Here is a 57671-nt window from a genome sequence, read left to right on the forward strand (position 1 = left end):
AGATGTGTATAAGAGACAGTGGTACGGGCATAAGTTCCGGCAGACGTTCCAGACTCTCTTTGTTTGTAATTAATCTCCGATTTCAGGGCAAGTAGTTGGGCTACTCGATCGCGAATTTCAGTAGTAGGAACGCCAGCGCGCAGGGCAGATTTAAGGTCAATTTGTCCCATTTCGTTGAGTAGACAGGGACGCAACCAGCCATCGGCAGACAGACGCATCCGATTGCAGCGATCGCAAAAACATTCTGACATTTGGCTGATAAATCCCAGCGTCCCTTTTGCCCCAGGAATTTGAAATACGTCAGCAGGTCCATTACCCCGCACTTGCGACTCGACTAAGCCGTAAGCCTCGCAGATGCGCTGGCGTAACTCAGCCGAAGCAACCCAACCGCGATCGCCAAATAGTTGTGAGTTACCGATAGGCATAAATTCAATAAACCGGACGTGCCAGTAACGAGTTAGGGTAAGGGCGGCTAAATCTAAGACTTCGCAATCATTTACCCCAGGAATCACGACGACATTCAATTTCAAGGGGTCGAAACCCACCCGATGCGCGGCGAGAATGCCGTCCCAAACCTGCTGCCAACGGGAACGTCCGCGACTGCCCACAATGCGATCGAACACTTCAGGATCGAGCGAGTCGAGGCTGATATTAATCCGTCTTAACCCGGCATCGTAAAGATTTTGTGCCTTGTTTGACAGCAAAAATGCGTTTGTTGTCATCGCCAGGTCTTGAGTTTGAGGTAGAGTTGCGATCGCCCGGACAATTTCCACAACCTGCGGATGCAGTAACGGTTCGCCACCAGTCAATCGAAATCGCGTAAACCCTACTGGAATGAATACCTCGCGAATTAAAGTTAGCAATTCCTCAGCCGTCAATAGCTGTTGTCGCAAAATATAATCCAGCTCTGCACCTTCGGGCATACAATACTGACACCGAAAATTACAGCGGTCGATTAAGCTAATTCGGAGGTAATCTACTTTATTCATGCTGTTTAGTCATTGGTCATTGGTCATTGGTCATTGGTCATTGGTCATTCGCAAATAACAACTGACAATGAACAAATGACTTGTAACTAATTACTATTGTGCAGAATTAGTCGCGCTTGTTGCAGGCTCCTGTGTTACTAATTGCGGTTTCCGTAAGTAACGCAAAACTTGCGTAAGAGGCTGGCTGCGCGGTTCGCGGACGAAAATTAAGGGAAATAAAGCAAGTAAACGCACAATAGTAGAAATAATAAACACTCCAGGTAGACCACCAATCGCGTCTAAAGTTGTGAGTTGGCTGCCTACAGTTGTCCCCAAAGCGCCAAATACACCAGCAGTGGCAGCAGCGATCGCAAAATAACTGGAAGGATGGGACTTGGGTGCTAATTCCATTTGGATATTGTTACTACACAAGTCAATTGCTGCCCACAGGGAACCTTTAACCAGGTGAATGAGCGGCAACCACAACCACAGCGATAATAAGTTATTTCCCGTTCCCAGCCAAAATAAAGGTAAAACTCCCACTAAAATCCCTACTATCAACAATAAGGGACGATTCCCCAGGCGATCGGCTAGCTTACCCCAAACCAGCAGCATCACCAAGTTCGTGCCTGCATGGAGACTCGTATATAAAGACACCCAATTGAGGTCTAGTTTTAAATTGTCTAGCAAGTAAAGGTTATAAAACGGCACGATTAAGTTAATCGCAAATGCCCACAAACCGAAGTAAAGCAGAAATTTGACAAAATTTAAATCTCGGAACAAGCTAAAAATTGGCGGCGGTTGTATGACTTCTGCTACTGCTAGAGAATTTGATTTTGATGGCGATAACAGCGATGGTGGTGGCAATTGGGGATTGACATCGACCATAAAATTTTGACACGCCAAACTGACGATTCCTGCAATAATTCCCAATCCCAAGACGATCCCGTATCCTTGAATGGTGCTACCAGGCAGAATTGAAATCGCAAATCCGGCTAGTGGTACGGCGATTAAAGTCGTCAAACTTGCCGCACTATTGCGAAAGCCAAAATATCGACCCCGCAAGCGATGGGGGACTAAAGCCGCCATCCAGCTCAACCATGAGGAAGTACCCAAGCCTGCAAGAATGTTGCTAGCAAAAATTGTTACCAAAGTCAAACTGACTAATTGGTGAGAGTTAGTATTAAACCAAACAATCCAACAAATACCTGCGATGGGAATTAACCATAACAGTCGTGCGGGGATAAAAGTCCACCAACAAAAAAAGTGACGGCTGCTACTTCGTTCGGCTAAGTATGCTCCTAATGGTTGTAGTAAACTCGTCAGCATTGGAATCGAAGAGAGCATCCCAACTTCTAGAGGATTTGCCCCCAACTGAAGCAAAAAGTTAGTTAGTAAGACACCACTGGTAACGCTAGAAAAGATGGCAGCAAAAACACCATCGATAGTAGAAGCCTTGAGGCTAGTCCGAAGGACGGGTTTAGAAATTATCGGCGGCTGGTGGGTGGTGGTTAATTCTGTTGCAGCCGCTAGAGGTTGCGTATTGCTGAGAGCTGACAAGGTTTCTACAAGAATTGAGTAAATAGTGAGTTTATGCGATCGCGCTCTGCCAACTTAACATTTTTCAACGCCTATAATTAGCGGTCGAAAAGGCTCGTTTAGCAGCATTTCGAGCAGCATAAGTTAGCTCGAAAGAGGTGAGCAAGTGTCAAGGGGAAGAAAGATTTTGATATGATAGCAATTCTCGATTGCGTGCGTGACGTTTGTAGTAGGGGCGCACAGCTGTGCGCCCCTACAGATCGCTTATTTTACCCACTCGAAAACCGCTATGAATTGGTAATGGGTAGTTGGTAATGGGTAGTTGGTAGTTGGCGATCGATACTACAGTCAAACTATTCTGAAGTTTGAAAAGTGGAGGGAACTTATGTATACGGGTACGGTTTTCAATGCCCCTTGGGATAAGTCACTCATTTTCAGTACTATGCTCTTTAGCTCTATTTTGCTAGGGGTAGCTTTGATTGGCTTATTAGTAGGGGAAGAACGGAACAATTTTTTCTGGCTACTAGCAATGGTTGTACTACCTCTAGCAATTCTTATTGCATCGGCGCTGTTCGGTGTTAGAGGATACAAACTAACAAATGACGCACTTTACATTCAGCGCTTTGGCTGGAATTCTAAGATTCCATTAACGCAGCTAATCAATGCTGAGAGCAATCCGTACGCTATGGACAACTCGCTACGAACGTGGGGAAATGGGGGATTATTTGCGATAACTGGACGGTTTCGCAACGATCGCCTTGGTTCCTATCAAGCTTATGCTACCGATCCCCTGCGATCTGTAATTTTGAGATTTCCGCAGCGCACGATCGTCCTGACTCCAGATAATCCAGAACAGTTTGTCAGAGAAGTGCGATCGCGGCAAATGATGTAGGTAAGTCAAAAGTTAAAAGTCAAAAGTCAAAATCAGCCACTCACTAATTACAAATGACGAATGACAAATGACCAATGACACTTTATCGAACTAACTGAGCCACAGTTGCCAAAAGTTCCTGATGCGATCGCGATTTATTGATATAGCCAGTTGCACCTAATTCCATTGCTGCCGTCCGATTTTCTGCATCAGTATTAGCAGTCAAAACTAAAAAGGGAATTTGGGCAAAACTTGAAGATTGACGACAGTAGTGGAGTAATTCCAAGCCATTCATTTCTGGCATTTCTAAATCGCAGACGATCGCCCCTAAATCAGGATGCGATCGCAATTGTGTCATTGCTTCACGACCGTTATCTGCTTGTACCACTTGATATCCAGCCTGTTGTAGCGTCAGCGCTAGGGTTTGTCGCCAAGTGAGAGAATCATCGACTAACAAGATTTTTGCTCCCACAGCAGATGGTTCTGATTGTAGCTGCGGGATTGAAAGCATAGGCGTAACGCTATTGAGTAAACTGCTATCCTTATCACTCCTCACCTGCCCCATGCCCTGAGTTACTTGTCGCTCTATTACGTACTTTGCTAAAGCAGTACTGTCAATCGCGAGGGTAAGTTTGCCATCAGCCAAAATACTACCACCATAAACATAGCTAGGTGGAACGATCGTCGGGTCTAGCGGTCGAATCACCAATTCTTGTTCGCCGATCGCCTGGTCTATTTCTACTGCTATAAGTTGGTCTTGATAGCGTAGCAATACAATGCGTCCTTGTAGAGCGGTGGAACTATTGGCGGGAGCCGTTAGCGGCGCAAAATAGGGCAAAATTCCTTTCAGGGGTAAAACAGGAATTAACTGTTCTGCATTTGCTTCACCCCATCGCAATACCTTACCTCCCCGCCAAGGGCGCAATTGTTCTGGTTGAGGGAGTAAGATTTGCTCGATCGCGCTCCCGAGTAAAGCATAGGTAGTAGAACCAACCTGACAGAGAAATAATTTCGCAATTGTCAAACTTAAGGGAATTTGGAGGATGAAAGTCGTACCGCGTTGGGGTTGAGAATAAACTGCGATCGCTCCTTGAAGAGAATGTAACTGAGCGCGAACCACGTCTAGTCCCACACCTCGTCCTGAAAGGTTGTTCACCTGAGCCGCAGTCGAAAAGCCTGGTTCAAAAATAAAATCCATTAGCTGAACTTCGCTGAGACTGCTAGCGTCAACTGGTGAAACTAAACCCATTTCGAGCGCTCGTTGGCGAATGCGATCGTAGTTAAGTCCTTGTCCATCATCTTGGATTTCAATTGTCAGGTGGCTGCCTTGATGAAAAGCACGAATGGCAATTCGACCCGTTGACGCTTTCCCCAATTGCGATCGCCTAGACTTAGGCTCAATACCATGATCGAAGGCATTGCGCACCAAATGCAAAAGGGGGTCGTAAAGTTTTTCAGCGACGGCTTTGTCTATTAATACTTCTTTACCGCTGAATTCCAGCGTTACAGACTTATCGTGCAGAGTTTCTAGTTGTCTTAAAATGGGGGGCAGGCGATCGAAAACAACGCTGACGGGAATCACTCTTGCCGTCAAAAAATCATCTCGCACGCTATTTAACAAGCGGCTTTGTTTTTCCAACATCTGGCTAGACTGACGAGTATAGAAGTCAATTTCATCCCCAGTTGCTTGTAGTTGCGCTCCATTTGCTAATAAAGATTGCACCAACATGGCAAGTTTACTAGAACTGTCTTTTTCCTGTAAGTCTAGACGCTGCTTGAGTTCCATCAACATTTGCTGTTGCAGTTGGATTAATTCAAGTAACCCTTGCATCCCGCCTTGTAGTTTTTCATCTTGTAAAGTCTGGCGGTTTTGATTAGTCAGCAATTCGCCAATCGAATAATTCAGCCGCTCTAAATGCCCGACATTAACTCTGACTGTATCCGACATAGCTGCATCTCTTTTCGCTAAAGATGAAGGTGGCGACACCGATCGCTCGGAGTTAGTATTGGTTGCTGTGGTGACTGTCTCTGACGGCTCTGATGGTTCTGCTTCCTCATCCTCTACAGGTTCGGCGATCGTCCAGATTGACTCTAACAAGGAGTTTTCATCTTCGGGAGTCGGGAGTGGGAGAGTGGGAGTCGGGGAGAAGAGAGCTGGGGGAGTTGGGGAAGAAGAGCTTCCTTGTCCCCTTGTCCCCTTGTCTTCCTTGTCTTCCTTGTCTTCCTTGTCCTCTCCTCCCACCAATTCCAACAACTGCGCCGAAGGACTCCCACCTCCACTGCGATCGCCTGCTAGGATGGATGCTTGCCCTTGTTGAAAGTCTGCTAGGGCGACTTGGGCAATGGTTATCGCTTTGTCGGGATCGCCAGCCAAAGCTGCGATCGCCGCACTGGCGATCGCTCCAAATCCCGGTAAATTTAAAGACTCTGCCAAGCCCAAAAAGACTTCGGCTTGAGTTTGCAGCGCGATCGCGATCGTCTCCACTTCCCCACCAGCTAAAGCGCGATCGATCTCTGCCAGGCGTTGAGCTACTCCAACTTCAAAAATAGATTTGGTGACATCAAACCCCAATTCATCTGAGTTAGGAATTTCAACTTCTGACGCGAAATTAACTCCTAGTTTTGCTTGCAATTCGCTAAAAACTGCGGCAGCGCGATCGAAGACTTCGGCATCATGACTGTGGCTGCCAGTAATTTCTGCCATCAAAGGGGTACGCAGGCAGTCATAAGCTTCAAATAGTAAGGCTTCCGTTTCGCGATCGAGCGTGACTTCCGGTCGGCACAGGTGGCGGAAAATATCTTCAAAAGAGTGTGCGATCTGCTTGATACTGTCCAAACCAACACAAGCCGCCGAGCCTTTAAGCGTGTGAGTTACCCGCATGAGAGTATGAACCTTATTCATACTCCACTCGGCTTTCAGATTCAATAATTCCTCTTCCAAAACTTGCAACAATTGCGGTGCTTCTTGGAGAAAGTAAGCATAGCTTTGTTCGTGGAGCGAGTCGTTCATACTAGGGGTGAGGAGTTAGAAGTTAGGGGTTGGGGAGGGACAAGGGAGACAAGGGAGACAATTCAAGTTACAAGTCGCAAGTCGCAATGACTAGCCACCAGCCACTAGTCACTAGCCACTCCTGACTCCCGACTCCTTACTCCCGACTCACAATAAACTTACTAGCACTGGCTTGTAGTTCTTGTGACATGATGAGTAATTCGTGGAAGGCGATAGATAGCAGAGTGGCATCGTCGGAGGTTCTGGTAGCAATATTTGCCACTTCGGATACGGCTTGGGTGACGGACTGGGACTGCTGAGTTTGCGATTGGGTGGCTTGATTAATCCCGGCAACGAGTTGACCGATTTCGGCGGTGGCTTCCACGATCGCAGTGAGGCTAGAGCGGGTATCGCTGACTAAATGACTGCTGGCGATCGCCTGTTGCACGCCTGTTTCCATTGCTTGGCTGACTTGCGCCGTGCCTGCTTGGATCTCTTGCACGAGCTTGCCAATTTCTGTGGTTGCTGTGGCTGACTGACGGGCAAGCGATCGCACTTCATCGGCAACTACAGCAAAGCCTCGACCGTATTCTCCGGCTCTAGTCGCTTCAATCGCAGCGTTAAGGGCGAGGAGTTGGGTTTGAGTCGTAAAATTGCCGATCGCGTCTACGGCTTTAGAAATCTTTTGCGAGGAGGCACTCAAGCGCTGGATTAATTGGCTGGTTTCTGCGACTGTCTCCCGCAAGGCAAGAATTTCCTCCACCGTGCGGTTCATTGCTGCATCCCCCTGCCGTACGGTCTGGTGGGTGCGTTGCGCCGCTTTTTCTACCTGTGCGGCATCGGCAGCTACAACTGTGGTAGCATCAACCATCGCTTGAATTTCGGTCATGGCACGCTGTAACGCTGTCAATTGTTGTTGTGCTTGTATCGTCAGTGCCGACATTGCCGACTCGCTATTTTGGGAAGTTTGGCTAACTTGTGTCGATGCCGTTTGTAATTGCATGACAATTCGCCGCAGGCTTTGCAAGGTATTATTGTAAGCATCCGCGATCGTCCCAACTTCATCATCTGTGATGGGAGCGCGGACTGTCAGATCGCCATTTAGAGCGGGGCGCACGGCAACGAGTAGCTGCATCGCCCTTTGCTGAAGTTGTTCTTTGGCTACTTTTTCCCTTTGGACGAGTTGTTGCAACTGTTCTGTTTGAGTGCGAATTTGTTCTAGATAATTTACTTTTTGTAACGCTGCGCCGACTTGGTTACCTACTTGTGCTAGAGCACTGACTTCTGTTTCTTCCCATTCACGGGGCGCAGAATTCTGATAGGCTGCGAGTAAACCCCAGAGTTCCTGCTGAACGAAGACGGGGACGATCGCGTAGGCTTTGGCTTCCATTTGCTCTAGCAGCTCCACATGACAAGCAGAGTGTCCTGCTGTATAAATATTGTTTACAGCTATAGTTCCTCCTTGGCGATAGCGTCCGCCTTGGGTGTCTTGTAAGTGGCTGTCTTCAATTACGGGTAAGACCTCTAGCAAGCTACTCCACCCAGCAGCCACGGATTCTGCGACAAACTCGCCGCCCCAATCGGGCTTGAATTTATACAAAACTACGCGCTCGGCTGCTAGCATTTGCCGCACTTCTTTCGGAATAATTTTGTAAATTGCCGACTCCGTATCGAGCGATCGCAATAAACGACTGGTAATTCGAGTCACAGCTTGTTCTATAGTTGCCGCACGGCTCAATTTTGCCGATGTTGCTTGGACTTGCTGTAATGCCTCTGCCTGTTGTAGCGCAATCCCCAAAGGGTTACGTACTTGCAGCATAATTTCTATTTCCTCTGCTTGCCAGTGGCGCGCTCCAGAATTTTGATAGGCAGCTAGCAAGCCCCACAACTTATCCCCTTGATAAACTGGTATGGTGATGTAGGCTCTGGCTTGGAATTTATCGAGCAATTCCATATAGCACGCCGAAAAATCAGCCTTGTAAACATCATCGACTTGAAGATATTGCTTGTCTCGCAGCGAACTACCCTTGTTATTTTGTAAGAAAGTATCAACGGTAGTCGATCCTGGCGCAGGTATATCTTTGACGACACAGCCTTCATCGTCCGTAAAGTTATGCTGGAGGCTATCGTCTTGTTTTTGCGCTTCTAGTAGCGATCGCCACCCAGGTGCAACGGATTCCGCCACAAACTCCCCGCCCCAATCGGGGTTGAAGCGATAAATCACAACTCGATCCGCTTTGAGTAATTGGCGTAATTCGTAGGTCGTGGTTCTAAATATATTATTGATATTCAAAGACTGCCGGATCTTATCGATAATCCGAGTCACGGTACGTTCCCGTTCGGCAGCTTGGGCAATTCGATCGGCTTGAGACTGCAATTGCTGACGGACTTCTGCCTGTTGCAAAGCAATTGCCAGGGGATTGCTTAGTTGCAGCATGATATTGACTTCCCCGTCTTGCCAGTGGCGGGGACCAGAATTTTGATAAGCAGCTAGCAGTCCCCATAGTTTCGTATCTTGGAAAATGGGAACGATGACATATGCCCGCGCTTGGTATTTCTCTAAGCTGGCGATATAACAGGGAGAAAATCCCGCCGTGTAGATATCATCCACGCGCTTAAATCTTTCCCCTCTAGCGTAGCCACCACCTTTTGTATCTTGCAAATAGGTATCGGCATCGGCGTTAGGAGTATAGGCTGTTAAGTTTCTTAACGTACAGCGGTCTTGGCTGGCGCGATCGCTTTTTAAAACTTCGTCTCCCTCCTGCGCTTCAATCACCGAAACCCAGCCAGCAGCGACGGACTCCGCAATAAATTCCCCACTCCAATCGGGATTGAAACGATAAATTGCCACTCGATCTGCTTTGAGTAACTGGCGTAATTCTTGGGTAGTCGTGCGGAAGATGCTGCCAATGTCGGGGGAACCTTGAATTTTTTCAATCACCCGCGCTAAGACTTTTTGCTGTTCGCCGAGCGATCGCAACAGAATCTTGTATTCTTCTGGTTGTACGAGCAAGGCTAATTCAGTGGCAACTCGATCCAGCAGACTGATTTCGCTTTCCGTCCAACTACGAGGACTCTGGCATTGCTGCGCCACCAACAGACCCCATCCTCCCTCTGGCAAAGCAATCGGGACGCTTAAGCTAGCACAAACTTGAAACCGTTCTAGCAATTGAATTTGATAGGGACTCAAGGAAGCTTGATAAATATCTGCTAGAGCGATCGCGGGCGAGTGTTGGTATGCTTGTAAACTTTCTGCCCCAAACATCCGCACTGCTAGAGTTTCCCCCAAACTCGGGGTAAAATCTCCCACCATTGCCTCTGCTAAAACAACACCTTTTTCCTCATCCAAAAAACGATAAATTAATACTCGGTCGGCTTGCAGATACTGACACACCAGATGAGCTGTCGTTGGTAACAGTCCGTCTTCTGCTGCCGCTTGTCGCATCACGCTGGCGATCGCGCTCAATCGTTGCCGTTCGCTTTTGAAGCTACTAGCAGTTGCTACATCCTGGTCTTTCATTCCCATTTGAAGCATTTGTGCCAACTGCTCCAGCTGGAGAAACTTAGCTCTAGCTTCCGGTGCAGTCAACAATCCCGCTTGTTCTAATTCCGCTTTCATGGCATTGACTAGTGCGGTAGGTTGAGTTGCATCTGCAACTGCGTCACTAGCAGACTGCTGCGTGCTATCTAAAGGTGGCAGTATTTTTGTGCTACCGCGATATTGTTGTCTCTGCTCTGGTAGTTCCTGTTCTTGCTTAAATAAATTTTTAAATTGCATTAGTTGTTAGTTGTTAGTTGTTAGGAGAGTGAGTAATGAGTATTTATCAGTGTAGAGACGTTACATGTAACGTCTGTACAAAGTTATCAGTTGTCAGTAGAGAGTAGTGTGCGGTGCGTGGTGCATCTTCAATTCCGAATTCCGAATTCCGAATTTTGAATTCTCCCCTATCCCCTATGCAGTTGCCACATCGGACAACGGGCGATCGCCTCGGGGTCGAGGACTATAGCATCGGCTTGAGGCAGGTATCCTTGTAGAAAGGGTAAGGTTTTGGCAGCAAATAAACTTGCTGTTGCTGGTTGAATCTGACTCGGATCGTGCCATTCGATATCCTGTACTTGCGATACCACTAGACCCATTGACTGTCCTTCAATCTGCATGACGATCGCCATCAGCGGGACGCTGGCGATTTCTGAGGCGACAAGGGGCGGATAGTCGAGAAAGAGATTCAGATCGACTAGCCACAGCATTTTTCCCCGCCAGTTGCAAATTCCCAAAATGCATTCAGGCATGGCGGGTACGGGTAATATTTCTGCTAATACAATTTGTATAACTTCGGCAACGTGAATTAAAGCTAGCAAACCGCTATCTTGGGAGCCGAGGCGACAGCGGAGAAACTTTTCCTGGGAGGATGGTGCTACTCCATCCAGTCGCAACGAACTCGTTTTAGCTAGAGAATCAAGTATTTCCATAAGTTCTCTAAAACTATAAAATAAACTGTTGGATGACTTGCAATAATTGTTGTTGGTCTACTGGTTTAGCTATGTAAGCATTTGCACCTAACATAGAACCCCACAGGCGATCGACTTCCGTACCTTTGGAAGAACAAATCACGATCGGGATTTTCTTGGTTGCATCATTTGTTTTCAAGCTGTGACAGAGTTCAAATCCACTTTGACCAGGTAAAATGACATCCAAGATCACCAAGTCTGGTGTTTGCAATCTTAGCTGTGCCTCGGCTTCTTCACCGCTTTGCACGCCAATTACCGTTAATCCTATTTGTCTGAGATAGCGGGTTAATAGTTCGGCATCAGTCAAACTATCTTCTACTAACAAAACTGTACTCACAAACTCTCTCCTACCAATTGCTCCAATTCAATTGTCCTGCTTACCACCCCCACTCGTGACAACAAGGCTCGGTCGATTTCAATCAATTCCATATTCCATCGCTGGTTTCTCGTCGGCAACGCGAGTATTTCAATCGCCGAATTCTAAATATTTTCTCACCACGTTGAGGATTTTCGGCGCTTCGATTGGTTTTGAGATAAATTCTGTCGATCGCACGACTTTGGCACGGACGCGATCGATAATCCCGTCGTTACTGGTTAAAATAATGGCGGGTGTATCTTTCAATACAGAAGTTCGGCGGATTTGGGCGCAAATTTCGTAACCATTGGCGATCGGCATGACCAAATCTAAGAAAATTAAACTAGGTTTATGTTCTAAAAGCATTGGTAGGGCAAGCACGGAGTCTTGCAAGCTAATGTATCGATAGCCTGCTTGGGTGAGAATTCTGCCTAACAACTGGCTATCTCTGGGACTGTCATCGATATAGGCTATGAGAGGACTCGTCGTCTTTGGCTGTGCGGTAGAAGACTGGGAACCTCTCTTGATGATGTGTTCCAGCTTCTCGCCAATATCCCCCACTTCAATCGACTTCATCCAGCCGCGCCGGATATAGGGGAGCAGAGATTGGGTGAGTAATATCGGGTCTTGTCGCAATCTCAAGGCTAAATCTCGCAGCGTTCGCTTACCATCTACCATCGATACCAGACTGCGGTAGACGACGGGTGAAGATTGTTGCTGCAATTCTTCGCGCTGCCAGATCAACGGAGCCACATTCGGTGAAAACTCTTCTAGTCCCGCCTGACACCATTTCTGCCAAGCCTGCTTTGCTTGCTGCCAAGAACGGTCTGGAGAGAGAAAAACTAAAGGCGCAGCATATAAGTTTTCTTCGGGAGTAAAAGTATAGCTCAGGGGCGGAAGGGAGCGATCGCGCAGCCACTGTTCCTGTTGCAGAATATCAAATAAGACTTCTGCTACGCTACCTTGAACCACTGATACCATTTGCTGGCGCAGTATCTCTCGTTTGCTCATCAATGCAGCTAAAAACTCATAATCGTCGCTGCGATATTTTTGTTCTTGGTAAAGGTGTATCGGATCGACTTGAATTTGAGGGCAGTACTGCGCCAACTGACGCAGCCAACGCCGCCGGGGATGCACTCCGCCTGCATCCCCAATCAGATGACCCAAGTGAAAATACAAACTCCACTGCTGCCGTCCATTGGAGTCTTGAATCTTCAACCTACCGTTCCTTAATTGCCCTTGGCTCCAAGCTTGTAGCCAGTTGTTTAGTTTCACTGTATATAAATGACTCTCAGTCATTGCCGATTCCATGTGGCAGATGCTTGTATTGGTAGTTGGTATGTGACAATCTAGTTCGTATTGACGCAAGATGTTCGCGCCGACTCACCTTCTCGGTAGAGCAGGTCAGCCTCAAATGCTACCTGCTGAATCGAGCGGTTCTACTCCTGGCATTTCACTCCATCGACTCGGTTACTAATTCTGATTAATAAGAATAAGAGAATTTGTGAATACTTAATAGTACTAGAAGCAAATTGTCAATTGCCAGTAATAATCTTTAGAAAATTAAGCTACTTGCAGATTTATATCGCTGTATTGCTCTGACTTTTTTCATAGAGCATAAAGTCTAAGCCCTCCTGAAGTCAAGCAGTTGTCCCACCCGAGCCAGCTTTCGCTATTGTCTTGTTTGTTTGCCCCTACTGCAAATTTATGTATCTTAAAATACCGCAGCTTGTACCTGAATATGATAATGGCTTTCTCTCGTTTCTAGACTAGAGCGATCGCAGAGATTTCTGTTGGTCTAATAAAGCCTTGTCGTTCTTGAAGGCGCACGATATGAACTAGAGCTATATGTAAGGGCGCGATCGGCAGTACCATTCTCCCCATCAATACCAATTAATGATACGCGATCGTAAATACTAGTATTTGATTATGAACAATTTAGTTAGTATTTAAGTAAACTACAGTCATCGTCGTGCTTTGTAACTTTATAATGCTGCTTCAGTCAGGGTTGAATGCTAGAAGATTTTTAGGTATATTTTTATACGATAAATGTCAATGATTACATCTAACAGTATTAGCTAAACTAGGATACAAGCTTGAGGACTGACAGCAGTGATAGAAGGCAGAGCGATATCGATTAGTTTATTTACGGGAGCAGGTGGTTTAGATATTGGTATGGAACATGCTGGTTTCCATACAGTAAGCATTGTAGAAAAAGATTCTGACTCTGCAAAGACTATAGCCCTCAACCGACCTTATCTTAAAAATGCTGTTGCACGAGATATACAACAGATTAAAGCTTCGGATCTCCTTGAAGAGGGAGGATGTGCTATCGACCTTGGTAGATCCCTGCGTCCTGGTGAAATAGATTTAGTGACGGGTGGTCCTCCTTGTCAGCCATTCAGTACAGCAGGAAAACGTGGTTCGGTCATAGACCCTCGCGGTAGCTTGTTCATGGATTTTATACGTATTGTTGAACAATTGCAGCCACGCTTCTTTGTTATGGAGAATGTTAGAGGATTATTATCTGCTCCTATCCGCCATCGACCTCATCTGCAACGAGGAATGGGTTATCCTCCACTTGAACAAGATGAAATGCAAGGCAGTGCGCTACAAGTAGTTCTAGCAGAAATGAAAAGTCTTGGATATCAAGTCGTATACAATCTTTTAGAAGCAGCAGATTATGGTGTTCCTCAAAATAGAGAAAGAGTTATATTTATTGGCTCTAGAGAGAGTGAAGCAGTTACATTTCCACTTCCTACTCATAGTAATAGTGGGATATCGCTACCTAAATGGCACACGCTTCAGGATGCTTTAATCAACCTAAACGATCCACAACCAGAATATACTCCTTACTCAAACAGCCGTCTCAAATATTTAAAACTTTTAAAAGGCGGTCAAAATTGGAGAAACTTACCTGATGAATTGAAAAAAGAAGCAATGGGAGGAGCATATAACTCTGGAGGTGGTAAAGTCGGTTTTTATAGAAGACTATCTTGGAACAAGCCATCGCCAACGGTAACAACAAGTCCGTACCAGAAAGCTACAGATATGTGTCATCCAGAGGAACTACGTCCTTTGAGTGTTAGAGAGTGTGCTAAAATTCAAACTTTTCCTGACGATTGGATATTTTACGGTTCTACAGCCTCTAAATATAGACAGATAGGTAATGCTGTTCCTATACTTTTGGCTCAAGCAATTGGTAAACATTTATATAAATTGCTTCAGGAAGAAAAGACAGCAGGAATCCAGATTTTTGAACAACTATCCTTGTTTGCTCAATAATTAATTCAATTTGCTGATATATACAGTATTTTAGTCCTGGAGTAACTGCCAATAATTACTATTTTCTACATATAACGCTGCTGGATTTTCCGTAATTGCTTTTCTAACAAATGCGGAAAAACCCTCTTCAGAAAGCTCCGAGCATCCTATTAAATGATTTAATTCCTTCCAGTATTGAACGCCATTTCTAGCATTAATTCTATGCCATTTACGAATTGTAGTGCCTTTTCGTACACTACTACTTGAACTATTTTCAGAGTTGCTACGGTTTTTAATTTGTAATAAATCTCCTTGCTTAGTACAAAAATCAACTTTATCCATAGTTTCACCCCAGGCACAATACCAACCATGAGACAAGAGTTTTTCAGCAAGATATTCCTCAAGTAGAGAGCCTAATATATTTTCTGCTGACATCGAAAGACGATGTGCAGATAGAATTTTATTGAGATTGTCACTATTCAAATCTGGAAGACGAGCAGAAATAATTACATCAATAATTCCATCAGGAACAGTACCTATCTTTTTACTAGTCCGCTTCGATGGTCGGTGATTGTAACTACTACAATATTTTTTTAACCACTTACTGATATACTCCAAGCGAGAGTTGCATCTTTTTAAAGTGGGAAAGAGTTCGGGTGAATCACAACAAACAGATAACACGGTTTTTACAGGATTGTTCCAGAAGAACTCAGGGGTAGCTGTTGCTATATTTTTGGCATCTGAAATTATTAGGTTGGCATCAAAGTCAGGTATTTTGATACTACTACTCACAATTATCCTCAGTCACATCTACGGCTTTAGGTACTTGCTTTATTGTTCCCAGTAACTCATATGAAGTCACATCCAAAGCTTTTGAAGTGTCTGTGTAAGAATTCGTTTGCTGAAAATTTGATGAGGCGATCGCTTATCCTAAAGCTATAGCATTCAAAATTTTAAGTGAACTCTGATGAGCGTTGTGATTCCTGAAGACATCCTTCGAGCTACAAAAATGACCGAGGATGAACTGAAACTAGAGATTGCCCTTATGTTATACAAGCAGGAGAAAATTAGCAGTGGTAAAGCGCGTGCTTGGACGGGATTAACGGTCATCCAGTTTCAACACGAACTCGCTAAGCGCGGCTTTGGTATTAACTATGACGTAGAGGACTTCGAGGCAGATATCCAAACGCTACGGTCAATGGGAAGACTGTAGTTGTTGTCAGCGATACATCACCCATTACAAATGCAGAAGAGTAATCTGTGTTGAGGTATGTTTAATGTTATTGCGATCGCTCTCTTCCATACATTTTGCAACTACAAACCTTTTCGCGCATCGTGAATCTGGGCAAAATACAATATAGTCATCCCGCACACTACCTCAACCATGCCTCGGTTTCAATCCCTGGAAGCAGCACTCAAACACTACTTCGGCTACGATAGCTTCCGCCCTGGACAAAAACAAATCGTCGAACAAGCGCTGCAAAATCGGGATCAACTGATTGTCATGCCTACAGGTGGCGGAAAATCTCTCTGCTTTCAGCTGCCAGCCCTGTTACAGCCAGGTTTAACTGTAGTCGTATCCCCCCTGATTGCCCTCATGCAAGACCAGGTGGAGGCGCTGCGAGATAACGGAATTGGGGCAACATTTCTCAATAGCAGCCTCAACTTACATCAAGTGCGATCGCGGGAACAAGCGATTCTCAGCGGCAAAACTAAACTCCTCTACGTCGCCCCAGAACGCCTGTTAAACGAAAAATTTCTGCCTTTTCTCGACTTAATTCGCGAGAAAATCGGGATTGCAGCTTTTGCAATCGATGAAGCCCACTGCGTCTCGGAGTGGGGACACGACTTTCGCCCCGAATATCGCCAGTTAAAACAGTTGCGTCAGCGTTACCCTGGTGTACCAACCCTCGCCCTCACCGCCACAGCCACAGATAGAGTTCGTCAAGATATTATTCAACAGTTAGGATTATCACAACCTAGCATTCATATTGCGAGTTTCAACCGCCCTAATCTTTACTACGAAGTTCAACCAAAACAAAAGCAAAGTTACAGCCAACTTTTACAAATTATTCGTCAATCGGAAGGATCGGGAATTGTCTATTGTCTCAGTCGTCGTAAAGTAGATGAGATTGCCTTTAAGTTACAACAAGACAAAATTGCGGCTCTACCTTACCATGCAGGTTTAAGCGATACAGAAAGAGCGGAAAATCAAACCCGTTTTATTCGCGATGATGTCAGAGTTATGGTAGCAACGATCGCCTTTGGGATGGGAATTAATAAACCTGATGTACGATTCGTTATCCATCACGATTTACCTCGAAATATTGAAGGTTACTATCAAGAATCGGGACGGGCGGGAAGAGATGGTGAAACAGCCCGTTGTACTCTATTTTTAGGTTACGGTGATATCAAAACAATTGAATATTTAATCGACCAAAAAACCGATTTGCAAGAACAAAGAATTGCCCGTCAACAGTTGCGTCAGGTCATAGATTTTGCCGAAGGGACAGATTGTCGGCGCACAATTGTCTTAGGCTATTTTGGCGAAAGATTTGCCGGACAATGTAGCGGTTGCGATAATTGTCTTGCACCTAAACCAGTTGTGGACTGGACAATCGAGGCGATGAAATTTCTTTCTTGCGTGGCGCGTTGCAAAGAGAAATTTGGCATGAATCACATTATTGATATCTTGCGCGGTTCTAAAAATCAAAAAGTTTTGCAATACAACCATAATAAACTTTCAACTTACGGAATTGGCAAAGATAAAACTGTAGAAGAATGGCGATTGTTAGGGCGATCGCTACTACACCAAGGTTTACTAGATCAAACAACTGATGGTTATTCTGTTTTAAAACTTAATGCTGCAAGTTGGGAAGTCATGCGACGACAGCGGACAGTTTCAATAGCAATCGATACCACCCCAAATCTCTCGGCTCAACCGTTAGAAGCACGAACGGCTGAAGTCGAAATGTTATTTCAAAAATTGCGATCGCTGCGTAAAGAAATTGCTGACGAACAATCAGTTCCACCCTATGTCATTTTTGCCGATTCTACGCTGAAATTGATGGCATTGCAGCAACCACAAACTTTAACTGAATTTGCTAAACTTTCGGGTGTAACCTCACATAAAATAGCTCAGTATGGCAAAAAATTCTTAATAGAAATTCAGGCTTATACTCAAACTCAAACCCAAACTTCAAATCTACCAACTGACACCGAACAATTTACATTACATTTATATCAACAAGGATTGAGTGTAGCAGAAATTGCCCAAAAGCGAGATCTGCGCCCGACAACAATTATCCGCCACCTGTCAGATTTGGTGGAAAAGAATCAAGATGTAGATTTAGATCGTTTAGTGAATCGCGATCGCCAGATTAAAATTTGTCAAGCTTTAGAAAAACTTGGCGATATTTCCCTTACCCCAATTCGAGAATATTTAGGTGAGGATTATTCCTACGACGAAATCCGCTTGGTGAGGGGACGCTGGCGAAAAGACAAAAATTGAAGCTGGCTCTAAAAGGTCAACTAGCTCGCCATTGAGATCGCGATCGCCGCGATCGCGATCGTCCAAAAATCTCATAATGCGGTAGCATATAGACGAGACAATGAAATTCGGTTGTATTGTTTGTGATTAAAATCAACAGGCTTCTCTCCGAAATCTGAATCTCTGCACCTTCTGATTTTGGAGACAATGTATGTCAATTTATGTAGGTAACTTATCATATGAGGTAACGCCAGAAGACCTCAGCGCTGCTTTTGCACAGTATGGCTCTGTAAAAAGAGTTCAATTACCAACCGACCGCGAAACAGGTCGAGTGCGTGGTTTTGCATTCGTAGAAATGGATACAGATGCCGAAGAAACCACTGCTATTGATGCCCTCGATGGCGCTGAGTGGATGGGGCGGAATATGAAGGTGAATAAAGCAAAGCCTAGAGAAGACAGAGGCTCGTCTGATGGTAGACGTGGAAGCAACAACGGGGGATACTCTCGTCGTTACTAAACTTTGATACAAAGAATTTGACTCTAAGGTTTGAGGGTAGACAAGGAGTCTGCCCTTTTGTTTTTGAACATAGCTTGCGGAGCAGGTTGGCTAAATTCTAGCCTAGTTGATTTTATAACAAAGGAACACAGCTAGATTGGAGTGACTGCATTTTCGCAACTACAAACACCATACTTAGTATTGACAAAATAGCCAAAAATGAAAGCAACTTAAGTAAAAAAACACTTAAAATATGACTCCAGAAGCAATACGCATTGTTACTCAATTAAGGCGTGAGTTTTATTCTCTCTTTGCTACAGAGATGAGAGTTCCAGTAATTATTACTAACAGTAACTCATCCGCTAGTAATCCATCTATAGCTTCTTGGGTAGATCGTCAACAAAGATTAAACTATGTATATATTTACGTCCACTTATCGCCTGATGAATTAATCCCCAACCGTCCATTTCTGCTGAAGTTAGCTATTAATAAAGGTGCTGGTATAGCTACATTTACGAAACAGCATCAAGACTATCAAAAACCGAATCAGCGTTGGTACTTCGAGTTAACTCTATTGCCAGAAGAAATCTTAGATTTTCTGCCCTGGATAGTTAGCTTGGTTCAGTCTCATGAAAAAGGTTTTAACTCATTTGCGTTAGAACCACCACATCCGTTTGAGGTCAAGATGTCTCATCTACCATTATCCGGTGATATTTGGACTCAGAAAGCTGGACAGCAAGCTTCTCATACTCTGGTAGTCCAATGAAAATTCAAGCATTAAACATTCAGATTGGCGATCGCATTGTTGCCTATTGTAATAGCAAGAGACAAATCTGTACTGTCAAGCAAGTACAAGATTCCGGTCAGGGTAGCATCGCGCTGACAGTATGTCCTTCTGGAAATAATCGGCTTTCACTTTCACGGGTGATTCGGTTTCACCAAGATGCTTCAGTCGATTTAGCAAGCTAAAACTACTATACTGCTGGATCGATTTCCATTTTATTGAAGATTTAGATCGCGGTTAGGGCAAGTTTACCGAGATGAGATTAAAGATGTCTGGTGAACCCGCCTCGCCAACACCGAAAACTTCATTTTCATCCCGCATTCCAGCAATATCACGCCAGGGAATATCAGGATATTGGCTTCTCACTGAATCGGGGAGTCGCTTCACGGCTTCGCCAATAATTTCGATCGCCCTTGAAACGGCAAACACCTTCTCCAGGTTTTGTGAGAAATCCTCAAAGTTAATGCCTGTCGTAAACTGCTCGATCGCAGCAACAGCATCCAAAATATCCTGCAAGTAGTCTGCAACTTCTCGCTTACTCACAGATAGACGACCTCTGCCAAAATCCGCTCTCCAATGCGTGGTTTTAAACCAGCCTTATGCACCAGATCGACCTTGACTCCCAGATGATCGCTGAGATAGTTCTCTAAATTGACAAATTTCAACAAGCTTGGTGTCTCAAAAAACTCCACTAGCACATCCACATCGCTAGTTTCGGTCTGTTCTTGCCTAACGTAAGAACCAAAAACCCCTAACTCTCGAACTTTGTAACGTTCCTGCAACAATGACTTGTTTTGTACAAGCCACTGCTTAATCTCCTCCAGCGTTTTCATAAAGCCTAACTCCCTCAAGGCAAGCACAGCACGTAATCTAGCTTACCCTGCTCTGTTCCGGCTCTGAAATTGTGGTTAGGACGGGCTGACAAAGATCCTTGTATTTATTCAAAGATTCCTGGTGAACCCGCCCCTACGAATGACAAATGACAAATGACGAATGACAAACTAACCAAACTGTTCCTCAGCATCCAAATTAAACAGGACTTGAAGAGTTTGCATACAACGCCGCCTCGCCTCAATATCCTGCTGCGATCGCAACTGTACCATCGGATCGTGCAAAATTTTATTCACGATTCCTCTGGCTAACGTTCCGGCTGAGCGGCGACAAATACGACTGAAACGAAGCGCAAAGACCTTACTCGTCCGCTCCAACCGAATTGTTAGCTGGCTGGCGCTGGGCTATTTTCATCAACAAACGCAATGCTTCATTTACCGCATCTTCACTCGGAAACGCCTGAGCCACATCAGGATCTAGAAGAACAAGATTCGTTCCCGCTTGATAACGCTCTATATACTTGCCCCTGACTCCTCCCGCCATTTGCGAAAAGTCATATTCAGGTCGTAGATCATCATCCATTTCACGATTCACATCCTTCTTCATAAAATCTCCGTTCCTGACGGGTTGCTTTTCGAGCACTGATGATTCGTATTTTTTCTCCTCGATCCGTATGGGCGACAATTAGAAGCTGCCCGAATCTGGATACCCCAATGATAACGTAACGACTCTCTCCAACCGAATGATCCGGATCGGGAAATGTCACTGATAGCGGATCATTGAAAACGGTAGCCGCTTCCTCGAAGGAAACATTATGTTTCTCGCCGTTCAATTTTGCCTTATCTGGGTTCCATTCAAATTCCATCCAAATCAACTCACCCGTAACCACTCCCGAAGTCTAGCAGTGAATCCTTGTTTATCCAAAGCAAGACGCAGAGATAATGTGCAATCAGAGTCAATCACTTCAGCAAAAATGCTTCAATGTTATCCAAATTGGGAAAATATCCATTACTCGTATCAACTTCAAGTGTAGGAATGGGTAAAAGCGGTGGATGGTAATCTCCTGGCGGTAATTCGATCCCTTCTTGAGCAGCGCGTACTCCCCAATCACCATGAAATCTTAGCCGATTTGGATCAGATAAGCCGCGTTGAACAAACCGCGATCTCGCTAAATGAGGGTCAACCATGCAAATAACGCTCTTTATTTCTGATATCTGTAAAAGCCGTTCTAGCGGTGTTGCCCAGAGATGGTGTTGAAACGCTGCTTCTGCGACTAGCGTTATTTGCTTTATTAACAGAAATTCTAGAATTTCAAAAAATGTGTTGTAGATACTTTGGTTAACATCTTTTCCAAGAGATTCGCGATCGCTTTTCATCGTATTCACAAATCCTTCTTTGATTTCATCACGACAGATCGCTGGGCATCCTATCTTTCTTGCAAGAGTATGTGCCAGAGTAGTTTTTCCCGATCCTGGTCGTCCAGCAACAATTACAAGTAAAGGTTTCTTCATAACGCTGGACACCAATATTAAATAACTCGTTCGGCACGAAGTTGGTTTCCAATACCAACAGATAACACTTAAACCACTGCCACCACCCGTAACCGAAGCCAGCTAACGTTCCGCCTCACCCGCCGCTAGTAACCTTTTGAACTCAACGAAAAGACTCCAAACGGTCGGGTGCAGGCGGATTGTTATGCGGCTTTTACACTCGTGCTAGCAAAGCGGTTTGTGAATTCACTTGAGGGGAAGAAACACGTCGATCACTGCCTCATGTTCAGGCACATCGGGGAAGAACTTGACTCGCTGTAGAAACAGTGGAAAGTCTCGCGGTTCTTCTCCGCTGGATGGGAGCCATTTCGAGTAAAGGTGAGTGATGCTTTCGCCAAGATTCGCATCATTTCCAATATGTCGCAATACAGCACACCGACCAGCGGGAATCGTTTTTTCTACCACTCCAAATGAATTGTCAGCGACATCCCACTCCGTTGATGCACAAATGTCCAAACGAAAATCTTCAGGCGAGGTTTCAGATGGATCGTTGTAAAGGATGTTGAAAGTTGCACTGATCTGAGGGGTCAGGTGATTTTGATGTCGCCATTCGATGAACTTGCGGATTGAAGTTTCGATCAGATTGGGGTCTCCACAGTGTTCAAGCACTGCCACTTTGGTTTCTGGAAACGAGATAACTTTAACAGTTTCGGCTTGATGGTCTGGTTTCATATGCTTGCTCCTTAAATCACTTAAAGGCTGATAAATCAAGTGCCAAGGATTCCACTGCGGACGCTCTCTGAACTCGGAAGGGGTTTGACCAATACGCTTCTTGAATGCACGAGAAAACGATTCATGATTTTCATAACCACTTGCCAGTGCAATATCGACGATCGGGATCTGGTGACGAAAAGCCAGTTGATAAGAAGCGCGTTTCAAACGAGTGAGTTGAATGTATTTGTACACGCTAATCTCAAAAAGCTCAGAGAACTGCCTGTGAAAGTGATACTTCGAGAATGCAGCAACGTTACTGAGGCGATCAATAGAAAGATTGTCGTCTAAGTGAGCATCGATGTACTCAAGCACCTTGCGGAGTCTAGAGCAATAAGTGTCAAAAGCAGATCCATTCAATGAAGTATCCTCCTCGGCTGTTAATAGCCTACTCCCTTGAAATCTGTGAAGCTTGACAGAAATTGCTCAGTTTACAAATGCTTAGGTTGCCGCATAACTATTTATTATACTGACGTTTTCTATATAATTAGCCTACAGAAACTAGTTATATAGAGTCTTTCCAGATAATATCCTAAATCTGAATGATTATACAGACATTTTCCATATAATTACCCGATCTAGGTTAATTAACTGGAATCTTTCCATATAAATGTCGTAGCCACTTAAATTTTTTTTGAAATAACATTGAAGTTAAAAGATGATTCAGATACTTATTTAGATTTTATTCTATGGAGCAACGTCCAAAAAAATTACTAGAACAGGTACAAGATGCTATTCGACTTAAGCATTATTCATATCAAACAGAAAAAACTTATGTTCATTGGATTAAACGTTACATCTTTTTTCATAATAAACAGCATCCTAAAGATATGGGAGGGAAAGAAATTGAAGCTTTTTTGACAGATTTAGCTGTTCATCAAAAAGTGGCAGCATCTACCCAAAATCAAGCACTTCACGCTATTTTATTTTTATACAAAGAAGTATTAAAACAAAATTTAGATTTAAAAGTCGATGCAGTTAGAGCAAAACAAACTCGTTATCTACCAACTGTTCTCACCAAAGAAGAAGTTTTAGCAATTATTAAGCAATTATCGGGTGTTTATCAACTTGTAATCAAACTACTTTACGGTACTGGATTAAGATTGACTGAAGGTTTACAATTACGTGTTAAAGATGTTGATTTTGCTCAGCAGCAAATTATCGTTCGTGATGGGAAAGGAATGGAAAGTCGCGTGACAATGCTACCTGCAAGCATTGCTGAAGAATTAAAAATGCACTTACAAGGTGTTAAGCTATTACATCAACAGGATTTACAAAAGGGTTATGGTTCAGTTTATTTACCATTTGCACTTGAAAGAAAGTATCCTGAAGCAAAATACGAGTGGATTTGGCAATTTGTTTTTCCTTCTGGAAATATTTCACAAGATCCTCGCAGTGGAGAAGTTCGTCGCCATTACTTACACGAAAGTGGTTTACAAAAGGCTTTGAAAAAAGCTGTTCAAGACGCAAAAATAAATAAAAAAGTTGGGTGTCACACTTTTCGTCATAGTTTTGCTACGCATTTGTTACAAAACGGCTATGATATTCGCACAGTTCAGGAATTACTCGGACATAAAGATGTCAAGACAACTATGATTTACACACATGTACTTAATCGAGGTGGGAAAGGGGTTCGTAGTCCACTTGACTCGTAGAGAGTCGATTGGTCTTTAGGAGAGATTGCTCTCCTCACCAAACACTAATTTTGCGTTGATTTAGTGTATTTGAAAAAATCTGCCATTGTGGTTAGGACGGGCTGACAAAGATCCTTGCTGTTATCCAAAGATTCCTGGTGAACCCGCCCCTACGAATAACCAATGACAAATGACAAATGACAAACTAACCAAACTGTTCCTCAGCATCCAAATTAAACAGGACTTGAAGAGTTTGCATACAACGCCGCCTCGCCTCAATATCCTGCTGCGATCGCAACTGTACCATCGGATCGTGCAAAATTTTATTCACGATTCCTCTCGTTAAAGCTTCAATCACTTCTTGGTGCTTTTCAGCAAATTCCGAACCCAAACGCGATAAAGCTTTTTCTAACTCTTGTTCGCGAATGGTTTCGACTTTATGACGCAAGCAACTGATCGTAGAAACAGTTTCCAGCGATCGCCACCATACGTCAAATGTTTCTACTTCCTCATCCAGCAGCTTTTCAGCTTCCATTGCCATTCTGCGACGGCTTTCTTGGTTTTGAGCCACCACAGCCTTCAAATCGTCTACGTTAAACGCTTGTACGTTGTCTAAATTGTTGACATCTTCATGTACGTTACGCGGTACGGAGATATCAAATAGCATCAACGGGCGATTTGGTTCTAAAGCAATTTCTAGCTTAGCGCGATCGATCAGCGGTTCTGTAGCCGAGGTACTAGTAAATACCAAATCTGATGTTGCCACCACTGGCATCATTTCTGATAGTAAACAAAGTTTTAAATCTGCATGTTGAAACTGATTAGCTAAAGCTTGCGATCGCTTTAAAGAACGATTCAAAATACAAATTTGGCTCGCACCTTTTGCCACCAAATGTTTAACGAGTAACTCCGACATTTTACCCGCCCCAACGATCGCCACTCGGCAAGCTGCCAAATTAGCAACTTTCATTTGGGCTAATTCTACTGCCGCAGAACTAATCGAAACCGCACCAGTACCGATACTAGTTTCAGAACGTACCCGTTTGCCAGCCGTAATTGCTTGTTTAAACAGCTTATTCAGAATGAGTTTGATACCGTTATATTGTTGTCCTAAACTGTGAGTTTGTTTTACCTGAGCTAAGATTTGCCCTTCTCCTAACACCAAGCTATCCAAACCAGCCGAGACTCGCATCAAGTGCATGACTGCATCTTGGTGGAGCAAAATAAATAAATGTTGTCTTAAATCGCGGACTGGTAATTTGCTGTGTTCGCCCAAAAACTGGCTAACTTCTCGAATCCCTTGTTCCGTTTCTGGAGTAACGATATAAATTTCCAGACGATTACAAGTGCTAAGTATTGCTGCTTCGGTAATATGCGGATAGCTACACAAAAGAGCGATCGCGCCTTCCAACTGCGATTCTGGAATACTCAGCTTTTCCCTAACTTCTACTGGGGCTGTTTTGTGACTTAACCCGATAACCGCAATGTTCATGTCTCCTCCCAAATGAGGGGCTAGGGGTGAGGAGTGAGGGGCGAGGGAATTCTTCATTAATTCCGAATTCCGAATTCCGAATTCCGAATTCTCCCTGCTCGATCGCTCCCTGCTCCCTGCTCCCTTTTCTTCCTACTTCAGTTGCAGTGTCTTTGGTTCGTCAAACATATGGATCGTGTCTACAAACCGCGCCGTGCGAGATTGGCTGGAGATAACTAAACTTTGGGTTCTGGCTCCACCTTTGAAGAAGCGGACACCTTCCATCAGCGTACCTGGGGTAATACCACAAGCAGCGAACAGGACGGTTTGACCCGAAGCTAACTCTTCAGCATTGTAAACTCGGTCTGGGTCATTAATTCCCATTTCTTTCAAACGGGCAATATTTCCCTCTTTACTTTCGCCAATCAAACCAGTTTTGACTACTTCTGGATCGTAGATCAATTGTCCTTGGAAATGCCCGCCCAAACAGCGCAATGCAGCAGCAGAAATCACGCCTTCTGGAGCTGCGCCAATTCCCATCAAGGCATGAATATTCGTTCCCGAGAAAGCGCAGGAGATCGCAGCGGAGACATCGCCATCGCTAATTAAGCGTACTCTTGCCCCGGCTTGGCGAATTTCTTGAATGAGTTCTTTGTGGCGAGGGCGATCCATCACGACCACAACTAGCTCCTCTACAGCGCGTCCGAGGCATTCTGAGAGGATTTTGAGGTTTTGGGTAGCCGATTTATTAATATCTACATGACCGCGTGCTGGGGCTGGGGCTGCGAGCTTTCTCATGTAAAAGTCAGGAGCAGCAAACAAACCACCTTTTTCGGCGATCGCCAACACAGCCATCGAACCATTTTGTCCGTAGGCGACTAAGTTCGTCCCTTCGCAAGGGTCAACGGCAATGTCTATTTCAACTAATTCATCTGGGTTACAGTAATCTTTGGCATCGGCACGGGTACAGATCCCGACTTCTTCGCCAATGTATAACATGGGGGCTTCATCCCGTTCGCCTTCACCGATGACAATCCGACCCCGCATGTAAATTTTATTCATTCTCTCCCGCATGGCTTCTACAGCCACTTGGTCAGCAGTGTTTTTCTCGCCTTTACCCATCCAACGGGAAGATGCGATCGCTGCTTGTTCTACAACTTCAATAATCTCTAAACCTAGAGTATTTTCCACGCGGTCTGTCCTCCCAATGCTCTGTTTGCTGCTGTTGTTTTGCGGCTGTATCAGTACATAAGTCTACCAAACGGCGTAACCCCGTGGACTACAAGTATTTACTCAGGTTTTGTTAAGTTTTGCTGCTGAAGATGGGTAAGGGGTAAGGGGTAAGGGGTAAAAGGGAATTGAGGAGGCGATCGCCCTTTGATTTTCTCCTTATACTTTAGTACCTATGTACTTAAATATAGAATTGGGGCGATCGCTTCAGACTGAGCTTAGATCTCCTCTTCCCTTCTTTGCGCCTTTGCGCCTACTCTACGAGAAGCCGCTGCGCGTCTATGCGTGACACAAAATTTTCCTTCCTTTTAACGAAAAACCTTACCATCAGGCATAATTGCCCCCTGAAAAATCGCCTTACTCAAATTAGCTTCATCCAACTTAGCTTCGGTTAAATTAGCCCCTATAAAAATAGCCCTACTCAAATTAGCGCCCCGCAAATCTGCTCTAATTAAATTAGCATTTGTAAAATTAACTTTACTTAAATTCGTCCATCTCAAATCCGTCAGATAAAGCTCTGCTGCACTTAAATCAGCACCAAACAAATACGCCCCACCAAAATGAGCTTCACTCAAATTAGCTTGACATAAATTAGCGCGATAAAAATAAGTAGCGATCGCCTCAGCCTCATATAAATTAGCACTACTCAAATTAGCATGACTGAAATTAGCCCCAGTTAAATTAGCATAAACCAGACTAGCCCGACTTAATTTCGCCACGCTCAAGTCTGCTTCGCTAAGAGTAGCTCCGATAAATTCAGCCGCCGTCAAATTAGCATGACTGAGATCTGCGGCTTTTAAATCGACACCCCGCAAATCTGCTCCTATCAAATTGGCATAAGCTAAATCTGCACCCATCATTTGAGCCGAAATTAACTGAGCGTCAACTAATTCGGCTTTTTGCAAATTAGCGTCAATCAATTCAGCTTCGCACAAACTAGCTGCACTGAGATTAGCCCCACATAAATTAGCTGCAATCAGTTTAGCGCGATCGAGATTGGCTCTTTTTAGATTAGCCTTGGTAAGATTAGCACCCCTAAAATTAGCCCCACACAAATTAGCTGCGCTCAAGTCAGGTACAATCTGCGCGTATGAAGAGCGCCACTCTAACCAAGTAACCGCACCCTGTTGCAGTAGCGCCAGATGCTCCCGATTTGCCATTCCTGCTACTCCTTGCGCCCACCAACAGTAGGAAGTTCGCGCCCGTGGGCATTTTCCATCGCCGCCAACGCCGCACTCGAACCCGCAATAATATCTCGTTCTTCCCCACCCAGGTAAAGCCGTCCAAAACTACCCACCGCTTGAATCTCTAGAATATTAATCAAGGCTGCTTTTTCTGCTTGATTTGCGGCTAGAGCTGCATAAGCCGCAGGTTGAACTTCTAATACATACAACGTTTGTCCTGCCAAAATCATCTGTCCTCGGCGGGTGCGGTTAATCAATTGTGTTTGGTGCGGATCGATATTGCGAATAATCTGACTCGACATCACTTGTGGCTTGAGGCAATCTCGTTCGCGTACTCCCATTGCTTCCATCACCGCCTTACCCGCTGCCCGCGTCTCCCCCTGGCGACTAGAATGGACTTCTAGCAATCCATAAAGCCGTTCTACCACCTGCACCCCTGGACGCACAGAAGCAGATTTTAAAGCAATATCCATTAAGCGGATCACCTCAATCCCTGGCGAGACTTCAATCCACAGAGAAGCATCACCTGGTAATGGCAAAAAACCTGCTGCCACCGTTCCCATGTAAGCTGCGTGTTGAGGTTGTAAGCTATCTATAAACACATAACTGCGTAATTCAATACCCAAAACTTAAATCTCCAAGCTCGTCATTGGTCATTGGTCATTAGTCATTTGTGAGTTTCTAGCGATCGCCAGTAAAAATACCAATAGAGGCATAATTAAAGACTTACAGTGAAGGTGAGAGATAGTACCGATTACCAATTACCAATTACCAATTACCAAACTCTCACGTAGGCTGACTGTAGTTAAGTATAATCAGAATTAATATGCGATCGCGTTCGTAAATTTCTGCCCAGACTGCCAATAATACAACTATGTTGGACTTCCTCAATCCGATTCTCAACCGTCATCCAGAGCGAGTCAAAGCCAACGTTGAGATTTACACCTGGCAGACTTGCCCCTACTGCATTCGCGCCAAATTATTGCTGTGGTGGAAGGGTGTCAACTACACGGAATACAAGATTGATGGTGATGATGTAGCGAGAAATAAAATGGCAGAACGCGCCAACGGACGGCGCACCGTTCCGCAAATCTTCATCAATAACGAGCATTTCGGTGGCTGCGACGATATTTACAAACTAGATAGCGAAGGCAAATTAGATCCTCTCCTCGCTCAGCCAGCCTAATATTTGTAGAAACGTTCGTAGGGATGCACGCTGTAGTAGGGGCGCACAGCTGTGCGCCCCTACTATGTGCGAACAAAAAACAGCAGAAACATGATTGAAGCCCCAGAATACATCATCCACCGTCAATGGATGCAACGGGCGATCGCTCTTGCCCAAATTGCCGGGGAAGCCGGAGAAGTTCCCGTGGGCGCAATAATTATCGATTCAAACGGTAACGTCATTGCCGAAGCAGAAAATCGGCGCGAACGAGACAACGATCCCACCGCCCACGCAGAAATTATTGCTTTGCGCCAAGCTGGTAAAACCTTACAAAACTGGCATCTCGATCGCTGTACCCTATACGTTACCCTAGAACCTTGTCCCATGTGTGCGGGAGCGATCGTCCAAGCACGAATTGGTTTACTTGTGTATGGTGCAGACGATCCAAAAACTGGAGCTATTCGCACCGTCACCAACATTCCCGACAGCGCCTGCTCCTACCATCGTCTCCCCGTTCTCGCTGGCATTTTAGACTCCACCTGTCGTCAACAACTGCAAGATTGGTTCCGCCAGAAGAGAGGGAGCAGGGAGCAGGGAGTAGGGGGAGAAAAGTAACTGGTCACTGGTCACTGGTCACTGTTCACTGCTAAAACTGTCCCCTATGTGTAGCGATCGCGACTAAAAAAAATTAGGGTGGAATTAAAGCCATATAACTTTACGTTCGCTTACACACTCGCCACCCTCATGATTCAGCTCGATTCCTCGCACACTGATATTGGGACAACTAAAAAGACCAAGGTGGCTGCAAGCTCTCACGTTTCGCCTTGGTTAACGCCCATAGTCTATCCTATCGGACGGCGTTTGGTCTTCCCCTTTTATTTTGACAAGATTGAAGTTAGCGGATGGGAAAACTTGCCGAATGGAGGTCCTGTCATCGTAGCACCTACCCACCGTTCTCGTTGGGATGCGCTCATGGTTCCTGCAATCGTGGGTAAGGTTGCAACCGGGCGAGATCCGCGATTTATGGTGTCCATAGACGAAATGAAGGGTATCCAAGGATGGTTTATTAGCCATCTCGGAGGGTTTGCTGTTGATGTGAAGCGTCCATCTATTGCTACTCTCAGACATGGCGTAGAATTACTACAACAAGGAGAAATGCTAGTCATTTTTCCTGAAGGTGGCGACCTGAAAAAAAATCGCGAGTGTACGCTGAATTCTCTTCAACCTGGTTTAGCTCGCCTAGCACTACAAGCCGAATCAAGTCAGCCAAATTTAGGTGTCAAAATCTTACCGCTCGGTATTTACTATAATCCTCCCACCGTACCGTGGAGATCTCAGGTTAGGATTAGTATTGGTTCTCCTATCCAAGTAGGAGATTACAGCACGGGTTCGATTAAAAAAGATGCGAAGCAATTGACACAAGATTTAGAACTAGCACTTAAACAGTTGGGCAGTAAGACGCAAGCAACCGTAGAGCAAGACAGCGCTCCTTCCCTATACTCTGAAAGAAAGGAATCTTTTATTTAAAACAATAGCTTCAGGTATCGCCGCCGAGGGAACAAAGTCAAAAGTCAAAAGTCAAAAGTCAAAAGCTAAAAGTCGAAATTAACTGCTTTCTATCCCCGACTTCCCATACAGACGTTGCCTGCAACGGCTCTACACCGACTTCCTGATAACTGATAACTGATACCTGATAAGATACCCGAAGTTCAAAATCGGTCTTGTGTTTTTTAGCGCACGGAATTAAGCCATGATTTCTGCTGGAACTCAACGCTTCCTTTACCATAGCTGCATAACATTATTTTCGGCGATCGCAGCTATTACTTTGCTGTCCCCAACTTACGTCCAGGCGCAAACGCCACCAGCACCAGCTACTCCTAACCAAGCTCAACCTATCGATCCAGAAAATCCTAACATTATTCAACCTTCTGCCCAGAATAATAGCGTTTTGAGCGTGGCTGGAGGTCAACGGCTGATGTCGGAAGCTAGCAGCGCTATCTCCTCTCAAAACTACGACACAGCGGTGAAAAAGTTGCAGGAGGCGCGTCAGGTTTTCAATCAAATGTCTAATTTCTACCAACAGCTAGGTGGTAACTTTCAAGGTATTGACAATCGCGTTGCCGATAGCCAACGTAAGAAAGCCTTGGATACTGCCCAAATGCGCGATGATGCGACTTACCAACTAGCACTGGTACATCGAGCCCAAAACAAGCCAGAACTTGCCGTACCGCTGCTGGTTCAGATTGTTAACAGTCAAAACCCAACTAGAGATTTGGGCAAAAAAGCCTATCAACAACTATTCGAGTTAGGATTTGTTGACACGCCCTTTCCGCGTACTGGCGATACTGGTAATGCACCGCAACGGAGTGAAGCTAAGCCTGCCGAACAATCTGCTCCAAAACAGTAGCGCCGAGGCGATCGCTCATCTATCCTTAGAAATAGTTAAATTAGAAAAGAGTTCAGCAATTAGGAATTGAAATGATTAGTCCTCAGCAAGTTGAGGAAATGATTAAGGTAGCGATCCCAGATGCCCAAGTTCAAGTACAAGACTTGACTGGGGGTGGAGATCATTACCAAGTAGTAGTCGTTTCTTCCCAGTTTGAAGGTAAGGGACGAGTACAACAGCACCAACTCGTCTACAGCTCCCTCAACCAAGCAATGTCATCAGAAGCTATCCATGCCTTAGCACTAAGGACTTACACACCTCAAGCTTGGCAAGCTGTCAGCCAAGTAGTGTAAGCTGGCTTCTCCCATAATTCTACGGTAGCGCTAATACCTCATCCTCAAGACTAGGAATAACAGCTATGACTCCAGAATTGAAAGAGCGACTCGATAATCTCGTTCAACAAAACAAAATCTTGGTTTTCATGAAGGGCAACAAATTGATGCCTCAATGTGGTTTTTCTAACAATGTCGTACAAATTCTTAACACTCTGGGAGTTCCCTTTGAGACTGTTGACGTTTTAGCAGACTCTGAAATCCGACAAGGAATTAAAGAATATTCCAATTGGCCCACCATTCCTCAAGTTTATGTTAACGGTCAATTTGTGGGCGGCTCTGATATTCTGATTGAAATGTACCAAAGTGGCGAGTTACAACAGATGGTAGAAGTCGCACTTGCTTCTTAACAATTAACGATTTGGATAGAAATGCGTATAGGGGCGTACAGTTGTATGCCCCTATTCATTTGCGGCAAAGTGTATTTTTAATTGTTGGCAATTTTTAGCCAATTTTAAGCATCAGCATAAATAGCTGACCGATCTAAGCTTGACCTTACCCGCTCGGAAGAAGCCCAATTTAATTCAAAATTCAAAATTTCGATCTGATTTTCCACTGAATCCTATTTCGAGCCAATCTACAATAACTTAACGGTAGTCTGATTCTGGTTCTGGCTGAACCGGCATTTCAAAGTTATACGGATCGTATAGAAAGCGGGTTGCTTCTTCCTCTAAACGATGAATTAGATAGGGTTCGAGGATGTTGGAATGCCTCATGGCTGCGAGATAGCCGTCTAAATACAAACGTAAATCGTCTGTGCGATAGCCTCTTTGCCACATTTCGACCAGGGCATCGGTCAGTTTTTGATAGTGGCGAATTGTTTGAGTATCTTGTAACATAGCGCAAGATGAAGGGATCGATTGTGCCTTGAAAATGTGTTTCTTAAAGGAATTTGGCGGGATAGAACTTTTAAGTTGTCTGCTCTAAGCTGAGTTTTTCAAGCAGCGATCGCGCTTACTAGCGACATAGAAATTATGAATTTCTTCTTAGTAAGAGTGTATTCAGTTTTAGCAAGTCGATTTTATCTTCAGTCCTCTATACTAACTAATAGTCGAACAATGACTGTACTGGATATAATTTTTTTCTCATTTATTTCATCATAGACTAAATTGATACCAAAAAGTTTGTATCTCTAGGGCGATTTTTCCTACGTGTCGTTCTTGACCAATTTGATGTTAGATGCTGGGGCGACCGATCGAGTCTCAGAATATTAAGTTTTTTTAAGTTTAGTTTTAGAAAAGTATGATAGCCGATGTCTGTTGTCTCGTCAAGCCTGCTAGAGAGTTGATCCTGAGGTAGCAGCTGTTACAAAAGCTTGACACAGGCTTTGATACCTTGAGAGTCACGTATAAAAGGAATCTTGCACCTGTGACCTCGGTTTGTATAGAAATTGTAGAGGGAAATCCACATCTGCGATCGCTACTCAGTTGGCACTTACAACAGGTAGGCTATCGAGTATATCAAGCAGCTAGTCTCTATCAAGCGCGAGACGTATTTTTAACGCGCCAACCCACACTAGTGATCCTCGATGCTGAATTAGCTGATGGTGACGGGACAGAGTTTTGCCGTTGGCTACAGCAACAGCAGCAACCACTCATTCTCATGCTATCTGCCCGCAACACCGAAGCGGATATTGTCACTGGCTTAAAAGCAGGAGCAGACGATTACTTGTGCAAACCCTTTGGGATGCAGGAATTTTTAGCGCGAATAGAAGCACTGATTCGCCGTCAACGCACGCCAGCCGCACCAGCTTACTTGGACTACGGCACTTTGCAAATAGATCTAGTCCAGCGTCGCGTTTACTTCAAAGGTGAATACATCGACCTCACGCCTCAAGAATTTAGTTTACTTTACGTCTTGGCGCAAGCTGGAGGTTTACCCCTCAGCCGCTCCGAATTACTGCGGCGTGCTTGGCCCGATGCTATAGATAATCCCCGTACCATCGATACTCACGTCTTGTCATTGCGGAAAAAAGTCGAAATCGATCCGCGCCAACCAAGCTTAATTCAAACTGTGCGTAATGTAGGGTATCGCTTCAACGCGGAAATTCTCAAAGCCAACAGCGTACAGCCAACCGACATTTCCCAACGCCAAACCGCAAATCACCACTCGAGTTTAGAAGAAACGAGGGAGAAGTCAGAAGTCACAAGTCAGAAGTCAGAAGTGTTTTACTAGTAAGTCAAAAGCAGTGTAGAGACGTTACATGTAACGTCTCTACACTGCCTATGTGTCGCACAATAAGAAAGAGCAGTGGCATGAGATTGGGTTATGTCTTCAATTGGTGTGGCGGTAGTCGGAACGGGATTTGGACAAAAAGTTCAATTACCTGGGTTTAAGGCTCATCCTCGGACGCAGGTTGTAGCAGTGTATCACCGCGATCGCGACAAAGCTCAGGCGATCGCTCAAACTCATAATATTCCCCATGCGAGTTCTACGCTAGAAGAAATTGTCGCTCTACCAGAAGTCCAAGCAGTCAGCATCTCTACGCCGCCATTTTTGCATTACGAAATGGCAAAAACAGTACTGCAAGCAGGTAAGCACCTGTTATTAGAAAAACCTACCACGCTCTCAGCTACAGGAGCGCGAGAGCTGTACCATATAGCCAAAGCTAACAATCTCGTCGTAACTCTAGATTTTGAATATCGCTTCGTTCCCGCATGGCAAAGGTTAGCCGAATTACTAGCTGAAGATTATGTGGGTGAAAAACGGCTGATTAAAATTGATTGGTTGGTTCCCAGTCGCGCCGATGCTTCCCGCCCCTGGAATTGGTATTCTCGTAAAGATATGGGTGGTGGGGCTTTGGGGGCGCTAGCTTCCCATACTTTTGATTACATGAATTGGTTGTTTGGTGCAGTGCAAAAACTGTGCGCCCAGCTCAGTACTAGCATTCCTCTACGACTCGATCCTCTGACGGGGGAAATGAAGCCAGTAGATGCTGATGACACCTGTATGCTGATGCTAGAGCTGGCAGACGGTACGCCTTGCCAAGTTAACATTAGTTCGGCAGTGTATGCAAATCGCACGCACTCAGTAGAAGTGTATGGCGATCGCGGTACTTTAGTATTGTGCAGTCAAAATCAAAAAGATTACGTCCACGGCTTTCACCTCTGGACTGCTGCCGCCGGACAACCACCTGTAGAATTGGAAATTCCCATGCGGTTGGGATTTGACAAAACCTATACAGACGGACGCATCGCTCCATTTATTCGCGTGGTTAACCAATGGGTGCAAGGAATTGATAGCGGAGAATCCCTAATTCCTTCCATCCGCGAAGGTGTTTACTCGCAATTGTTAATGGATCTCAGCCATGCTTCTCACCAACAACGCAGTTGGGTAGACGTACCAGATTTAGATAAATATCTCACCAGTGGCTAAAGGTAACTATCTACATCGATTCATAATTAAATTGTTTCCATATATATAGCAACCTAGATGAATCGTGAAATCAATTGTCCGTGTAGAGACGTTACATGTAACGTCTCTACACGGGAAACTTTCATACCAAAATATAAGTAAACCTACCCTTACATTACGAAGGTATTTGTGACGAAAAATTTATTTAAATTGAATTTTTTATAAAAAGTTTATATTTCTGCAAAATTAGCTCACATTAATTAAGATACAAAACGCGATCGCGCAGAGTTTTGTTTTGTCGAACATGATACACTTCCCTGAAGAATAAAGATTGAATTGTAGAGGTGAGTTTAATACTTTTCGGTTAAAACAAGATCCCCCCTAGCCCCCTTTTTAAGGGGGGAATAAAGTCTCATTAAACAAGAGGGAACAAAGCCCCCTTTTTAAGGGAGTTGGGGGATCTCCGAGAGCTTTTCGTTACTGACAGAGCAGAAGTATTTTTTCACACATCACGGGAGCGACATTTAGCTAATATTCAGAAGGTCGATCGCCAAAAAATCAAAAGAGCGATCGCATCTCTATTGCTGCTCCCGTCATCAACTTAGGAGAAGTAATATGGTCATCGATTTTCAAGCTCAAGGTATCGATATCACCCGTTTAAAAGAACCAGCAATTCATACTTTTAATCAGATTCAACCGCATGGAATTTTAATTGTTTTAGCAGAGCCAGATCTAACAATTTTACAAATTAGTAGTAATGCGATCGCCACGTTCGGAATTGCTGCCGAACAAATGTTACAAAGACCTTTATCAGAATTTATCGATCCTTTTCAGTTAGAAAGAATTCAGACTGGCTTAACCGCAACAGAAGACCTCGATATCATCAATCCCATTAAGTTATGGGTACGAAAGAAGGGCGATGAATATTCTGTATTTGATGGCGTATTTCATCGCAATATAGAAGGATTTCTAATTTTAGAATTAGAACCAGCGCTAGCCCAAGAAAATATTCCTTTTCTCAGTTTTTATCACTTAGCTAGAGCATCTATTAATCGCTTAGAAGAAACTTCAAATCTTAGAGAGTTCTGTCAAATTATCGTCCAAGAAGTTCGCAACGTGACTGGCTTCGATCGCGTCATGTTGTATAAATTTGATAACGACGGACATGGTTCTGTTATTGCTGAAGAAAAACTCGATAGCATGGAACCATATTTGGGACTACACTTTCCTGAATCTGATATTCCCAGACCAGCCAGAAAACTATTTGCATCTAATTGGATTCGTTTAATTCCTGATAGTCGCTGCGAACCTGTAACCCTCGTACCAGCAATTAATCCAATTAGCAAAGAACCTACAGAACTGACGAATTCCATTCTTAGAAGTGCCGCAGCTTGTCATTTTGAATATTTACACAATATGGGTGTAGGTGCTTCGCTGACGATCTCGTTAATTAAAGACCAAAAACTTTGGGGTTTAATTGCTTGTCACCATCAAACACCCATGTATGTTTCTTACGAATTACGCAAAGCGTGCGAATTTTTGGGACGGATGGTCTTTTCTGAAATTGCTTCTAGGGAAGAAACGGAAGATTTTGCCTATCGGCGACAGTTGGCTTACGTGCAGTCAGCTTTAGTCGAATATATGTCTCAAGAAGAGAACTTTGTTGATGGTTTGATTAAACACAAACCAAACCTTCTCAACTTAGCTGATGCTCAAGGTGCAGCAATTTGTTTTGGCAATACTTGCACGACAATTGGTAAAACTCCCGTAGCAGAAGACTTAAATTTCTTAGTTCAGTGGCTGAAAAATAACGTCCAAGAAGAAGTGTTCTACACCGATTCCTTAGCGCAAGTTTATCCCAATGCGGAAAGATTCAAACATGTTGCTAGTGGTTTATTAGCAATTCCAATTTCTAAGCGCAATTACGTATTATGGTTCCGTCCCGAAGTGATTCAAACAGTAAATTGGGGCGGCGATCCTCATAATGCTTACGAATTGAATCAAGAGAATGGACTGCGATTGTGTCCGCGCAAATCTTTCCAATTATGGCAAGAAACAGTTAGCCTCACGTCTTTACCCTGGAAACAAGTAGAAATTAAAGCGGCGCTGGAACTAAGAAAAGCAATTGTCAATATCGTTCTGCGCCAAGCTGACGAATTAGCACAATTAGCCGCCGATTTAGAAAGATCGAATGCCGAATTGAAAAAATTTGCTTACGTTGCTTCCCATGATTTACAAGAACCGCTAAATCAGGTAGCAAATTACGTCCAATTGTTAGAAATGCGCTACCAAGCACAACTTGACGCAGACGCGAAGGAATTTATTAACTTTGCTGTCGAGGGAGTTAGCTTAATGCAAACCCTGATCGATGACGTGCTGGCGTATTCTAAAGTAGAAATGCAGGGAGTTGAGTTTGAACTGACGGAAGTTGATACGGCTTTAGACCGTGCTTTAGGTAATTTAAGACAGCGCATTACCGAAAGTGGGGCGAAAATTAGCCGCGATCCATTACCGACTGTGATGGCAGATAGCACCCAATTGATGCAATTATTTCAAAATTTGATTGGTAATACAATTAAATTCCGCAGTGACAAACCACTAGAAATTCACATCTCGGCACAGCGTCAAGAAGAGGATGAGTGGCTGTTTGCAGTACGAGATAATGGGATGGGTATTGAACCACAATTTAGCGATCGCATCTTTGTGATCTTCCAACGCTTGCACCCACGAGACGAATATCCAGGTACGGGAATGGGTTTAGCAATCTGTAAAAAGATTGTCGAGTGTCACCGAGGACGAATTTGGGTGGAGTCGCAACTTGGGGCTGGGGCAACATTTTATTTTACGCTACCCGTAGGAGGGCGCGATCGTGAGCGGAGAAACGGACGCAAAGCACAAAACGATCTTTTTGGTAGAGGATAATAAAGCCGATGTCCGTTTAATTGAAGAGGCGTTAAAAAATAGTTCCGTACCGCATCAAGTGATGTCGGTGCGGGATGGAGTCAACGCGATCGCATTTTTGCGTCAAGAGGGCGAGTTTGTAAATGCACCTCGCCCCGATTTGATTCTGCTGGATCTCAACTTACCCAAAAAAGACGGGCGAGAAGTCTTGGCAGAAATTAAAGCCGATCCTCAACTCAAAAGCATTCCTGTTGTCGTCCTCACGACGTCGCGGAATGACGAGGACATCGCCCATAGCTACGCTTTACACGTCAATTGTTACATCACCAAATCTCGCAATCTCAGCCAATTGTTTCAGATTGTCAAGGGAATTGAAGAGTTTTGGCTATCTACCGTTACATTGCCATCAAAACAGTGACCAGTGACCAGTAACCAGATGTAGTAAGCAATGAATAGTAAAGTTTATGATAAGGCTTATCTATTTGCTATTAGGATTGTGAATGCTTACAGGCATCTATGTAACGATAAAAAGGAGTTTGTACTGTCAAAACAATTACTCAGAAGCGGAACTGCAATTGGGGCAAATATTGCAGAAGCAAACGGAGCCATGTCTTCAGCAGAGTTTCGAGCCAAAATATCAATAGCTTATAAAGAATGCTTGGAGGCAAAATACTGGCTTTCTTTACTAAAGGACACAGGCTACTTTAACGAAAAAGCCTTTGACAGCATTTATCAAGATGCAGAAGAACTCAGCAAAATGTTGTGGCAAATTCTCAAAACGAGCCGAGAAAAAGATCGCTGAATCATCGGTCATTAGTCACTGTTCGCTGTTCACTGGTCACTGGTCACTGATAACTGTAAAAAAGGAGGGGGAAAAACCAGAAAACTATGCTTGCCAGTTTAGTAAAAGTCTTGTTAATTGAAGATAGTTTGGCAGAAGCCAGATTTTTACAAGAGATTTTGCGGCAAGCCAATCTCAGACACTTTCATCTGGTACATGTCAAGCGATTGGGAGATGCCTTAGCAGAACTGGATCGAGGGTTAATATCGTCACAACCTTACGATGCAGTTTTACTAGATTTGACTCTTCCAGATAGCCAAGGGTTAGCATCTTTACCTCTACTACTACAACAAGCACCTAGCTTACCGATTGTCGTTCTGACGAATACGAACGATGACGAATTAGCAATTGAGGCAGTGCGACAAGGGGCGCAAGACTATTTAGTGAAACGGCAGATCGATGCTAAATTGTTGGTACGATCGCTATGTTATGCGATCGAGCGCAAGCAGGCAGCAGAAGCTTTACAAGCCAAAAATCAAGCATTAGCAACCCAGGTGCAGGAAAGTGCAGTTGAGTTAGATAAAGCTAAGCAACTGAATCGATTTAAATCTGAATTTGTCTCGATGCTATCGCATGATTTTCGCAGTCCACTGACAACTATTCTTTTAGCAACTGGACTACTACAAAATAGCGAAAGAAAATTAACTGAAAAACAAAAACTAACCCATTTTCAACATATTAATGCTGCGATTAAAAATATGGCGCAGATGTTGGATGAAGTTTCTCTAGCGGGGAAAGCTGAAGCGGGACAACTTCAATGCCAACCTACCTATTTAGATATTCAAGAATTTTGCCGAGAACTAGTTGCAACACTAGAACTGAGTGCAGCCAAAAAACAGATCGCTCTGATTTTCACCTATCAAGGGCAAATAGAAAAAGCATTATGGGATGAAAATCTGCTGCAACATATTTTAGCTAATTTCCTCAGCAATGCAATTAAATATTCTTCCGCAGGCAGTAGCGTACAATTTAATTTAATTGCTCAACCAGAAATGGTAACTTTTCAAATTCGAGATTGGGGAATTGGTATTCCCAAAGCAGATTTACAACAGCTCTTTCAACCCTTCCACCGCGCCAGCAATGTCGGTAGCACTCCTGGTACTGGCTTAGGGCTGGCGATCGCTAAAAAGTGTGTTGAAGCCTGCGGCGGCGAGATTTATGTGGAGAGTGAAGTCGATGTAGGAACCACATTTACTATCATTTTACCCGTGGTCTCCGTACCAATCTAAATGCATTCGCCATCAAATTTGTCTGCCAACTGTAGATTACAAATAATACTACAGATAGATGCATTAATTCTGAAGACAGATAACTTCTACAAAACTAGAGCAACGGTAACAAAGCCTACGAACCCTTTCATCAAAGCCGAATAATCTAGCAACAAAAGGATTTTACCGAACAACCCGATCTGACGCGCAAATGCGATCGCACTTGCTGTAAAGTAACTCTCGTAGGCTAGATCGATGACACAAGCAGTTAAAAAACAGAAATTAAATAAAGTCGAACAAGCCAAAGCTAAAAAACACCCCTTACTACTCAAACAAGAACTAGAACACTTCGCCCAAATTGGCTGGGAAGCAATGGACGAGTTCGAGCGAGATTTCGGACTCAAGTGGTTGGGTTTCTTCCATCGCCCAGTAACTCCTGGTAAATTTATGATGCGGATGCGGATACCCAACGGCATCTTAACTAGTACTCAAATGCGAGTTCTAGCAGATATTGTCCAACGCTACTGTCAAGGTGCGGGATTTCAAGATCGAGGTAACGCAGACATTACCACGCGCCAAAACTTACAACTGCGTGGCATCCGCATTGAAGATATTGCCGATATTATCAAGATACTGGCACAAGCTGGTCTAACCTGCGTCCAGTCAGGGATGGACAACGTGCGGAACATTACGGGTTCCCCTGTAGCTGGAATTGATGCCAACGAACTCATTGACACGCGCGGATTGTGCCGCATTCTCCAAGATGCCATTACTAACAACGGTGAAGGCAATCTCGAACTGAGCGATTTACCCCGAAAATTTAACATAGCTGTGGCTGGTGGTCGCGATAACTCGGTTCACGCCGAAATTAACGACCTCGGCTTGCTTCCAGCATATAAAAACGGGACACTAGGCTTTAACATCATTGTCGGTGGTTATTTTGCCCCCAATCAATATGTATCGGCGATTCCCCTTGATGCTTGGATTCCTCCCGAAGATGTGGTTGCTTTAACTTTGGCGATGATGATGGTCTATCGCGAAAATGGACCGAGAGAAAACCGCCAGAAGTGCCGCATGATGCATCTAATTAACCAATGGGGCATAGAAAAGTTTCGCGCTGAGGTAGAACAACGGTTTGGTAAACCGCTAGTTACAGCCGCAGAAAAAGATGAAATTGACTGGGAAAAACGCGACCATATTGGAGTTTATCCGCAAAAACAAACCGGATTAAATTATGTCGGATTGCACGTTCCTGTCGGTCGCTTATATGCAAATGAAATGTTTGAACTGGCACGAATGGCAGAAGTCTACGGCAATGGCGAAATTCGCCTCACCGTCGAGCAAAATTTAATTATTCCCCATATTCCCGATACACGTTTGAGTGCATTTTTAGCCGAACCTCTGCTAAAAGAGCGTTTTACAATTGAGCCAGGAATTTTAAATCGAGGCTTAGTTTCTTGTACTGGAAATGAGTTTTGCGGTTTTGCCATTATTGAAACTAAAAACCGCGCTTTAGCAATAGTTAAGGAACTCGAACAAGAGTTAATCTTAACTCAACCAGTGCGAATTCATTGGACGGGATGCCCTAATTCCTGCGGTCAACCTCAAGTTGCAGATATTGGTTTTATCGGCACGAAAACGCGCAAAGACGATCGCACGGTGGAGGCAGTAGATATATGGATGGGTGGTAAGGTTGGTAAAGATGCCCACTTAGGTAAAGAGGTGATGAAACGGGTTGCCTGTGAAGATTTAAAATCAGTGGTGCGGGACTTATTGGTCGAACATTTTGGGGCAAAAATTAAAGAGGAAGCATTGGTAGGTTAGATCCCCCCAACTCCCTTTTAAAAAGGGGGGCTTTGGTTAATTCATATGTAGGGGCGCACAGCTGTGCGCCCCTACCAGCCGACATTCAATCAAGAGGGCTTTAGATAGATGCGATCGCACCATTGCGTCGTTTATCTCCCGCACCTGAAATAATTCCCGATTCATCTTCCATGACTGTATGCACGCCGCCAAAAAACATATTCTGCTTGTTCCATAATAGGGATGTTTCATCAGCAGAAATTAAGTTAGCGATCGCCTCTTCATTCCACCCTGGTTCCAGATTCAAGACATTATCTTCCCAATGTAGGCGAGAACTATTCACAGCTAGATCTACGGGCATTTGAAAATCGATAATATTAGAAATAACTTGTAAAATAGCCGTTCTAATTCGCTTAGAACCACCAGAACCTAAAACAATTTCAGGGCGATTGTCTTTTAATACAATTGTGGGCGACATCATTGAAGAAATTCGGACATTTTCTTGCCATTGATGAAAACCATGTGGATTTATATCGTCCTCACCTAGCATATTATTTAGCATGATGCCCGTACCTGGAATAATGTAACCACAACCCTCTCCATTAGAAGTTGTGACGCTAGCGGCATTTCCTTCATCATCTACAACGCTTAGATGGGTGGTACTACCCCACTTATTCACAACTGAATTTAATTGCGATGCATATTCGGTAATTTGAGCAGCAGCTAAAAATGTTTCTGGTATATTAGTTTGATAAACATTAGGATCGTACTTTTCTTTTCGAGCGCGATTGGTTAATCGCATTATTTCTGTGAGAATTTGTAAGTGCTGCGGCGTGCCAAAACCAATTTTAGATAGCTCGAATTGAGCCAATAATTCTAAAGCAAAAGCAATCAAAATTCCTCCCGAACTAGGAGGTGGATTTGTTAATAGTGTATTCCCTCGATAGTTAATCGTCAGCGGTTCTCTTTCAATAACTTGATATTCTGCTAAATCTGCATCAGTTAAATAACCGCCATCGATTTGACAATCTTTAATTAATTGCCGGGCAATATCTCCTCGATAAAACTCTTGCACCCCTCGTTCGGCAAGATAATTTAAAGTTACGGCAAAATCAGGCATGAATAATTTATCCCCTACCTCCAGCAACACGCCTTGCGGCGCGTAAATTTGTCGTGCTGCTTTGGTAGCTGTCAAAATTGGTTGTAAAATTTGCCAGCAGTAAGTTTGAAACTCATTCACTTCTATACCATATTTAGCATAGTGAATTGCTGGTTCGGTAACGACATGAAAAGGTAATTTACCTAACTTTTGTTGAACGTGATAAATACCACCAATATTTCCTGGCGTAGCGATCGCACCCAGTCCAATATGAAATTCTTGAATAGCATCGCCAAAGTTAACGTCTATTGGATAAAAATCAACTTCTTGTTGATGTCTTTTATGAATCGGAGTTTGGGAAAAGAAATCAAATAAAATATTCTGATTGTCCTGAGTATGCGCTAACAGAAAACCTCCACCAGCAGCAGAAGTCAGCGATGATTCGGTAACAAATGACGCTAAAACAGCAGCGGCGGCTGCATCAAAAGCATTACCACCCAGGCGAAACATTTCAATTCCTGCTGCGGCGGTTCTTGCATCTCCAGCCGCGATCGTACCGCGTGTAACTTTCATAAAAGGAGCTAGGGAAAGAAGTCAAAAGTCAAAAGTCAAAAGTCAAAAGTCAAAAGTCAAAATTGAGGAAACAGGAGACAGGAGTTATAACTACCATTGGGTCACTGGTCACTGATAACTGCTCACTACGCATGACTCACTTTTCACTGTTAACTAATAACTGGCAACTGAAAAAGTGCTATTTATTACAGTTTATAGTACAATGCATCAGAGAAAATATACACAGAAGTTAAATATCTAGATGTAAGATAAACCAATTTACTGCAAGTAAGTCATACAAAACTTTTCAAGCTACTACCTACTGTCTGTTTGCTGATAACTGATAACTGATAACTGATGAATCCCTGCTGGGTATTAGAACGAGTTGGAAATGGTGCGATCGCGGCTGTAGCTTTACATGACGGTCACGATGTTAGGCAAGAAGTTGCAGATTTAATGGTGATAAGTGAAGCTGATCGCTGGCGGGAAGAAGATCCATTTACGGCGGCTTGGACGACGATCGCAGATACGCAAATTGTGGTGAAGCGATCGCGGTTTGAATTAGATCTCAACCGTCCTAGAGAAAAAGCAGTTTATATTGACCCCAGAGATGCATGGGGTTTGGAAGTTTGGCAATCCGTACCACCAGCTGAAATTCTTACTCGTTCCTTGGCTGAATACGATACTTTTTATGCTAATTTAGAACGAATTTTTAGAGATTTAGAACGCCGTCACGGACGTTTTGTTGTATTTGAACTGCATACTTATAATCATCGCCGTTTGGGACGGGATGCTGAACCTGCCGATCCGAGATATAATCCAGAAATCAATTTAGGCACTGCGACACTGGATCGCGATCGCTGGCATTCTGTCATCGAGAGTTTTCTCTCGGATCTGCGCAATTTTGACTTTTTGGGAAGGCAACTTGACGTAAGAGAAAATGTCAAATTTTACGGCGGACATTTTCCTACTTGGGTACATCAAAAGTTTCCTGATTCTGGTTGCGTCCTCTCGATTGAAGTTAAAAAGTTTTTTATGGATGAATGGACGAACGAAGTAGATTTAGAGCAATTAGAAGCGATCCGCCACGCCTTACAATCGACTGTACCAGGGATATTGAAGCAGCTAGCGGTAGAAACCAGACGAAAATATTAAATTTGCTAACTTGAGGGCTAGGTGCGATCGCGATTCGAGTCAACGGTAGACTTAGCCTGTGTAGTCGCGAATTCTATTCGCTCAATCTCTTCGTATTACGAATAGTAAATAGTCAGGTAGGTGAATTCCTACCTGACTGAGAATTTATCCAATATTAACTTTCACAACCTTATTCTTTTCTTCTTCTGCTTTCGGTAATGTGAGAGTTAGAACGCCATTTTGATAGTTAGCTTGGACGTTTTCATGCTGAATTCTCGTTGGCAGTGGAATGATGCGACGGAACGAACCATAACGAAATTCAGAACGAGTTACACCTTTTTCTTCAGTCTTGGTTTCAGATTTACGTTCGCCGCTAATTGCAACAGCTTCAGCCGTTACTTGTACGTCTAAATCTTTAGCTTCCATCCCAGGAACTTCGAGTTTCAGGTGAATTGCTTCTGGTGTTTCTTGCAATTCAGCTGCGGGTACAAACGCCATCCCACCATTACCACCAGTCCGAGGTGACAAGCTATCAAACAAACGGTTCATTTCCCTTTGTAAGCTACCAAATTCGCGGAATGGTTCCATTTCAAATTCGCGGAATGGTTCCCAACGTACTAGTGCCATAATTACCTCCGAACTTTGCTGTATCTCTAGCTAATGTGTGTTAACTGAATTTCCGACTCAACAGCTGTTTATTTATCGGGGGTTGACTTTTCTCAACCCAATATTAGCCTACCAAAGGCACTCATTGGGGGATGTTCGGTTCTTTGCCTATGTCGTGTTCTTCTTCCCGTAATTGTGACAGGGTAGAGGCGCACATCTGTGCGCCCCTACTTATTGTTTCGACCTTCTTAAATAAGCTGTAGGTTCTAAAACCCAAATTGAATATCCTTTCGGGTTTTTAACAATTAAGGCATCGTTACCTTTTTCTTGAAGCTTATTAACTACACTTAAGGCTTTTTCTCTATCTTTAACTGACTTAAAAAAACTATAGTATTGCTTATTGACTATAATTGCAGCCATCCGCTCATCTGATTCTGATATACCAATATGGCAGGTACAGTATTCACCTGGGGGGAGAAATGGATTATTTTTAAAATCGCGATTGGAAAGAGATGACATGGTAGGTTGCATAATTTTTTCTGTTATCTATTGACCCAGCAGAGGATAAGTTACAGATAGCTATTACCTGAAAATAAATTTCGTTCATATTATTACAATATGTAAATTTAGCTGTGAGTGCATACCGTACCATTGCGGATTTCGACAAAAATAGGTAGCACGGCTGTGCTACCCAACAGACAGTAATTCTTTGTAAGGTGCGTTTTCAAAACGCACCCTACCACTTGAGATTAGACTTGCACCAAATGATAAGGACTGGTCAACTTATCCAACTGCTGTACTAACAAACTCAAGAATAATCCTACGTCTGTCACCACACCGACAGATTCAACCGAACCGCGATCGCTTAGTTTTGTGACTACGGCGGGGTTAATATCGACGCAGACCATTTTCACCCCAGCAGCAGTCATATTGCCTACACCGATCGAATGCAGCATCGAGGAGAGCATTAAAATCATATCTGCTCCCTGCAATAACCGAGCGTATTCGGTTTGAGCTTTAATTAAGTCCATCTCGGTGTCAGGTAAAGGACCATCATCTCGAATCGAACCCGCTAAGCAGAAGGGGACGTTGTTACGGACGCACTCGTACATGACTCCGCTTTGCAATACACCTTGCTCGACAGCCTTAGCAATACTGCCATAACGCCGGATCGTGTTGATAACCTTCAAGTGGTGGCGGTGTCCTCCCTGTACGGCGACTCCTCGCTTCATATCAACACCCAGGGAAGTCCCCATCATATTTTGCTCGATATCGTGGACGGCGATCGCGTTTCCACCCAATAAAGCTTGCACGTAGCCTTGGCGGATCAACTGCGATAGGTGTTCCCCGCCACCTGTATGAATCACCACGGGTCCAGCCGTGACAACCACCTTACCACCTTGGTCGCGTACTTGTCGCAGTTCCCAAGCCACTTGTTCCACCACTAATTCGACGCGGCGTTCGCTGGAGACTCCAGCCGACATAAAGCTAAATTCTTGCTTGTTGCGCTGTTCCCGCGATTCCGTCTTGCGAATGGTACGAATACCTTCAATCCCGACGATGACGTGTTCGCCAACTTCCAAATCCCGCAATAACTTGCAACGAGCCACGGGACTACCAGAATTAAATGTAACTGCGATCGCGCCATCCATGCGCTGATTTTGCACCTTCACCCACTCGCAATTTACCCGCACTTCTGTCGGATAAATCGTCGTCACGTAAAAATCATCGGGAGCTACACCCGCTTGATGTACGGGTTCCATATTCACGTCGCAGACTTCTTGCGGACGCGGCACAGCACCCAAATCGATTAGCTGAGATATAATCTCTTCCATCACGTCGCGCGAAGGAGCTGTCACCTTCACTTCAGCCGAAGAAGTGCTTTGTCGCTGTTCTCCCAAGCTAAAATTCAGCACTTGGAAGCTACCGCCATTTTCCACGATCGCATCTAAAGCGCGGTTGATTAAACCGGAATCCAACAAATGTCCTTCCATACGGACAGCACGACTTTCCACAGGCGTGCTGGCGTGGACTTCTTCCCGTACTGGTTCTGTCACCCGCAACGTCAGACATTTGGCGGCTCCCCCAGCTTTGAGGAATTCTGTCAGCGGGGTTTCAATTACCTGAAATCCCAGTTTAGTCAAGCGAGCTTTTAAATCTTCGCTCGCCTTATTCATCACGACTACCGAGTCGATGTTGACGGCGTTACAGGCGAAGTTCACCGCATCGGCTTCTTTGATAGCGATCCGCTTTTCAGCTGGAACCCGCATTTCAATCAGACGGTTGGAATAGGAATCAAAAGCGGGAGGATAGTAGAGGAGATAACCGCCACTCAAGGGACAAAAACAGGTATCGAGGTGGTAGAAGCGCTCGTCCATCAAGCGCAAGGATAACACTTCAATATCAAGCCATTTGGCGAGATAAGGGTGAGAATCGAGTTCGGAACGAAAGCCATACCCAGCCCATAACCAGCGTCCTTCCCGATCCAGCAGTGCATCTCCAGCGCCTTCAAATGGTAAGTCTTTAGGCAGTTCGTGTACCGTGTAACCTTTGGACTCAAACCACTGCTTGAAGAATGGTTCTTCTCCCTGACGCTCCTTGTGGAAGAATCGGCTGAGGACAACTGTATCCCCCAAAACCAAGCCTGCATTCGCAGTAAATACCATGTCTGGTACGCCTGGTTGCGGTTGCACCAAATCGACAACGGCTTGTTCCTTTAGGACATGGAACAACTTTTGCCACTGTTCGACGGCGCGATCGCGGGAGGACTTGTGAATGTTACCCTCCATCCAGGGGTTAATCACGTAGTCCACATCATAGTGGTCGGGGGCGCACATTAAGAAGCGGATCGAAGAACTCATAGAAAGCTTTCTATTGGGTCAAGATGACAAACTCTTCATGAATACAGATTTTTATGTCACCAATTCTGTAGAAATTGTTACGGAATCTGTACTCAATGCAACTATATTGCAACTGCAATTCTAGATCTTCATTCTATTACTTTGAGGAACAGTAGGATGAAATGGCTTGTGAGGGGGCGATCGCAATGTTTGTGCTTCGCAATTCTTGATGAGATTAAGTATTTACTCTTATTGGCTGAATTAGCGATATTGCAGCTATTTTTAATAATTTGCGTGTTAGCTTAACTAATTTGCTGTAGATAAAAGCCAATTGAGTATAGGTGGGCAATGCCCACCCTACTATAAAATCGCTACTATAAAATCGCGATCGCTCAGAGTAACGACAGATTATGGCGATAAATTAGTCAAGCTGTCTTGATTTTTAGCTCGCTAGCAAATAGCACGAACTATTGCCCAATTCTGCTATTTTTAATAATTTCTACATAATTCACAAGGAAGGGTTAGCAACTAAATAATAATCGCGCTTTTCAACCTGTAAACCCACTACCAACTAACATTTACCAATTACCTAGCTAGCTTTTGTATTGCAAAAATGCAGCTATTTTTCATCATAATTAGTCGCTGAATTCAAGAACTACTAATTTTTCTTAACATTTACCTCGATCGCAAAAAACGCTATGTTAAGCTGTTGGCGCGAGTAACATTTGAGGAAATAGAGAAAAGCAACCGTTTTCCATAAATTTACTTATATAGACCGACTAATAAATATCACGGATAAAGCTAGTAGTGTCATGCGTCAACCTACTAGAAAAATTGTATTATGACAACACATAATTTTGCTTTTACTCTTAATTTTGCATCTCAACTCAACAAAAAGTCGTGCAACATAGTTTCCATTATTTTGACTTTTAACTTTTAACCTTTGACTTTTCAGGGGAGGCTCTTTGTGTCAGAAAACTTGCAAGTAACAGATGTTGAATTTTCCCTTTGGGATGAAGAACCAGTTCAACTAATTAACCAAATTCAATCACACGGAGTCATTGTAGTTTTAGAAGAGCCAAACCTCAAAATTTTACAAGTCAGTACTAATGCATTTTCTGTTTTTGGAATTTCCCCTGAAGAATTGGTTTTGCAGAATCTAGAAGATTTGCTCGACTCTTATCAAATAGAAAGAATCAAACTAGGACTAGCAGAAGAAAACTTCGATCTGCTCAACCCTATAAAAATTTGGTTGAGACTTAAAGGAGACGATTACGTAGTATTTGACGGCATTTTCCACCGCAACCGCGATAAATTTCTAATTTTAGAATTAGAACCAGCTCTGACTCAAGAAAATATACCATTTTTAAGTTTTTATCACCTAGCTAGAGCCTCAATTAATAGATTGGCGACAACAACAAAATTACAAGATTTCGGTCAAGTTATCGTTCAAGAAGTACGTAAAGTCACGGGATTTGACCGCGTGATGCTCTATAAATTTGACAACGACGGACATGGTGTTGTCATTGCCGAAGAAAAATTAGATGAGATGGAAGCTTACTTAGGATTGCACTTTCCCGAGTCGGATATTCCTAAACCAGCAAGAAAACTGTTTTGTTCCAATTGGATTAGAATAATTCCCAACGCTCATGCTAAACCAGTAGAACTTTTTCCTTTAATTAACCCGACAAATTTACGTCCGCTAGATTTGACTCATTCAACCTTAAGAAGTGCATCTTCCTGTCATCTTAAGTACTTACATAATATGGAAGTGGATGCTTCTTTAACAATTTCTTTAATTAAAGAAGACAAACTTTGGGGGTTAATTGCTTGTCACCATCGATCGCCTAAATATGTATCTTACGAGCTACGTAAAGCTTGCGAGTTTCTCGGACGAATGATTTTTGCCGAAATTTCGGCAATAGAAGAAACAGACGATTACGATTACAACCTTCACATCACATATGTGCGATCGCAACTAGTCGAATATATGTCGCAAGCCGAAAACTGGATTGATGGTTTAGTTAAACAAGAACCGAACTTATTAGAATTAGTTGACGCTCAAGGAGCAGCCATCTATTTTAATAACGAATGGACGACAATTGGGCAAGTTCCAAAGCAAGAGAACTTAAATGTTATCTTACAGTGGTTAAGATACCAGTTTCGAGATGAGGAAGTTTTCTACACGGATACCCTACCACTAGTATTTCCAGAAGCAGAAATTTACAAACATGTTGCTAGCGGCTTGTTAGCAATTCCTATTGCCGATAAAAGCTATATTTTATGGTTTCGTCCTGAAGTCATCCAAACAGTGAATTGGGGTGGAAATCCGCATGAAGCATATGAATTTAGTCAGGAAAATGACAGCGTGTATTTGTCTCCACGCAAATCCTTTCGATTATGGCAAGAAACCGTACAGGGTAAATCTTTGCCGTGGAAAAAAGTAGAAATCAAAGCCGCGATCGATCTGCGTAAAGCCACAATTGAGATAGTTTTAAGACAAGCAGAAGAACTATCACAAATCGCCTACGATTTAGAGCGTTCTAATGCCGAACTGAAAAAGTTTGCTTACGTCGCTTCCCACGACTTACAAGAACCATTAAATCAAGTTGCGAATTACGTCCAGTTGTTAGAGATGCGCTATCAAGAACAGCTTGATGAAGATGCTAAAGAATTTATTAGCTATGCGGTATCGGGAGTCAGCCTCATGCAGACGCTTATAGATGACGTACTAGCTTATTCCAAGGTAGATCGACAGAATGTCGAATTTCAACCCGTAGATTTGGAGGTAGCCTTAAAACGCGCTCTCAGTGGCTTACAGGGACGAATTTCAGAAACGGGAGCTACAATTTCTTACGATCCACTACCAACAGTATTAGCAGATAGCACGCAGATGCTTCAGCTATTTCAAAATCTGATTGGGAATGCGATCAAGTTTCGTAGCGACAAGCCACCTATGATTCATATTGGTGTCTCACCACTAGAAGATGCCTGGTTATTTTCAGTTAAAGATAACGGGATCGGTATCGATCCCCAGTTTAGCGATCGCATTTTTGTCATTTTCCAACGCTTGCATACCAGAGATGAATATTCCGGTACGGGAATGGGTTTGGCAATTTGCCAAAAAGTCGTTGAATGCCATCGAGGAGATATCTGGGTGGCTTCAGAATTAGGTCAAGGTGCAACATTCTACTTTACAATTCCCGCCGGAGGTAAGAAATATGAGTACAGGCACGGCAGAAAAACTCAGAACCATTTTCCTAGTAGAGGATAATAAAGCTGATGTCCGCTTGGTGGAAGAAGCACTCAAACGCAGTACCATCCCCAACCAAGTTTTATCTGTACGAAACGGGATGGATGCGATCGCTTTTTTGCGTCAAGAAGGAGAATATACCGACGCACCCCACCCAGATTTAATTCTGCTCGATCTCAACTTACCCAAGAAAGACGGTCGGGAAGTTTTGGCAGAAATTAAAGCCGATCCCCAACTGCGACGTATCCCTGTCGTGATCTTGACTACCTCCAAAAACGAGGAAGATATTTGTCACAGCTACGATTTACACGTCAACTGCTACATTACCAAGTCTCGCAATCTCAGCCAATTGTTTCAAATTGTCAAAGGAATTGAAGAGTTTTGGCTTTCTACCGTAACTTTGCCTGTAAATTAATCCTCGTATGCCGATAATTATGTGTATGACTTTTGACTTTTGACTTCTGACTTTTGACTTCACCATGACTCCGGTAAAAGTTCTGTTGATTGAAGACAACTTGGCAGAAGCCAGACTCATGCGAGAGCTGCTGAAGGAGTCTCCAGTCAAGCAGTTTGAACTAGTACACGCCCAGCGATTGCAGGAAGCGCTCGACCGCTTGCAAGAGAATTGCTTTGATGTTGTTCTGTTAGACTTAACTCTACCGGATAGCGCTGGGTTAGGATCGCTCATACCATTACTCAAAGCCGTTCCCAGCCTTCCCATCGTCGTGCTGACAAATACGAATGATGACGATCTGGCTCTAGAAGCAGTCCGCCAGGGAGCGCAGGATTATCTTGTCAAACGACAGGTCAATTCAGGCGTGCTGATACGTTCTTTATGCTATGCGATCGAACGCAAGCAGGTAGCTGAAGCGTTAAAAACAGTCAATCAAGCCTTAGAAGTGAGCGTGCAGGAACGCACTGCCGAACTTATGAAAGCAAAAGAAATGAATCAGTTTAAATCTGATTTTGCTTCCATCCTCTCACACGATTTTCGCAGTCCTCTAACGACAATTTTGCTAGCAACTGGATTGCTACAAAATAACGAACAGAAATTAAGCCAAGAAAAAAAGTTCGCTCACTTTCAATTGATTCGTTCTGCCATTAACGACATGGCTAGGCTATTAGATGAATTTTTGCTTTTGAGCCAAGCTGAAGCAGGCAAACTCAAATGCAAGCTCATCCCAATGGAATTAGAGCAGTTTTGCAGCAAACTTGTAGAGGAAGCAAAATTAAGTACCAATGCAAAAGACTTGATATTAACTTTTTATTGTCAGAATGGCGATCGCTTGCATGGTTCGGTCTGGGATGAGAGTTTGTTAAAACACATTTTAAGTAATTTACTCAACAACGCAATTAAATATTCTCCTGCTGGCGGTCAGGTACAGTTTGAACTGATCGTTGAAGAAAAAACTGCGATCTTTCGATTTCAAGACCAAGGGATCGGTATTCCTCAAGCAGACCAAGCACAGCTATTTCAGCCTTTTTTTCGCGCTCATAATGCCGAGAAGATTCCTGGGACTGGTTTAGGATTGGCAATTGTGAAAAAATGTGTTACTGCACATAGCGGTGAAATTACCTTGGAAAGCACGGTGGGAATGGGTACGACTTTTACAGTCACCCTACCGTTAATCAAAGGAATCGGCGATGTTTGCCCCGTATTTATGCAATCGATCGAGCAGTTGTAGGAGTGAATTCGGAATTCGGAATTGAAGAGGGTACGAGCTTCTAATTTCGCGATCGCCGCTCAACTCGCGTTAATCTTATATAGTCAGGAGTGACACGCTCCTAAAATCTCAGTTCTCGATCCCCTTAACCCCCATAAAAAGGGGAAATTTGTTAATTGCTCATTGTTTCAAAGTTATGGCTCTGATTGTCCAGAAATACGGTGGTACTTCGGTCGGTTCGGTGGAACGCATTCAAGCTGTGGCAGATCGCGTTCTCCAAACAGTGAAAGCAGGAAACGCTTTGGTGGTTGTCGTTTCTGCGATGGGTAAGTCTACCGATGCACTGGTCAAACTAGCGCATGAAATTTCCGCTAATCCCAGTCGCCGGGAAATGGATATGTTGCTCTCAACAGGAGAACAGGTGACGATTGCCCTGTTAAGCATGGCATTACAAGAATTGGGACAACCAGCAATTTCGCTCACGGGCGCTCAAGTGGGGATCGTCACCGAAGCAGAACACACGCGGGCGCGGATCTTACACATTCAAACATCTCGGATTGAAAAGCAACTGAAAATTGGTAAAGTTGTGGTTGTTGCTGGGTTTCAAGGTATTACCAGTACGGAAGAATTAGAAATTACCACCTTGGGGCGGGGTGGCTCCGATACTTCAGCCGTAGCGCTAGCAGCAGCACTTCGCGCCGATTGTTGCGAAATTTATACAGATGTTCCAGGGATTCTCACCACAGATCCCCGTCTCGTCCCAGAAGCGCAGTTAATGACAGAAATTACTTGCAACGAGATGCTAGAACTTGCCAGTTTGGGGGCAAAGGTCTTACATCCGAGAGCGGTAGAAATTGCTCGCAATTACGGCGTACCGTTGGTCGTGCGTTCCAGTTGGACGAGCGATCCTGGCACTTGGGTGGTTTCGCCCAAACCTCAACCCCGTCCGCTGGTAGATTTAGAAATTGCCCGTCCGGTTGATGGGGTAGAACTGGACGCAGATCAAGCTAGAATTGCTTTGTTGCGCGTCCCCGATCGCCCAGGAATAGCGGCACGGCTATTTAGCGAGATTGCCCGTCAAGGCTTAGACGTAGATTTGATCGTGCAGTCGATCCACGAAGGCAATAGCAACGACATTGCTTTTACCGTCACGACTTCGCTACTCAGGCAAACAGAAGCAGTCGCCGCCGCGATCGCACCCGTGTTGCGCTCCCATCCCGACCCGAAATCGGAGGAAGCAGAAGTGATGGTGCAGCCGCACATTGCCAAAGTCAGCATCGACGGGGCAGGCATGATCGGTCGTCCTGGGGTAGCGGCGCAAATGTTTTCGACCCTAGCTGAGGCAGGAGTTAACATTCAAATGATTTCTACCTCAGAAGTCAAAGTCAGTTGCGTTATCGATGCCACCGACGGCGATCGCGCTGTCGCCGCCCTGCGAGAGGCGTTTGAGATCGCAGAAGAGAGAGTAGTGTTGGACAGGGAGGAAGTCAAAAGTCAAAAGCTAGAAGTTAAAAATCACTCCGACTCCCAAATTCCGAATTCCGAATTCCGAATTCCGAATTCTCCCGTTCGCGGTGTCGCCCTAGACATCAACCAAGCCCGTTTAGCAATTCTCCAAGTACCGGATCGCCCTGGGTTAGCAGCGAGATTGTTCGGATTGTTGGCGCGGGAGAATATTAGCGTGGATACGATTATTCAATCTCAACGCTGTCGGATTGCGAACGGCGTGCCAAAGCGGGATATTGTTTGTACGGTAGCGCAAATGGATGCGGCGGCTGCTAAACAAACTCTAGAACAAGCGGCACAAGAGTACGGTTGGGGACAAGTCGTGGTAGACACGGCGATCGCTAAGGTCAGCGTTGTCGGTGCGGGAATGGTCGGTCAACCAGGAGTCGCGGCAAAGATGTTTGCTGCCTTGGCACAAGAACAAATTAATATTCAAATGATCGCGACTTCCGAAATTAAAATTAGTTGTGTCGTCGCTCAAGAACAAGGAGTTGCCGCACTCCAGGCAATTCATGCTGCTTTTGGGTTGAGTGGTAGCGGTGCAATTCAAGTCTCGGCGTGATGGAGATTAATTTACCAGAACTGTTACGGCAAGCTTTGCAAGGAATAGAAAATCTTGGTGCTATAGGCGCGATCGCGTTTATCTTGCTGTACGTCATTGCCACGGTTGCTTTGATTCCAGGCACAATTCTTACCTTGGGTGCGGGGGTTGTTTACGGGGCAGTTTTCGGTTCGATTTATGTATTTATTGGTGCGACTTTGGGAGCCACCGCAGCTTTTTTAGTTGGGCGTTATCTGGCGCGGGGATGGGTGGCAAAAAAAATTGCCAGTCAGCAAAAATTTCAAGCCATTGACGAGGCAGTTGGAAAAGAGGGATTCAAAATTGTTTTGTTAACCAGACTTTCACCAGTATTTCCCTTTAGCCTGTTAAACTACGCTTTTAGCATCACTCAAGTTTCACTCAAAGATTATTTCCTTGGCTCAGTGGGGATGCTGCCCGGAACAATTATGTATGTTTATCTTGGCTCTCTAGCTGGTAGCCTTGCCACAATTAGCAGTAGCGATCGCCCCACCAATTCAACTGTCGTATGGATAATTCGGATAATTGGTTTTATTGCTACGGTAACGGTAACTCTGTACGTGACTCGGATTGCTCGTAAAGCGTTGGCGAAATTGTAGAAAAACTGATAACTGATAACCAATGTCTCAGGAAACTGAAGGGATTCAACCAGCAGAACAGCAAATCCGCTATGCTGCCCTTAATTCGCAGCAAAAAAAGCAAAGACTGCGAGAATTAGCAGTAGTATTTCTCAAGTTAGGTACGATCGCCTTTGGTGGTCCCGCCGCACATATCGCCATGATGGATGATGAGGTGGCAAAGCGCAGGCAGTGGATGAGTCGCGAGAAACTACTCGATTTGCTGGGCGTAACTAACTTAATTCCCGGACCCAATTCTACAGAACTAGCTATTCACATCGGCTACGAACGGGCAGGATGGCGCGGTTTGATTATCGCGGGAACCTGCTTTATTTTACCTGCCATGTCGATCGTCTGGGTATTGGCGATCGCCTACAAGCAATACCAAACTTTACCCCAAGCTGAAGGATTGCTCTACGGTATCAAACCCGTTATCATCGCGATCGTCTTACAAGCATTGTGGAAGTTAGGTCAAAAAGCAATTAAGGACGTACCAACGGGGATAGTAGCAGTAGCGGTCATAGTCGCCTTTTTTTTTGGCTGGAATGAAATCGTATTGCTGTTACTGGCGGGACTGGGAGTGATGTTGGTAAAAAGTCTGGGGCGGAGTCGGGGTAATGTGGCAGCTTGGCTGTTGCCGCTATCTTTGCCGCTGGCACAAGCAGGTAGTACAACCCCTACTCCACCTGTAGGCTGGCTGAATGTGTTTCTGTTTTTCCTCAAAATTGGTTCGGTGCTGTACGGCAGTGGTTATGTTTTACTTGCCTTTTTGCAACGAGATTTGGTAGAACGCAATCAGTGGCTAACGTCTCAACAGCTTTTAGATGCAGTTGCGATCGGTCAATTTACCCCTGGTCCCGTGTTTACCACTGCTACTTTCATCGGCTATCTTTTAGCTGGTCATGCAGGAGCGATCGCGGCTACAATCGGAATTTTTCTACCTGCGTTTGTACTCGTTGGCATTATCAATCCCTGGGTTCCAAAACTGCGTCAATCTACTTTAGTTGGTGGTTTTTTAGATGGGGTAAATGCTGCATCTTTGGGATTGATGGCTGTTGTCTCCTATACTTTGGGACGCACGGCATTGGTAGATCTGCCGACGATAATTTTGACAATTGCTAGCGCGATCGCTGTTTTCCGTTTCAAGCTTAATTCTGCTTGGTTAGTTTTAGCTGGGGGAATTATTGGCTTAATCTTACAATTAGTAAGGTAAAAAATTTCCCCAAATTCTATTTCATTATTAAAAACATTGGCGTATTAATGCGTAAATTTTGAGTTGACTAAAAATTAAGTTGTTGTCGGAGTTGTTGAAAAGAACTTCTCAAACTATTAGCAATAAAACCGATCGCGCTGACCATAACTGCAAGAATAACAATAGCCGCCAAGACTCCCATAACAACCAGTAAACCGTCACCCTCGCTCATACCTAGACTAATAACAACGATCGCGATCGCGGGTAGCATATTTCCTAGCGGGATAGGCAAAGCAATAATTATCGCCATCAATAAAATAAATAATCCTAACAACCTTTGTGCCAATCGCGAAGTGATGAAACCCCAACGGGGACGGACGATTTTTTCAGCTTTTGCGAGGTAATTCAGCCCTTTTTCTACCACCTTAGCTAAATTTTTTTGCTTCCAACGCCGTTTAGCTAGCCATTTTGGTAGATAAGGACGAGAAAAACCCAAACTTAATTGCGCCGAAACCAGCATTAACGGGATTGCGATAATCGCCGATACACCCGCCACGGGTAAAGGTAATGCTTCTGGTAAAGCGCAGATGACCAGTAAAGGACCATAAGCGCGATCGCCCAACTCTACCACTAACTCCCCCAAACTGACATACTCTTGTTCGGCGTGCCGTTCTAGAAACTGCCGCAGCAATCTGGAAGTGT

General features: G+C 44.2%; 52 protein-coding genes and 1 pseudogene (1 of these 53 running past the window's edge). 28 read left to right on the forward strand and 25 right to left on the reverse strand.

Going from position 1 to position 57671, the window contains the following annotated elements:
* Both moaA and C7Y66_RS05445 read right to left on the reverse strand, forming a co-directional pair.
* A partial coding sequence (moaA, locus tag C7Y66_RS05440; protein ID WP_106544823.1) for a GTP 3',8-cyclase MoaA occupies positions 1–989 on the reverse strand: 989 nt, incomplete at its 3' end.
* Positions 990–1082: 93 nt separating this feature from the next.
* Positions 1083–2528: an MFS transporter gene (locus tag C7Y66_RS05445; RefSeq protein WP_106544782.1), complete on the reverse strand. Its 1446-nt coding sequence runs from the start codon at positions 2526–2528 to the stop codon at positions 1083–1085.
* Positions 2529–2892: 364 nt separating this feature from the next.
* On the opposite strand from C7Y66_RS05445, the gene C7Y66_RS05450 reads away from it, so the two are divergent.
* Entirely contained in the window at positions 2893–3399 is a 507-nt protein-coding gene (locus C7Y66_RS05450) for a PH domain-containing protein (protein ID WP_106544783.1), read from the forward strand.
* An 82-nt stretch (positions 3400–3481) separates the two neighbouring features.
* On the opposite strand, the gene C7Y66_RS05455 is transcribed toward C7Y66_RS05450, so the two are convergent.
* The 5 genes from C7Y66_RS05455 to C7Y66_RS05475 form a co-directional block, all read right to left on the reverse strand.
* Entirely contained in the window at positions 3482–6388 is a 2907-nt protein-coding gene (locus tag C7Y66_RS05455) for a hybrid sensor histidine kinase/response regulator (protein ID WP_106544784.1), read from the reverse strand.
* Positions 6389–6524: 136 nt separating this feature from the next.
* The gene (locus tag C7Y66_RS05460) at positions 6525–10145 is read right to left on the reverse strand and encodes a GAF domain-containing protein (protein WP_106544785.1); all 3621 of its coding nucleotides are present in this window, start codon (positions 10143–10145) and stop codon (positions 6525–6527) included.
* A gap of 167 nt (positions 10146–10312) precedes the next feature.
* Positions 10313–10837 carry a chemotaxis protein CheW gene (locus tag C7Y66_RS05465; RefSeq protein ID WP_015157320.1) on the reverse strand — a complete coding sequence of 175 codons (525 nt, stop codon included), beginning with the start codon at positions 10835–10837 and terminating at the stop codon, positions 10313–10315.
* A 13-nt stretch (positions 10838–10850) separates the two neighbouring features.
* The gene (locus C7Y66_RS05470; protein ID WP_015157319.1) at positions 10851–11213 is read right to left on the reverse strand and encodes a response regulator transcription factor; all 363 of its coding nucleotides are present in this window, start codon (positions 11211–11213) and stop codon (positions 10851–10853) included.
* A gap of 129 nt (positions 11214–11342) precedes the next feature.
* Positions 11343–12599: a response regulator gene (locus C7Y66_RS05475; RefSeq protein ID WP_146149739.1), complete on the reverse strand. Its 1257-nt coding sequence runs from the start codon at positions 12597–12599 to the stop codon at positions 11343–11345.
* A 744-nt stretch (positions 12600–13343) separates the two neighbouring features.
* On the opposite strand from C7Y66_RS05475, the gene C7Y66_RS05480 reads away from it, so the two are divergent.
* Positions 13344–14516 carry a DNA cytosine methyltransferase gene (locus tag C7Y66_RS05480; protein ID WP_106544787.1) on the forward strand — a complete coding sequence of 391 codons (1173 nt, stop codon included), beginning with the start codon at positions 13344–13346 and terminating at the stop codon, positions 14514–14516.
* 30 nt (positions 14517–14546) lie between these two features.
* Here C7Y66_RS05480 and C7Y66_RS05485 read toward each other — a convergent pair whose 3' ends face one another.
* On the reverse strand, positions 14547–15287 hold the full coding sequence (locus C7Y66_RS05485; RefSeq protein ID WP_158265870.1) for a SinI family restriction endonuclease: 741 nt from the start codon (positions 15285–15287) through the stop codon (positions 14547–14549).
* A 175-nt stretch (positions 15288–15462) separates the two neighbouring features.
* Between C7Y66_RS05485 and C7Y66_RS05490 the strand changes: the two genes are divergently transcribed.
* From C7Y66_RS05490 to C7Y66_RS05510, 5 genes are all read left to right on the forward strand, one after another.
* Positions 15463–15708, forward strand: coding sequence for a UPF0175 family protein (locus tag C7Y66_RS05490; RefSeq protein ID WP_015157315.1), 246 nt, complete (start codon positions 15463–15465; stop codon positions 15706–15708).
* 171 nt (positions 15709–15879) lie between these two features.
* Entirely contained in the window at positions 15880–18006 is a 2127-nt protein-coding gene (gene recQ / locus C7Y66_RS05495) for a DNA helicase RecQ (protein ID WP_106544789.1), read from the forward strand.
* 190 nt (positions 18007–18196) lie between these two features.
* Positions 18197–18502 (forward strand): RNA-binding protein, encoded by a 306-nt coding sequence (locus tag C7Y66_RS05500; RefSeq protein WP_106167977.1) that lies wholly within the window; start codon positions 18197–18199, stop codon positions 18500–18502.
* 232 nt (positions 18503–18734) lie between these two features.
* The gene (locus C7Y66_RS05505; protein ID WP_106218093.1) at positions 18735–19247 is read left to right on the forward strand and encodes a hypothetical protein; all 513 of its coding nucleotides are present in this window, start codon (positions 18735–18737) and stop codon (positions 19245–19247) included.
* Positions 19244–19450 carry a hypothetical protein gene (locus C7Y66_RS05510; RefSeq protein WP_106544790.1) on the forward strand — a complete coding sequence of 69 codons (207 nt, stop codon included), beginning with the start codon at positions 19244–19246 and terminating at the stop codon, positions 19448–19450. The genes C7Y66_RS05505 and C7Y66_RS05510 overlap by 4 nt, the downstream gene beginning before the upstream one ends.
* A gap of 52 nt (positions 19451–19502) precedes the next feature.
* On the opposite strand, the gene C7Y66_RS05515 is transcribed toward C7Y66_RS05510, so the two are convergent.
* The 7 genes and pseudogenes from C7Y66_RS05515 to C7Y66_RS05545 form a co-directional block, all read right to left on the reverse strand.
* A complete protein-coding gene (locus C7Y66_RS05515; protein ID WP_233222540.1) occupies positions 19503–19808 on the reverse strand; it encodes a DUF86 domain-containing protein in 306 nt (101 codons plus the stop codon).
* Complete coding sequence (locus C7Y66_RS05520) at positions 19805–20098, reverse strand: nucleotidyltransferase family protein (RefSeq protein ID WP_106544791.1); 294 nt, start codon at positions 20096–20098, stop codon at positions 19805–19807. Before C7Y66_RS05520 ends, C7Y66_RS05515 begins: the two co-directional genes overlap by 4 nt.
* Positions 20099–20266: 168 nt before the next feature.
* A pseudogene (locus tag C7Y66_RS05525) lies at positions 20267–20407 on the reverse strand (glutamyl-tRNA reductase); the annotation flags it as partial.
* 49 nt (positions 20408–20456) lie between these two features.
* The gene (locus C7Y66_RS05530) at positions 20457–20702 is read right to left on the reverse strand and encodes a hypothetical protein (RefSeq protein ID WP_106544792.1); all 246 of its coding nucleotides are present in this window, start codon (positions 20700–20702) and stop codon (positions 20457–20459) included.
* Complete coding sequence (locus C7Y66_RS05535) at positions 20680–20961, reverse strand: BrnT family toxin (protein WP_106544824.1); 282 nt, start codon at positions 20959–20961, stop codon at positions 20680–20682. Before C7Y66_RS05535 ends, C7Y66_RS05530 begins: the two co-directional genes overlap by 23 nt.
* A 94-nt stretch (positions 20962–21055) precedes the next feature.
* Positions 21056–21607 (reverse strand): AAA family ATPase, encoded by a 552-nt coding sequence (locus tag C7Y66_RS05540; RefSeq protein ID WP_106544793.1) that lies wholly within the window; start codon positions 21605–21607, stop codon positions 21056–21058.
* Positions 21608–21832: 225 nt separating this feature from the next.
* Positions 21833–22717, reverse strand: a complete 885-nt coding sequence (locus C7Y66_RS05545) for a GyrI-like domain-containing protein (protein WP_106544794.1) — start codon at positions 22715–22717, stop codon at positions 21833–21835.
* Positions 22718–23046: 329 nt separating this feature from the next.
* On the opposite strand from C7Y66_RS05545, the gene C7Y66_RS05550 reads away from it, so the two are divergent.
* Positions 23047–24012 (forward strand): integron integrase, encoded by a 966-nt coding sequence (locus tag C7Y66_RS05550; RefSeq protein ID WP_106544795.1) that lies wholly within the window; start codon positions 23047–23049, stop codon positions 24010–24012.
* A 184-nt stretch (positions 24013–24196) separates the two neighbouring features.
* On the opposite strand, the gene C7Y66_RS05555 is transcribed toward C7Y66_RS05550, so the two are convergent.
* The 4 genes from C7Y66_RS05555 to C7Y66_RS05570 all read right to left on the reverse strand — a co-directional run bounded on the left by C7Y66_RS05555 (position 24197) and on the right by C7Y66_RS05570 (position 28502).
* Positions 24197–25483 (reverse strand): glutamyl-tRNA reductase, encoded by a 1287-nt coding sequence (locus tag C7Y66_RS05555; RefSeq protein ID WP_106544796.1) that lies wholly within the window; start codon positions 25481–25483, stop codon positions 24197–24199.
* 132 nt (positions 25484–25615) lie between these two features.
* Positions 25616–26653, reverse strand: coding sequence for a class II fructose-bisphosphatase (gene glpX / locus C7Y66_RS05560; protein ID WP_015157307.1), 1038 nt, complete (start codon positions 26651–26653; stop codon positions 25616–25618).
* Positions 26654–27000: 347 nt separating this feature from the next.
* Positions 27001–27852 (reverse strand): pentapeptide repeat-containing protein, encoded by an 852-nt coding sequence (locus C7Y66_RS05565; protein ID WP_106544797.1) that lies wholly within the window; start codon positions 27850–27852, stop codon positions 27001–27003.
* A gap of 5 nt (positions 27853–27857) precedes the next feature.
* On the reverse strand, positions 27858–28502 hold the full coding sequence (locus C7Y66_RS05570) for a microcompartments protein (RefSeq protein ID WP_015157305.1): 645 nt from the start codon (positions 28500–28502) through the stop codon (positions 27858–27860).
* A gap of 248 nt (positions 28503–28750) precedes the next feature.
* Between C7Y66_RS05570 and grxC the strand changes: the two genes are divergently transcribed.
* From grxC to grxD, 6 genes are all read left to right on the forward strand, one after another.
* The gene (gene grxC / locus C7Y66_RS05575; RefSeq protein ID WP_015157304.1) at positions 28751–29062 is read left to right on the forward strand and encodes a glutaredoxin 3; all 312 of its coding nucleotides are present in this window, start codon (positions 28751–28753) and stop codon (positions 29060–29062) included.
* Between the two features lie 90 nt (positions 29063–29152).
* Positions 29153–29656 carry a tRNA adenosine(34) deaminase TadA gene (gene tadA, locus C7Y66_RS05580; protein ID WP_106544798.1) on the forward strand — a complete coding sequence of 168 codons (504 nt, stop codon included), beginning with the start codon at positions 29153–29155 and terminating at the stop codon, positions 29654–29656.
* Positions 29657–29785: 129 nt separating this feature from the next.
* Entirely contained in the window at positions 29786–30568 is a 783-nt protein-coding gene (locus C7Y66_RS05585; RefSeq protein WP_015157302.1) for a 1-acyl-sn-glycerol-3-phosphate acyltransferase, read from the forward strand.
* A 223-nt stretch (positions 30569–30791) separates the two neighbouring features.
* The gene (locus tag C7Y66_RS05590) at positions 30792–31448 is read left to right on the forward strand and encodes a hypothetical protein (RefSeq protein ID WP_106544799.1); all 657 of its coding nucleotides are present in this window, start codon (positions 30792–30794) and stop codon (positions 31446–31448) included.
* A 71-nt stretch (positions 31449–31519) separates the two neighbouring features.
* Positions 31520–31780, forward strand: a complete 261-nt coding sequence (locus C7Y66_RS05595; protein ID WP_015157300.1) for a BolA family protein — start codon at positions 31520–31522, stop codon at positions 31778–31780.
* A gap of 65 nt (positions 31781–31845) precedes the next feature.
* Positions 31846–32169 (forward strand): Grx4 family monothiol glutaredoxin, encoded by a 324-nt coding sequence (gene grxD, locus C7Y66_RS05600; RefSeq protein WP_015157299.1) that lies wholly within the window; start codon positions 31846–31848, stop codon positions 32167–32169.
* 237 nt (positions 32170–32406) lie between these two features.
* Here grxD and C7Y66_RS05605 read toward each other — a convergent pair whose 3' ends face one another.
* Positions 32407–32658, reverse strand: coding sequence for a DUF6761 family protein (locus C7Y66_RS05605; RefSeq protein ID WP_106544800.1), 252 nt, complete (start codon positions 32656–32658; stop codon positions 32407–32409).
* A 529-nt stretch (positions 32659–33187) separates the two neighbouring features.
* On the opposite strand from C7Y66_RS05605, the gene C7Y66_RS05610 reads away from it, so the two are divergent.
* The 7 genes from C7Y66_RS05610 to C7Y66_RS05640 all read left to right on the forward strand — a co-directional run bounded on the left by C7Y66_RS05610 (position 33188) and on the right by C7Y66_RS05640 (position 41947).
* A complete protein-coding gene (locus C7Y66_RS05610; protein WP_106544801.1) occupies positions 33188–33994 on the forward strand; it encodes a response regulator transcription factor in 807 nt (268 codons plus the stop codon).
* Between the two features lie 93 nt (positions 33995–34087).
* Positions 34088–35194, forward strand: coding sequence for a Gfo/Idh/MocA family protein (locus tag C7Y66_RS05615; RefSeq protein ID WP_106544802.1), 1107 nt, complete (start codon positions 34088–34090; stop codon positions 35192–35194).
* A gap of 594 nt (positions 35195–35788) precedes the next feature.
* Positions 35789–38095: an ATP-binding protein gene (locus C7Y66_RS05620; protein ID WP_106544803.1), complete on the forward strand. Its 2307-nt coding sequence runs from the start codon at positions 35789–35791 to the stop codon at positions 38093–38095.
* Entirely contained in the window at positions 38043–38492 is a 450-nt protein-coding gene (locus C7Y66_RS05625) for a response regulator (protein WP_106544804.1), read from the forward strand. Before C7Y66_RS05620 ends, C7Y66_RS05625 begins: the two co-directional genes overlap by 53 nt.
* Positions 38493–38522: 30 nt before the next feature.
* Positions 38523–38876, forward strand: coding sequence for a four helix bundle protein (locus C7Y66_RS05630; RefSeq protein WP_106544805.1), 354 nt, complete (start codon positions 38523–38525; stop codon positions 38874–38876).
* 86 nt (positions 38877–38962) lie between these two features.
* Complete coding sequence (locus C7Y66_RS05635; RefSeq protein ID WP_106544806.1) at positions 38963–40144, forward strand: hybrid sensor histidine kinase/response regulator; 1182 nt, start codon at positions 38963–38965, stop codon at positions 40142–40144.
* Positions 40145–40378: 234 nt separating this feature from the next.
* Positions 40379–41947, forward strand: coding sequence for a ferredoxin--nitrite reductase (locus C7Y66_RS05640; protein ID WP_106544807.1), 1569 nt, complete (start codon positions 40379–40381; stop codon positions 41945–41947).
* A gap of 100 nt (positions 41948–42047) precedes the next feature.
* Here the strand turns inward: C7Y66_RS05640 and ggt are convergent, their stop codons facing one another.
* The gene (ggt, locus tag C7Y66_RS05645) at positions 42048–43598 is read right to left on the reverse strand and encodes a gamma-glutamyltransferase (protein ID WP_106544808.1); all 1551 of its coding nucleotides are present in this window, start codon (positions 43596–43598) and stop codon (positions 42048–42050) included.
* Between the two features lie 336 nt (positions 43599–43934).
* Between ggt and C7Y66_RS05650 the strand changes: the two genes are divergently transcribed.
* Positions 43935–44732: an N-formylglutamate amidohydrolase gene (locus C7Y66_RS05650; RefSeq protein ID WP_106544809.1), complete on the forward strand. Its 798-nt coding sequence runs from the start codon at positions 43935–43937 to the stop codon at positions 44730–44732.
* 144 nt (positions 44733–44876) lie between these two features.
* Here C7Y66_RS05650 and C7Y66_RS05655 read toward each other — a convergent pair whose 3' ends face one another.
* From C7Y66_RS05655 to C7Y66_RS05665, 3 genes are all read right to left on the reverse strand, one after another.
* Positions 44877–45338 carry an Hsp20/alpha crystallin family protein gene (locus C7Y66_RS05655; protein ID WP_106544810.1) on the reverse strand — a complete coding sequence of 154 codons (462 nt, stop codon included), beginning with the start codon at positions 45336–45338 and terminating at the stop codon, positions 44877–44879.
* Between the two features lie 210 nt (positions 45339–45548).
* On the reverse strand, positions 45549–45848 hold the full coding sequence (locus C7Y66_RS05660; RefSeq protein WP_106544811.1) for a hypothetical protein: 300 nt from the start codon (positions 45846–45848) through the stop codon (positions 45549–45551).
* A gap of 218 nt (positions 45849–46066) precedes the next feature.
* Positions 46067–48178, reverse strand: a complete 2112-nt coding sequence (locus tag C7Y66_RS05665; RefSeq protein ID WP_015157287.1) for a TIGR00300 family protein — start codon at positions 48176–48178, stop codon at positions 46067–46069.
* A gap of 946 nt (positions 48179–49124) precedes the next feature.
* On the opposite strand from C7Y66_RS05665, the gene C7Y66_RS05670 reads away from it, so the two are divergent.
* The 6 genes from C7Y66_RS05670 (at position 49125) to C7Y66_RS05695 (ending at position 56990) form a co-directional block, all read left to right on the forward strand.
* Positions 49125–51431, forward strand: coding sequence for an ATP-binding protein (locus C7Y66_RS05670; protein ID WP_106544812.1), 2307 nt, complete (start codon positions 49125–49127; stop codon positions 51429–51431).
* Positions 51379–51825 carry a response regulator gene (locus C7Y66_RS05675; RefSeq protein ID WP_015157285.1) on the forward strand — a complete coding sequence of 149 codons (447 nt, stop codon included), beginning with the start codon at positions 51379–51381 and terminating at the stop codon, positions 51823–51825. Before C7Y66_RS05670 ends, C7Y66_RS05675 begins: the two co-directional genes overlap by 53 nt.
* A gap of 64 nt (positions 51826–51889) precedes the next feature.
* Positions 51890–53095 carry a hybrid sensor histidine kinase/response regulator gene (locus tag C7Y66_RS05680; RefSeq protein WP_106218609.1) on the forward strand — a complete coding sequence of 402 codons (1206 nt, stop codon included), beginning with the start codon at positions 51890–51892 and terminating at the stop codon, positions 53093–53095.
* Positions 53096–53270: 175 nt separating this feature from the next.
* Positions 53271–55142 (forward strand): aspartate kinase, encoded by a 1872-nt coding sequence (locus C7Y66_RS05685; protein ID WP_106544813.1) that lies wholly within the window; start codon positions 53271–53273, stop codon positions 55140–55142.
* On the forward strand, positions 55142–55759 hold the full coding sequence (locus C7Y66_RS05690; RefSeq protein WP_106544814.1) for a TVP38/TMEM64 family protein: 618 nt from the start codon (positions 55142–55144) through the stop codon (positions 55757–55759). Before C7Y66_RS05685 ends, C7Y66_RS05690 begins: the two co-directional genes overlap by 1 nt.
* A 22-nt stretch (positions 55760–55781) precedes the next feature.
* Positions 55782–56990, forward strand: a complete 1209-nt coding sequence (locus C7Y66_RS05695; RefSeq protein WP_106544815.1) for a chromate transporter — start codon at positions 55782–55784, stop codon at positions 56988–56990.
* A gap of 67 nt (positions 56991–57057) precedes the next feature.
* Here the strand turns inward: C7Y66_RS05695 and C7Y66_RS05700 are convergent, their stop codons facing one another.
* Positions 57058–57671: the 3' portion of an exopolysaccharide biosynthesis protein gene (locus tag C7Y66_RS05700; RefSeq protein WP_106544816.1), read on the reverse strand. It continues 34 nt past the right edge of the window; 614 of the gene's 648 nt are visible here — the last part of the coding sequence; its start codon lies off the right edge, out of view — the gene reads right to left on this strand; the stop codon is at positions 57058–57060.

The sequence above is a fragment of the Chroococcidiopsis sp. CCALA 051 genome (genome assembly GCF_003015105.1).
In the GTDB taxonomy this organism is placed as follows: domain Bacteria; phylum Cyanobacteriota; class Cyanobacteriia; order Cyanobacteriales; family Chroococcidiopsidaceae; genus Chroococcidiopsis; species Chroococcidiopsis thermalis.

Excerpts from the sequence above, each read along its gene's own strand:
- C7Y66_RS05450 (WP_106544783.1), top strand. The coding sequence starts at position 2,893 with ATGTATACGGGTACGGTTTTCAATGCCCCTTGGGATAAGTCACTCATT.
- C7Y66_RS05455 (WP_106544784.1), bottom strand. The coding sequence starts at position 6,388 with ATGAACGACTCGCTCCACGAACAAAGCTATGCTTACTTTCTCCAAGAA.
- C7Y66_RS05460 (WP_106544785.1), bottom strand. The coding sequence starts at position 10,145 with ATGCAATTTAAAAATTTATTTAAGCAAGAACAGGAACTACCAGAGCAG.
- C7Y66_RS05465 (WP_015157320.1), bottom strand. The coding sequence starts at position 10,837 with ATGGAAATACTTGATTCTCTAGCTAAAACGAGTTCGTTGCGACTGGAT.
- C7Y66_RS05490 (WP_015157315.1), top strand. The coding sequence starts at position 15,463 with ATGAGCGTTGTGATTCCTGAAGACATCCTTCGAGCTACAAAAATGACC.
- recQ (WP_106544789.1), top strand. The coding sequence starts at position 15,880 with ATGCCTCGGTTTCAATCCCTGGAAGCAGCACTCAAACACTACTTCGGC.
- C7Y66_RS05500 (WP_106167977.1), top strand. The coding sequence starts at position 18,197 with ATGTCAATTTATGTAGGTAACTTATCATATGAGGTAACGCCAGAAGAC.
- C7Y66_RS05505 (WP_106218093.1), top strand. The coding sequence starts at position 18,735 with ATGACTCCAGAAGCAATACGCATTGTTACTCAATTAAGGCGTGAGTTT.
- C7Y66_RS05510 (WP_106544790.1), top strand. The coding sequence starts at position 19,244 with ATGAAAATTCAAGCATTAAACATTCAGATTGGCGATCGCATTGTTGCC.
- C7Y66_RS05520 (WP_106544791.1), bottom strand. The coding sequence starts at position 20,098 with ATGAAAACGCTGGAGGAGATTAAGCAGTGGCTTGTACAAAACAAGTCA.
- C7Y66_RS05530 (WP_106544792.1), bottom strand. The coding sequence starts at position 20,702 with ATGAAGAAGGATGTGAATCGTGAAATGGATGATGATCTACGACCTGAA.
- C7Y66_RS05535 (WP_106544824.1), bottom strand. The coding sequence starts at position 20,961 with ATGGAATTTGAATGGAACCCAGATAAGGCAAAATTGAACGGCGAGAAA.
- C7Y66_RS05540 (WP_106544793.1), bottom strand. The coding sequence starts at position 21,607 with ATGAAGAAACCTTTACTTGTAATTGTTGCTGGACGACCAGGATCGGGA.
- C7Y66_RS05550 (WP_106544795.1), top strand. The coding sequence starts at position 23,047 with ATGGAGCAACGTCCAAAAAAATTACTAGAACAGGTACAAGATGCTATT.
- C7Y66_RS05555 (WP_106544796.1), bottom strand. The coding sequence starts at position 25,483 with ATGAACATTGCGGTTATCGGGTTAAGTCACAAAACAGCCCCAGTAGAA.
- C7Y66_RS05565 (WP_106544797.1), bottom strand. The coding sequence starts at position 27,852 with ATGGCAAATCGGGAGCATCTGGCGCTACTGCAACAGGGTGCGGTTACT.
- grxC (WP_015157304.1), top strand. The coding sequence starts at position 28,751 with ATGTTGGACTTCCTCAATCCGATTCTCAACCGTCATCCAGAGCGAGTC.
- tadA (WP_106544798.1), top strand. The coding sequence starts at position 29,153 with ATGATTGAAGCCCCAGAATACATCATCCACCGTCAATGGATGCAACGG.
- C7Y66_RS05585 (WP_015157302.1), top strand. The coding sequence starts at position 29,786 with ATGATTCAGCTCGATTCCTCGCACACTGATATTGGGACAACTAAAAAG.
- C7Y66_RS05590 (WP_106544799.1), top strand. The coding sequence starts at position 30,792 with ATGATTTCTGCTGGAACTCAACGCTTCCTTTACCATAGCTGCATAACA.
- C7Y66_RS05595 (WP_015157300.1), top strand. The coding sequence starts at position 31,520 with ATGATTAGTCCTCAGCAAGTTGAGGAAATGATTAAGGTAGCGATCCCA.
- grxD (WP_015157299.1), top strand. The coding sequence starts at position 31,846 with ATGACTCCAGAATTGAAAGAGCGACTCGATAATCTCGTTCAACAAAAC.
- C7Y66_RS05605 (WP_106544800.1), bottom strand. The coding sequence starts at position 32,658 with ATGTTACAAGATACTCAAACAATTCGCCACTATCAAAAACTGACCGAT.
- C7Y66_RS05615 (WP_106544802.1), top strand. The coding sequence starts at position 34,088 with ATGTCTTCAATTGGTGTGGCGGTAGTCGGAACGGGATTTGGACAAAAA.
- C7Y66_RS05620 (WP_106544803.1), top strand. The coding sequence starts at position 35,789 with ATGGTCATCGATTTTCAAGCTCAAGGTATCGATATCACCCGTTTAAAA.
- C7Y66_RS05630 (WP_106544805.1), top strand. The coding sequence starts at position 38,523 with ATGAATAGTAAAGTTTATGATAAGGCTTATCTATTTGCTATTAGGATT.
- C7Y66_RS05635 (WP_106544806.1), top strand. The coding sequence starts at position 38,963 with ATGCTTGCCAGTTTAGTAAAAGTCTTGTTAATTGAAGATAGTTTGGCA.
- C7Y66_RS05640 (WP_106544807.1), top strand. The coding sequence starts at position 40,379 with ATGACACAAGCAGTTAAAAAACAGAAATTAAATAAAGTCGAACAAGCC.
- ggt (WP_106544808.1), bottom strand. The coding sequence starts at position 43,598 with ATGAAAGTTACACGCGGTACGATCGCGGCTGGAGATGCAAGAACCGCC.
- C7Y66_RS05650 (WP_106544809.1), top strand. The coding sequence starts at position 43,935 with ATGAATCCCTGCTGGGTATTAGAACGAGTTGGAAATGGTGCGATCGCG.
- C7Y66_RS05655 (WP_106544810.1), bottom strand. The coding sequence starts at position 45,338 with ATGGCACTAGTACGTTGGGAACCATTCCGCGAATTTGAAATGGAACCA.
- C7Y66_RS05660 (WP_106544811.1), bottom strand. The coding sequence starts at position 45,848 with ATGCAACCTACCATGTCATCTCTTTCCAATCGCGATTTTAAAAATAAT.
- C7Y66_RS05665 (WP_015157287.1), bottom strand. The coding sequence starts at position 48,178 with ATGAGTTCTTCGATCCGCTTCTTAATGTGCGCCCCCGACCACTATGAT.
- C7Y66_RS05675 (WP_015157285.1), top strand. The coding sequence starts at position 51,379 with ATGAGTACAGGCACGGCAGAAAAACTCAGAACCATTTTCCTAGTAGAG.
- C7Y66_RS05680 (WP_106218609.1), top strand. The coding sequence starts at position 51,890 with ATGACTCCGGTAAAAGTTCTGTTGATTGAAGACAACTTGGCAGAAGCC.
- C7Y66_RS05685 (WP_106544813.1), top strand. The coding sequence starts at position 53,271 with ATGGCTCTGATTGTCCAGAAATACGGTGGTACTTCGGTCGGTTCGGTG.
- C7Y66_RS05690 (WP_106544814.1), top strand. The coding sequence starts at position 55,142 with ATGGAGATTAATTTACCAGAACTGTTACGGCAAGCTTTGCAAGGAATA.
- C7Y66_RS05695 (WP_106544815.1), top strand. The coding sequence starts at position 55,782 with ATGTCTCAGGAAACTGAAGGGATTCAACCAGCAGAACAGCAAATCCGC.